This window comes from Cupriavidus sp. P-10 (genome assembly GCF_003402535.2).
Lineage (GTDB): Bacteria > Pseudomonadota > Gammaproteobacteria > Burkholderiales > Burkholderiaceae > Cupriavidus.
This window is the reverse complement of the sequence record NZ_AP025172.1, coordinates 1,092,075-1,149,745: the sequence shown is the minus strand read 5'-3', so window position 1 is coordinate 1,149,745 and position 57,671 is coordinate 1,092,075. Positions and strand designations below refer to the sequence as shown.

Below are 57,671 nucleotides of genomic sequence, written 5' to 3'. Positions count from 1 at the left end.
AGTGCGGACGCCGCTTGCAACGACGCGCTCACGGGCGCACCGCATTCGCTGCAGAACTTGGCGTTGGGACTCAGTTCGTGCCCACATTGCGGGCAGGTGTGCACAAGCCGAGCCCTGCATTGTTCGCAGAACGTGGTTCCTGCCGGATTCTCGAACCCGCAATTTGTGCAGTGCATAAGGCCTCTCGACGGCTTCGGACTCCTTCCAGACAATTAGAGGATCAATCGACTCGCGCATCAAGAACGCTTGGCCGACATTCGTGCAGAAGCGAGTTTTTGACAAGGCGCACAATCGGGGACTTGCTGCGGCCGCCGTCGCGGATAGGAGAAGAATGCGGCTCCTAGAGCCTAGGTTCCTGTGACTTGAACCTCGCCTCGGCCGGGTTCGCCGTTGCTGCGGCATCTACAACTTGCTGCCCCGGGATATCTTGATCCCTATGGCTTGCCTGCTGAGGCCGTATTGGCGCGCGAGGTTAGCAACGTAGTGCCAGACCTCGGCAACCTATAGGCCGCGGCGCGGGACGGACTGCGTCGCTGCCATGGCCACAAGACGATGGGCGCCTTATCCAGCAGGAGCCCGATATGGTGGTTCGACGCCGGTCGGGGCGTACCGAGTCGCCAGCATGTGCTCCAGCAGGGCTTCGGTCTGGTTGCTCCGATAGGTTACGATGGCGGTCCTGGTTGCTTCCCTAGCCACGGCACGGGGCGCCGGCGTTTCCGGTGTTTCACTGGCGCGAGCTCCTCAAAATCCAGATCAAGCGGACGCTAATCGCAATGCTATCGAGGCAACTTCAGAGACGTGTAGATAACCGGCAAGAAGGTGAACTGGCCATCGCCTTCGGTTCGCACATGCCCGATGCCCGGAAAAGGAACGTGCGCGCCGCCGATTAGGTAGCCCTGCTGGGCGGCGTTGGTCAGCATCCGTTGCCGCTCGCCGCGCGCGGTGCTGGCGTCCGCGTCGTATGCGATGGTGACTGACGGGTCCTCGAACTGTACGGCGACGACGTGAATGATGTCACCCCAAAGGAGAAGCTTCTCGCCGTTGCTCTCTATGGAAAAGCCTGTGTGCCCGGGAGTATGACCATACAGACTCTGCGATTTGATGCCGGGAATCAACGGCACGCTTCCTTCAAAGGGCTTCACCTTTTGAGCCGCTACGTACGGCCTGAGGGAAACCATGGCGCCTTCAAAGAATCGCTTCATGCCTTCTGGGGCTGCGCGCATTCTTGCTTCGCTCAGCCAGAAGTCCATCTCGCGCTTGTCCAGGCGCACAATCGCATTCGAAAACGTCTGTTTTCCGCCAGTGACCAGGCCGCCGACGTGGTCGGGGTGCAAATGGGTGAGATAGACTTCATCAACTTGTTCCGGCTGGTATCCGGCCGCGCGAAGGTTGTGCAGCAAGTCGCCTGTTTGGGGGCCGAGAAGCGCCCCGGCGCCAGCGTCGATCAGAACAAGATTCTTGCCGGTGTTGATCAAGTAGGAATTATGCGAAGTCTCCACACGCTCGCCGAGGAAATTATCCTTAAGCAAGGTGGCGACCTTGCCTGGGGCTCCGTTCAACAATCTTGTGGCTTGCATCGGATTGGTGCCGTCCGACAATGCCGTCACTTCGAACTCGCCCACCATGAGGCGGTAGAAGCCCGGCGCCTGACCTCCCACGACGGGCGCTTCCGCGTGCGCGCCCGGCACGAATGCGACAGCGCAACAAAGAAGTAGAGCGCGAAGAGAGCGCAATGGAACCATGGTCAAGTTTCCTCTTGTGAATGCATCGAATGGAACCTCACGCTACGGCCCCGCGTCTATCGACTTGCTTCCGACGCACGCGTTCTCAGCCAGTCCAGGATGAAGTCCGCGACCTGCAAGTTGTTCTTGTCTTGCATGATCATGTGGGAGTTGCCCCGAATGCCAACACTCGGAAGTGTCACGATTTCGGAGCGCCCGCCGGCAACGCGATTGATGCGCTCGACTACGGCTTTACGGGCATTGAAACGTGGACGCCCGGTGAACGAAGCTGAATCAAGGTTGTCGCCGAACAGTTCAAGGTCGGGGATGCCAGCATAGGCGGAAATCTGTGCGTCGCTGGGTACAATCGATTGTGAGCCCTCGATATTTATGACCGCCCGCACCAGTTTTGGCCGTATCCCAACGAGGGCATCTGCGAAAGGGCCCGACAGTGAATGGACGACAACTACGGAGGGCCCAATTTTTTCGAGCAAGGCTGCCAAGCTGTTGGGCACAGTATCAATAGGGACGTTCTTGAGCAATGATTCCGCAAAAGGAACGACCTGCGCCCCAAAAGCCGACATGGCTTCCACTGGAAACTGCGTATCGGGGAAGGGTGTGCCGAACGCTGGCCCAAAGCGGAACAATGTCCATGCCAGTTCTGCCGTCACCATGAGGACGCTCGATGGCAGCGCTCCCGTGCTGCCATCCTTCTTGGCTTGATTGATCGGTGTAGCGTCGAAGCCCGATCGACCTCGGCCTGGCGTGTCGACGACATACACCGGGTGCCCGTGACGCACGAAATAAGTCGCCCACCCCTCGCGCCCGTCCGGCGTGGTCTCAAAGCTCGCCCCTGTGAGCCCGCCCCCGTGAACCAGAACGATGGGTGTGCGGCTTGGCGCCTGCGCGGGAATACGATAGTGGACGTACATCTGGTCGACCACGATGGTGCCCGCTGGGACAGCACCCGCAGGAGAGATTCCTGGCGCGGAGGACTGGATCTGTCGCCCCCCGATGAAGAACACTCCTTCGTCTGCGAATAGCAGTGGGGCCGCGGCTGTTGGGGAGGAGCAAGTCATGCTCAGTAAGAGATTGCCTGCCAGCAGGCAGTGTCTTGTTTGCTTCGCTAGATATGTCATACGATGCATGTCTCCGTTGGGCCTTATATGACGCAAACGGGGACGGTGCTTTTTCTGGCCATTGAAAGGCGCCTAGCGACTTGTCCGGGCTGGGCAGCGTCCCCACTCAATTCGACTTCTGGTGTGGATAGTGACGCATGCGATTCGGAGCAGTCCAATACTGAATTTGCGTGCGTTGATACCGTGCGGGTATGTTGTTCGAAGCGCCGGCGAGCAACCGTAATGCTGGCAGGAAGTGGTGTGCCATACTTCCCCGAATTGTGGGACTGCCCGGCGCCCCTGACTGACCCCCAGCGATTCACGGTTGGAGAAGGGGACGCTTACTGCGTACCTAATTCTCGATGGCGGATCCGGCAGCCCCCACGGAAGCCGCCCTGCGAGCCGAGGCGCGGTGCTGCACTACTGCCTTCAGTCTTCAGGGCTCTATGTTGGCGGCCGCAATGACGTTGTTGGAAAGAACGCCAATTCCTTCGATCTCCACGTCGATCGTGTCACCCACCTTGATGGGCCCGACACCCGCTGGCGTGCCGGTCATGATGAGGTCGCCAGGGAGCAGCGTCATGTACTTGCTTAAGTAGGCGATGATCTGCGCCACGCTGAAGATCAGGTCTGCGGTGCTTCCGTCCTGCCGCACTTCACCGTTCACTCTGGTAATGATGTTCAGGTTCGACGGGTCAAGGTTGGTGGCAATGACGGGTCCAATTGGTGCAAAGGTGTCGTAACCCTTGCCAGCCAGGAGGCAGCCAAACTCGCTTTCACGGCGCTGCAGGACGCGGTCGCTGACATCGTTACCGCAGGTGTAGCCCAGCACGTAGCTTAGCGCGTCCTGCTCCGACACATGGCGCGCCTGCTTGCCGATCACGACGGTGAGTTCACCTTCAAAATGAATATTCTGGCCATCTGACGGGTAGACAATCGAATCGCCAGGGCCAATGACCGTAGTGCTGGGCTTCATGAAAAGCACCGGGATTGCGGGGCTGGTCTTGCCCACCTCCTGCGAGTGCGCCCGATAGTTGTAGCCCAGGCCGAAGACTCGCGGGCGCTCGATCGGCGTGAGCAGCCTGACGGTGCTGAGATTGTCAATGCGACCAGATGGCTGCAGGGTGTCCCAGGGGGCGGCCGCCAGCCGCTCAATTCTTCCCTGAGGTTCGGCAAGGCCGTAGTGAACACGACCGTCGGCCAGATAACGGATGATCTTCATGATGCACGCCATGTCAAAAGTGGTGTGCTAACGTTAGCGCTATCCAAACAGGATGTCAATGTTGGGAGGATGTTCGGTTCGACTTGACATCACAATTTTGCCGACACATACTTATGCCAACGTTAGCATTAAAAAGCGCCGGTTGCGAACCGCTCGCCAGCACACGGGGGGCTTATATCTGCAGGCGAAAACGGAGACAGCGATGCAAAGCGAATCACAAGAGACAGCGGGACTGCCAGTCGAACTTCGGCGTGTTGTCACCGGTAACGGCGCGAAAGGCACTGCGGCTGTGGTCATGGACGCCGCTGCGCCGCGTTCCGAAGCCTTCCAGCATATCCCCGGGATGGTGTCGCGTCTGGTGTGGGCGACACCGTCATCTTCAACGTTGCCCTTCGATGGCACGGATCCGACGGTTGCGGTACGGAGCATTGTTCCCGCCGTTGGTGAGACACGTTTCCTCGTGGTCACTTTTCCGCCGGACAGCGTCTTTTCGTCGCCAGACTTCGATCCGGCGTCGGCCGCAGAAGAGAACGCAAGGATCAGCCCGGGCCTGGCAGAGCTCTTCGAGGCCGACGGCATGCACACGACGCCCAGCATCGACTATGGCATTGTCCTTGACGGTGAAATCTGGCTTGAGCTTGACAACGGCGACGTGACACACCTTCGCAAGCATGACCTGATCGTACAGAACGGCACGCGACACGCCTGGAGGAACAGAGGCCAGGTACCGGCGAGCGTGGCCTTTGTACTGGTCGGTGCCCAACGCGTCACCAGCATCTAGCGCAACTATGTTGCAAAACGTGGTTATGCAATCGCTTTGGGAAATGGCTGGTCCACGTCAAATGCGATGTATTCAAACATTCGGTTCAATAACAGGAGTCTGCATATGACCGATACAACCATCACGCGCGTCCACGGCCGTCGTGTGTGGGATTCCCGCGGCCGTCCGACTGTGGAGGCGGAGATAACGCTCGCATGCGGAGTGACCGGTCGCGCGATTGCGCCGGCTGGCGCGTCAACCGGCAGCGGGGAAGCGATGGACTTGCGAGACGGCGGTGTTGCCTTTGGCGGCTTGGACGTTGCCAACGCCGTTGCCTCCGTCAACGGCGACATTGCGAACCTGCTGACAGGCCGGGACGCTTCAAACCAGGCCGCGGTCGACAAAGGGCTGGTGGAGCTGGACGGTACCCCAAACCGGGGACGGTTGGGCGGCAATGCGCTGGTTGCAACTTCGATGGCCGTGCTGCACGCGGCTGCGGCGGCCGCGGGGCAACCCATCTGGCACTACCTTGCCGGCGACCGGACGGTGCGCATTCCGCTGCCCGAAATCCAGATTTTTGGCGGTGGCGCCCATGCGGCGCGACGCGTTGACGTTCAGGACTTCATGGTGATGTGCCCAGGCGCGAGCAGCTTCAGCGAGGCCTTGGACTGGACCGCCGAAATCTATCGCGCGGCGGGGGCACTGATGAAGAAGGCCGGCAAGTTGCAGGGCGTTGCCGACGAAGGGGGCTACTGGCCCACGTTTGATTGCAACGAAGAGGCACTTGACGCGTTGGTCGCTGCCATCAGCGACACGGGCTTGCACCTTGGCACGCAGGTCGGCATTTCGCTTGATATCGCGGCCTCGGAGTTTGGTCGCAATGGCAGCTACACGCTCGCGCTGGACGGGCGCACCCTCGACACGGAGGGGATGGTCCGAATGCTTGGCGGCTGGCTGGCGAACTATCCGATCCTCTCGATCGAGGACCCATTGGCGGAAGACGATCCGGTTGGTTTCGGCATGTTCGCGAAGGAGTATGGCCACCGGTGCCAGATTATCGGCGATGACTACCTTGTCACCAATGCACAGCGCGTCGCAAGCGCGGCGGTGGCCGGCCATACCAACGCAGTGCTGATCAAACCTAACCAGGCCGGCACCATCACCGAAGCGCATGAGGCGCTGGTCGCGGGCAAGGCGGCCGGATTTGGCACGATTGTGTCCGCGCGCTCCGGCGAAACCGAGGATGTGACCATTGCTCACCTGAGTGTCGGCTGGGACGCTGGCCAGCTCAAGGTAGGTTCGTTTTCACGCTCCGAGCGCACGGCGAAATGGAACGAGGTGCTAAGGATCGAGGAGTCGCTTGGCAAGCAGGCGGTCTTCAGCGGCTGGGGCGCGCTGCCGTTTCAGCTCTGACGCGGGCTGCGTCGCGGGCACAGGCATCCGAAACCGGTCCCCAATGTTTCGCTGTACAAGAGAGAGGTGGTCGTCAATGCCAGATCTTATGCTGTTGGGTATATCAGGAAGCATGCGTCGGGAGTCAAACAATACCGCCGTGCTCAGAACGCTACAGATGTCGATGCCAGCCGGCATCGGATTCTCCGTCGTCACACTGGACGATATTCCGCCCTATAACCAGGACGTGGAGCTTTGCGGCGTGCCGCCAGGCGTTCAGCGATTAAAGTCTGCGATCGAGGCGAGCGATGGAATCATATTGTGCTCGCCGGAATACAACCATGGCATGCCTGGAGTCCTGAAGAACGCGCTTGACTGGGTGTCGCGCCCCGCACTGACTTCGCCAATGAAGGGCAAGCCGGTGCTGATCGTGACCAGCTCACCAGCCTTTACCGGTGGCGTCCGCGCACAGGCCCAACTGAAAGAGACGCTTTCCGGCATGCTCGCGCGCGTCATTGCCTGGCCACAGGTGGTCATCGCCGGCGTTCACGACAAGGTTCGGGAGGGCAGGCTGGTCGACGAGGCAAGCGTGAAATTCCTGTTGGATGCCGTTAGCGGCCTGGCCGCAGAAATCGCAGTGCTTGCGCGCACACCATCCGCGACCGCGCAGCCCTAAACTTCCCACTACAACTCTTATTGATCTTTGCCGGCTTCTGCCCTATTTTTATGCGAACGTTAGCGCGCGCTTTTGAATATTCCCCCCAGACGAGGTTCGTATGCTGCCACCCGTAAATCTTCGCCCGCCATTCAACATCACCCGGACCAGCCATGTCGTCCTGCATGTATCGGACCTGGCGAAGAGTCGCCAGTTTTACGTCGATATCGTGGGTCTCGTTGTCTCCGATGAGGACGATCAGGTCTGCTATCTGCGCGGACTGGCAGAGGCCTGTCATCACAGCCTTGTCCTGGTGCAGACACAAGGCGAGGCGACATGCAAGCGATTGGGCTTTCGCGTGTTCTTCGAAGAGGATCTGGATCTCGCCTATCAATTTTTCAAAGACGAGGGCTTGCCAGCAGAGTGGGCTGACGTTGCGTATCAGGGCCGCACGCTTCATGTCACGGATCCGATCGGCACGAAGATTGAACTTTGCGCAACGATGGAAACGCGCGAGCGTCAATACCTGAACCGCGAAATCTTCAAAGGGGCACACGCCCAGCGGCTCGATCACTTCCAGATATTCGCGCCCGACACCTATGCATTGTGCGCGTTCTACAGCCGGCTCGGTTTCCGCAACTCGGAATACCTTGCGCATGGTGACAAGTTGCTTGGCGCGTTCATGTATCGCAAGGGCACCTGCCTTGACCTGGCAATTGTGCAGAACGAAGGGCCGAAGCTGCATCACTTCGCCTATACCGTCTCCGAGTCGCACAACATTTTCGACGCGTGTGACTTTGCCGGAATCTACGGGTACGGCACAGAGGTCGAACGCGGACCAGGCCGTCACGGCCCGGGGGGAATGCTCTTTGTCTATCTACGCGATCCCGATGGGCATCGTGTAGAGCTGTTCAACAGTCACTACCAGACCATCGACACCGAGCTTGAACCAGTGCGGTGGGATGCGGCCACGCTAAGCACGAACGTGCGCTGGGGTCTTCCGGCACCGGAACGGTGGTACTTCGAGGCCACAAGCTTCGAGGAGGCATCGCTCATTCCGGCGGTGGAAAAACCAAAACCCGAGACGCTCGAAAGCTACGTACAGAAGCAGCTATTGGCAAAAAATCAGGCATAGAAAGAGGTTTTCCAATCATGTCACGAATCAAATACCTTGATCGTTCGAACTGCGCTGGTGCCGACCAGGCTATCTTTGACAGGCTCGAACGCGAACGAAAAGTCCCCACCGCCAACATCTTCAGGGCACTCGCGAATGTGCCTGAAATCCTGGATCAGTTCCTGTCATATGCAAACGCGCTGCGCGCTTCGGAACTGAGCCCCAGACTTCGCGAGCTTGCAATTCTCACGGTCGGGCATTGCACCGGATCGGAGTATGAGATTGCACATCATCAGTCGCACGGCCTAAAGGCGGGGATCAGCGAAGCGCAACTGAAGGCAATCCCGGAGTTCAAAACGTCGCCGCTTTTTGACGCGTGCGAGCGCGCCGTAATGAAGTTCGCCGAAGAGTCTACGCAAAAGGTGAATGTCAGCGCGCAGACCTGGGGCGCGGCAGCCGAGTTCCTTCCGGAACGCCAGTTGGTCGAACTGGTGCTGACCATTGGCTGGTACAACTCAGGCGTGCGCATCATGGGCGCGCTGGACATCGAGCTGGAAGAGGGCTATCGCTGATACGCCCTGCGACAACAGTCTAGTTCGAACTGATTTAACTGCAAAAGGTACTGTATGGAAAAGACAATGGTTGCAGCCAGGCTGCATGCCCTTGGTACGCCGATGACGCTCGACACGATTCCTGTGCCGAAGCCCCGCCCGACCGATGTGCTGGTGCGCGTGAAAGCTTGCGGCATCGTGCCGAACATGGCGAATGTGATCAATAACTGGATGACATGGTTTCCGCACCAGCCGTTGCCGAAGTTTCCGGCCATTTTCGGGCTGGATCCGGCGGGCGTGATCGAAGAAGTCGGTGAAGCCGTGATCAATGCGAAGCCTGGCGACCGGGTCTATGTCAGCCCGTTGCGCTCGTGCGGTTCGTGCTCGGCCTGCAAGGCGGGGCACCGCAGTCTTTGCCGCTATTACACGCTCAACGGCTATTTCAGCACCAGCCGTGATGGCCAGAAGATCTTCGACCTGTACCCATACGGTGGCTTCTCGGAGTACATGACCGCCCCTGAGTACGCGATTGTCAATATTCCCGACAATCTGCCGTTTGAGCGGGCCGGCAGGTTCGGCTACCTGGGCACGTCCTACGGAGCGCTGAAGAACGCGGGCGCGGGGCCGGGCCAGGTCGCGCTGATCGACGGCATTACCGGAACGCTTGGGGTAGCGGCGACGGTTCTTGGCCTCGCGATGGGGCTTTCCCGGATTATTGGAACCGGCCGGGATGAGCGGCTCCTGCAGCGCGTGAAGGCGCTTGCGCCCGACCGGATCGAGGTGATCCGCCTCGGTGAAAAGTCAACCGGAGAGTGGGCGCGCTCGCTGACTGGTGGCGAGGGCGCCGATTTCGTGATCAGTGCGTTGGGTGCAAAGGCGCCTGCATCGACGATGCTCGACTCGATGAAGGGCGTGCGACGTGGCGGCAAGGTGGTCAATGTCGGCGGCGTCGCGGAGAATCTTCCGGTCGATGTCAAGTGGCTGATGGACGAGCAGATCCAGTTGATTGGCTCGAACTGGTTCACGACTGCGCAAGGACAGGAGATGGCGGAGATGGTGCGCACGGGAACCATTGATCTGTCGTATCTGGAGAACCGCTGCTTCCCGCTCGCGGACGTCAATGAGGCGATTTCCGGACTCAAGGACCGCGACGGAGGGTTCAGCAACTACGTCGTGATCCCGTAAGTGCCTGGTCCTCCTGCTGAAGGCCTCCGTTGCGTTCAGCGGGAGTTCAAACCGATCAGACAGAAAGATAAAAAGCTGGCGGGGAGAAGGGCGGGGACAGAATCGATGAAGTTCAGGGATCGAAGGCCGGCATCGCTGGCGCTTCGCACCATCTACGATCAGAGGAGACAAATAATGGAGAAAACCAACTATACGACCATGGCCAAACTACTGCATTGGTCAATGGCGGTGCTGATTCTCGTCGCCTGGGTAATTGGCTACTACTCGAGCCTGCTCACCTTGAAAGAAAAAATCCAGACGGACAGTATCATGATCCATAAGTCTGTCGCGAGCGTGACGCTCTTTCTCATTGCCATTCGGATCATCTGGCGTCTGACACACCCCGCTCCTGCGGCGCCGGACGGGATGTCAAGCCTGGAACGAAACGCAGCGAAGATCGGTCACTTTCTACTCTATGCTTGTATGGTCGCACTTCCCCTTTCGGGATGGCTATGGAGTTCTGCTGCGGGTTACAAGATTCCGGTGGCCGAGATCTTTTTCCTGCCGCCGCTTATCGACAAGAATCCGGCACTGACCGTGACTCTGAGTGTGGTGCACAAGGTGCTAGCCTACATGATACTGGCGCTGATTTGCGGTCATGTGATGATGGCGCTGAAGCATCATTTCATCAATCGAGATGCATTGCTGCTATCGATGCTCCCGAGGAAGAACCGGTTGCCGCATCCTTCGCGGTCGATTACCTAGCCGCGGCCGCAGGTTATCGCAGCAGAGTGCGGCTGCGAGCGTTGGGGTCGCCTGGGCGCCGTGGGTTCCTGCCAGACCGGCGGAACCTGGCGACCAATGCAGGCGGTGTCAACGTCGCGTACTTCGGCATGGCCCGCGAACTGGTATTGGGTACCGGCGGTCCAGCCATCGGGCGCGGTCTACAACGACCTCTGCAAGCTGCGCAAGGACAATAGTGGCTACGTACGCCCTCAAGCAGCTCTTTATCGACGAGGCGCGTCGGCTCACACTATGCCCAGGCATCCGGCTGTTTGTCTCCGGGCATTCTTGGGACTACGACCCGTCGCGCCCATCCGGTGCACCGGACGACCGGGCCGCCCGTAAGGGCGCCTCGCTCACTGACGCATCGCTGGAGCAGGTGATGCAGTTCGGCGGCAGCATCAGCGCTGATCAGGGAAGCGGGTAAATCATGCGTCACGCATTCCAATCAGTACGAGGGCCCGCCGGATCCGCGACTAATGGAAGCGGTCAAGGCCGTCTTCGATCCCGCCGACATCATTTCCCGGCATAGCTCTCAGCCATTGCGAGAACTTCATGAACAACGCTGCGGTTGGGACGCCGCGCCGGCAGGCGAGCCTACGCAATCACTCACCTTCGGAACTACTGAGCTGCATTCGGGCTCTGGCCGGCTCGCTGCGCAATGTTGCTGGCTGCCCCCGCCAGCACGTCATCGCGTTGATCAACGGTGCGATGGCCGCCGGCTCGCCGCGCGAGATCGCCGTAGTGCTTGGCGCGGCGGCCGAACTGGGCATTTATCCGGATTCAGCTTCGCTCGATCGCTGCCATGACCTGGTGCAATGCACTTCTGATGAGGTAGCAGTACGGGCTGTTGTGTGGGTAGTGCGCCATCGGCTGGCGCGCCATCGGTCTCAAGGCCGCGGCTCGCAGCAAGCACGGATCCGCAACACCAGTCAATGAACCTGTCATAGCACGAGGCGGACATTCTTGATGCGGCGCCAATCGCCGCAGGGCGCGCGAATGATCAACAATGGCTCGATCACTGCGCATGTGCATCGTCCATTGTCATCGCCTTACGCAGCCTGCAAGCACGCGCTACAGAGGCTGACCAAGAGCATTGCACTGGATGGCCGCGCCATCTCTGTAGCCCCATCGACATCGGCAATGCACTGAGCGAGCTGTCGGGACGAATGCAGAAGGGCGTGCTGCAAGCCAATGGCACGGTGACACCTGAGCAGATGTCGATGCTCGCCACGTCGCCGATGCGGTCGCCGACATTGTTGACCGACCTCCTTCCGCCAGCGTACCGGACATCACGGAGATGGCAAGCCAGATGCCTTTCGTCGCCTGCGGCTGAGGCGCGCCGCTACCGCATGGGGGGATATCTTATGAACGCGTTTTTTCCTTCGCGCCAGGTTTTCACACGTCACACTAACAGGAGAGGCTGCCTCCTGAGCGAACGCAGGAGGCGAGGGCGGAGCGGTGGATCCTGCTTCTGGGCGCTAGCCCGTCGATTCAGCAGCCGCGTGCTAGCGCAACGCGCCAACCGTCGGCTACTTCCATCAACCTGGATACCGGCTGGCGCAAGAAGCCAAAGGCCACCGAGCGTACCAGTTCCTTATGCTTTTCCTGGCTAAGGTATTCGACGGGTGATTTGCCGTCGACACGCGCCAACAGCAGCGCAGGCAGCAGGCTGGCCGCACGTGCTTCCAGGCCGTCGGCTGGCTCCCAGCTGACTTGTTGAAGATACTCCGTGGCCAAGGATTCGAAGCACTTAATCAATGCGTCACGGCTATCCGGTTGCACGATGCACTTCAGCAGCAGGTGGTTGAGGCAGAAGGCGAGATCGAACGCGGGATCCCCGTACCATGCGCATTCGGCGTCGAGAAACACGGGGCCTTTGGGGCCGACCAGGATGTTCTTCGGACTCACATCGCCATGAACCAGGGCAAGCCGCGTGTCGCGAGTCCGTTGGGCAAGCTGCACCAGTACATCAGCTACGTGAGGGTTTCGTGCCGCCGTGGCAAGGAGGTACGGTTCGAGCCGAAGCGCGTGAAAGTTCTCTGCCGAATCGAACTTGGCCGCGAGATCCGGTTTCGCCGCGCTGGCGGCATGCAGCTTGGCGAGGACACGACCGACTTCATTTGCTACTGACCACTCGATATGGCCTGCCATCAGCTGGGCCTTCCAGACGGGGTACATCCGAGGCGGAAGGAACGACATCGCGAAGAGTCCTGCCTCGGCATCGCGAGCGATCGGCCGCGGAACATTGTCGGGCACGTGCTCCGAGGCAAACTGCAACCATGCCCACTCATAGGCATTGCGTGTCAAGGGGGCCTCCCAGTCTGCAGCTACCTTGAGTTTACCCAGTGCACGTTTGACGGCAAAAGTACGGCCAGGCAGGTCGACTTTCCAGATATCGGATGACACACCTCCGGTCAGGCGGCTGAAGGACGCTTCCTCAGCAGCGGACATGAGGCCGTGAGAAGTCAGGAAGGACACAAGGAGCGTCTGCTCGACGTCAAAGGATGAAAATGTTTCGGAGATCGTCATGTCGCCTTAGCGGTTGAAGTCAATGGCATTGCGGCGGACGACGCTTGCGAGTCATCGCGCGCTTTAGGCCGGCAGGGCATGCAGCAATGCTGAGATGGCCCCGCGTAGCATGTGTGGAACGAACCGGTGTTGTCGAAACGCATTACCGGTGCGCGTGCTGCGGCCGGGGATCGTTGCGTGGCTGCTCGGGCGTCGACCCTTGCAGCACGCGGACCACTTCCTCGGCTGCACGTCGACGCAGTTCCGTCAGCGATGCGTCAGATGAGAACGCAACGTGCGGAGTCAGCATCGCGCCTGTGCAAGACAAGAGCGCCTGCGGCACCGCCGGCTCAGTCTCTAGCACATCCAGGGCGGCGCCAGAGAGCTGCCCTGTCTCGAGCGCTTCGACCACGGCGTCAGTATCTACGATAGCTCCCCGGCTGACGTTGATGAGCAAGCTGTCCTGCTTCATCAGCGCAAGACTCGACCGGTTGATCAGGTGATAGGTCGACTCGGTCAACGGCACATGGACGATCACGATGTCGCTTTCTGCCATCAGATCTTCAAAGCCGACAAACTGGACATGTCCTGCGTCGGCTGGGGGATACAGCGTATGGGCAAGGATCCGGCAACCAAAGGCATTCAGCTTCATCGCGGTTGCGTGGCCGATTCGGCCGTAGCCAATGATCCCGCATGTCATGTTGGCGAGCCGTCTTAGGTTTGCGCTCGCCGGGTTCCAACGCCCGGATCGAACCTCGCGGTCAAAGCTAATGAGCCCGCGGGTCCATGCCAGGGCAAAGGCGACGGCATGGTCCGAGACTTCGGCGACGCAGTAGTCCGGTACGTTCGTGACCCAGACGCCGTGCTCCGTTGCCGCATCAACCGCGATGTTGTCGAGTCCCACCCCGAGCCGCGCTACGACCTTGAGGCTTGAGCTTGCGTGAATCGCCGCGGACGACACCGGCGCCCAGCAGGTCATGATCGCATCCGGTTGATGCTGCTCGACGAGTGCATCGATGGCGGCTTCCGGCGCGGGGGATGCCGGTCCGGTGACCAGCCTGAAGCCGGCAGATTCAATGACGCGACGCTCGACCGAGTCGTCCGGCCAAGCATAGTCCGTCAGCAATACGATAGCAGACATGATTTTCCCTTCGCTCCCTTGGTGGCAAACAGGTGGCCTCAATCGGGCCGTGTACACAAAACGCGTTGAGCGCCCAGACCGTCTACACCTGCCTGGACGACGTCCCCGGCGCGCAGATACCGACCGTGGTGACTGCCGATTCCCGCCGGTGTCCCGGTGCAGATGAGGTCACCTGGTTGCAGCGGAGCCTGCGTCGACAGGTAGGCGATCTGCTCGGCAATGCTGAAAACCATGTCGTTGGCCATGCCGTCCTGCATCAAGTCACCGTTGAGGCGCAGCCACGGGCGCAGTGCCGATGGATCTTCAATCTCCCACACCGGCACCAGCCACGGTCCGGTCGGCAACCAGCCCTTGCGGGACTTGGACTGCAACCAGTCAGCGCCAAGCATTGGCAGGTCTAGGCGAAAGACGCTGTCACGCAGCGTAATATCATTCACCACGCAGTAGCCTGCGACATAGTCGAACGCGCTTGCTGCATCGATATGCTGCGTATGACGACCGATAACGATCCCGATCTCGACTTCCCAGTCAAGGGAGGCCATATCGGCCTCAACAGGCAGCACGTCGTACGGGCCGGATACGCAAGCCGCTCCTTTCAGGCAGATATAGGGTTTACCATCGCTGCGCCGGGTTTCAATAGATTGGAGCACTGCTTCGCGTCGGGCATGTGCTTGCGGCCCTTGCGGCCCATCTGCTGCATCCAGGGCAGATTCCACAAGCTGGCTGCGATAGTTCGCGATCGTGCAATAGACCTGGCGAGGGGAAACTGGCTGATTCAGTCTTAGGCCGGCGATATCCGCGCCATGTTCGATGATGGCTTCCTGCGTCGATCTGGCGCTGGTCAGCGTTTGGAGGATCTCCGAGTTTGTGACCCAGTCGTCGAGAAACGCCATCATTGAACCGGTTCCGCGCAGACCGGCGGACTGCCAGTAGGCCAGCGCCAGTGCCCGGTTCTCGAACAACAAGGCAGGGAAAGGAGTGCAGGCAGCAGTGGAGATATTTACCAGTACGGGAGGCATGACGGTCTTGGCAAGATGTGGTGGTCGACGGACTGCGCATGTTGGGGTAGTTTGGACCACCACCGCCTTCGGGGGTGGTCCAGACTATGTGCATCGGATCCGACTCAGCTGGGCTAGGAAGTTTCAGGGAAGAGAGCGTTCCTGATTGGGTGTGATGCTGACGAGGACGTCTTCGGTTGCATGGCTGGCGGCGACACCTGCTGCGCGGCGGCGTGGGGCGGTCTCGACGAGAAGTACAGCGATCGCCGCGCCAGCGATAAGGCTGTAAAGGGCGAAATCGAGGGTACGGGCGAGACCGAAATGCTGCCCCACGAATCCGGCAATGACTGGCGCGACGCCGCCGCCGAAGATTTCGCCCACGCCTGAAACGAGACCGATGGTGGAAGCGACGAGGCCGGGAGGCGCAGCTTCGGTTGCCACCGGGCCGCTGAGCAGGCTGAGCAAGCCGATCGCGAAGAAGGCCACGCCGAACAGGAGGGCAAACAGCAGTTTGGGATTGGATCCGGTGCACGAGAAGAAGTACAGCAGCACGGCAGCGGCGGCGAAGGCAATCAGGGCCGTGGGCCGACGGCCGATGTAGTCGGAGATACCCGCCAGGCAAAACGAGCCGAAGAAGCCGCCAAAGCCGACGGCCGAGGCGACAAATCCCATGCTCTGCGTATCGAGGTGCAGTACGGTAACCAGATAGGTGGGTACCATCGCCCCGATGACGAAAATGCCGCTCATGGCGCACAGGATCGCGGCGGTTGCGACAATGACATTGCGGCGGACCAGTAGTTCGGTCCAGCGCGGCTTGCCTGCGTGGTCTGCGGCCGCTGCGGCGGGCGCGGCGGCGCTGCGGTCATGAATGCAGCGCCAGATGAGGGCGGCGATGATCAGGCCCGGTACCGCGGAGATGGTGAATACCCAGTGCCAGGAGGGTACGACCTGCAACAGCTGCGTGGCCACGATGGGGGCGAGGCCGAGGCCCATCAGCGGCATCATGCTCAGTTGGAGTCCCAGGTTCAGTCCGCGCCGGGCTGGCAGCGACGCTTCGCTGTTGGCGGCGAGGCTCGCGGGGGTAAAGGTACCCTCCGCCACCCCCATCGCGGCGCGCAGCAGCATCAGGCTCATGAAGCCGGAGGCAAAGCCGGACAGGCAAGAAAGCAATGAGAAGGCAACCATCGTGACCACGAGGATCTTCCGTCTGCCGATCCGGTCCGAGAGCGGGCCCATGGCAATAGACCACAGTCCCCAAGCGACGCCGAGTACTCCGATCATGCTGCCCAGCTGCGAAAAATTCAGGCCCAGTTCGCGCATCATGTGCGGAAAAAGCGGTGCCATCAGCCAACGGTCAAAACCTACCAGCCCGAAGCTGAGGCCCAGCAGTACGAGCGTCCTGCGCTCATAGCCGGCATCGTGGTGGAAAGCAGTCATGAGTGTCTCCTCTCATTGCGGTTATGTAGTCTTAAATGCAGCCGTGCCCCGCCGCGCATGGGTGTGGTACCTTCTGCGTTGTGCGAACGTTAGCATTCACGCTAGTGTAGGTGCTGTGTCTCGGTGCAGTCAACCTCCAATGTGGTTTCGGAAGTTGTGGCACGGTACATTTAATGCTATCGTTGGCGCAAATAAGGTGGCTCTGATGGTGACTCCATGCGCGGGCTTTCCGTGCAAGGCTTGAGATTGTCCGCAGGTGAGGCACCTGACGCGGGCCGTGCGGTGATGCCGAAGCATCCCGATATAGGCATGGGGAGTTGATGGCTAAGAAGGTGGCCAAGTGAAGGTACTCGACCAGGATGTGAAAACTCGGATGTCACCGATTTTCAGCGCCGCAGGGGCTGCTGGCCGATCTGTTCAGTGCGGTGCCCGAACTGGTAGATCAGTTGCGCCGGCGGCATGAAAGCTGCGAGCGCGAGTGGATGGGCGCATGAGCCCTCCAGGGGCGGCGTGCCTTAGCGTTCGATGCTTGCGCTGAGGGTGCCCCTCGCCTGTTTCAACCAGCAACAGCCGTGCGGCGGCGCGGCGACGCGGCCCGTCGGCCTGGCGCCGGGGCGAGTTGCTTCGTGCTGCCACGAACGATGAGCGTTGCGGGAGATATGGAAGTGTAGGGCGCAGACGTGATTGCGTTGTCCTTGATTTGATGCACGAACCAGAGACCGCACGCCGTTGCCAGGTCATAGACGGGAAGTCCGACGGTAGTCAATCCGGGTCCCCACCAGCGGAATCCGATCTCGTCGCCGAATCCGACGACGGAAAGATCGTCGGGTACCCGGATTCCTTGCGCCGTCAGCTCATCGAGTACACCTTGCGTTGTTTGCACCGATCCCGCAACAATCGCTGTTGGCGGGGTCGGTAGCGACAGCAGACGACGCGTGGCCTCCCGGCCGATGTCGATCGACCCGGGCGCAACAAGTTGCACCAAGGCAGGATTGACGTTTTCGCCACGAGGCAGCGCCTGATGGAAGCCTTTCAGGCGCGCTGAGCCTGTCGGCAGTTCATCCGTGGGCCCGATGTATCCGATGCGATGGTGACCGAGCTGGACGAGATGGCTGGTTGCTTCGTAAATCGCCTGTGTGTCGTCAATTCCGAACCACTGTTCGCCCAGAGACGCATGCCGGCGCAGCAACTGGATGTGCGGCAACATCTTCAGCAACTTGACGGAATCGGGATGGGGCTTCGCTGTCGGCACAATAATGATGCCTGCAACGTTTGCACTGGTGAGTTCGCGGATGTGATGCAACTCGACCAGGCGGTCGTCATCGGTTTCCGAGAGCGTAAGCTGAAAGCCGCCGCGTTGCAGGCACTTTGACAGCGCGTGGGCAACCGTTGAGTAGAAACCATTGCGAATGTCCGGCAGGACAAAGCCGACGAGGTTGCTGGATACCCCTCGCATCATCCGCGCGGCAAGGTTTGCCACGTAGCCCATTTCATTGGCGACCTCAGTCACTTTCTGCTTGGTAGCTTCACTGATTCGCGAATCGTCAGCGAGTGCGCGTCCTACTGTCGAGGGCGATACCTTGAGGCGAGCGGCGATGTCTTTGATTGTGACCATGGGCCTTGTGGTGCGGCAGTTTTGTATAACGATAGCACGCTCGTGGCACTGAGCAAAGCGCATTGACGTGCACAGCAGGCATCGGAGAGGCGGTGACCTCGACCAATGCTTGGGCGTCCTCCATGGGGCGACACACAGAAGTCTGTGGCCCGCGACGAGACCGTCGGCGTGCAATTGCGAGGCGTTCGTGCTAACGCTAGCACGACCACAACCGCTAAGGGTGCCAGATTTCGTGGGGAAATCGTGATCCCGTCTTTGACTTTCCAGATTCAGTGAGCTAACGTTAGCACAAACTGCAGTCTCGGCCATCTGAACGCGGAACGCTGCATGCAGTTGAAGGCTGTCCCGTGGCGAAGGGCCTTGCGGGGCCGGGGTGGGGATGAGGCATTGATTTTTATTGCAATTGAAGGGGTAAGGTGGCGGGATAAATTCAAAGTGTGGATTGCATGAAATTGCAAAGGAAAAATAAATTCGAGAAGGAGTGAGACAAATTGAAGAACTGGAAATCTGTATTCCTGGCGGCGGCAATCTTCCCTGCATCTGCCTTCGCCCAGTCTGTCACCTTGTATGGTGTGATTGACAGTGGTGTCGAATATGTAAGCAATGTCGGTGCCAGCAAAGATAGTCTGTTCCGCGTTCCGTCAAATACCGGCACAACCCCGTCGCGATGGGGTATGCGAGGAACCGAAGATCTGGGGGGCGGTCTCAAGAGCGTTTTTGTCCTCGAATCCGGCTTCGCGCCGGATGCCGGAAATTCCGGCCAGGGTGGACGTCTGTTCGGTCGACAAGCGCTGGTTGGTCTTTCCGGGCCTTGGGGGCAAGTCGCGTTCGGACGGCAGTACTCGATGATCTTTTGGGGTACCCTGGATACGGATACCCTGGGTGCAAACATTTACGGATCGGGCGCTCTCGACCCATACTTGTCGAACCCCAGGGTTGACAACGCCATTTCCTACAAAGGGAAATTTGGCGGATTGACAGTTGGCGGGACTTACAGCTTCGGACGTGATAGCGCGGTGGTTCCCGGTGCAGCCAGCGCCAACTGCGCTGGAGAGAACCCTTCCGACTCGAGGGCATGCCAGCAATGGTCCGCTCTTCTTCTCTACGAACAAGCATCCTGGGGAATTTCGGCGGCGTACGATGTCATGCGGGGCGGCACCGGTGCGCCAAATGGACTGACCCGCAGCAGTATTGCAGATAAGCGACTGGCATTGGGTGCCTACGCTTTGTTGGGTAATGCCAAGCTCGGCACCGGGGTTATACTCCGAAATAATGATGGCAGTTCAACGCCGAGAAGCAATCTCTGGTATACCGGGGCAGCTTACGATATTACCCCAGCCATCACGCTGTCAGGGGAAGTGTATTATCTCGACTATCGCAACAGCGATAATCACGCCTTCCTCTATACGGTGCGAGGTGCGTACAATTTTTCCAAAAGAACGTCCGTCTATGCCACGATCGGGCATATCAATAACAGTGGCCAGCTTGCCCAATCGGTAAGTGTGGGAGCCCCCGGCTCAAATCCTGCGCCCGGTGGTTCGCAGTTTGGCACGATGATCGGAATCCGACATACCTTTTGATCACAAGGAAAGGCTCCGGCTTTCGGGGCCACCAGCTATCCGATTGAGCGAAGAGGCATGAACACTCTGGCGAAACTTTGAGTTCGTCCCAGAGGCTCGTCGCTTCGGCCTGGTTCGATAAGTGTAGATAGCGAATGCCCGGTAGAAAGCCGCGGCGCCTTTCCTTTGGCTCGCTTGCGGAATGCCAGACGCGGAAGGTTTGCCTCTAGTAGCAAAGAACAGCTGCCAGTCGTTACATTTCGCCTAGAAAAAGCAGATTCTCAATGACGCAACATTCCGACTCCCCCGACAAGATTTCACTTTGGAGCTCGAAGGCGCTCCGGCGCTTGCGTGCGCTGCTGGTTTTGGCGGCAATACCAACCGGCAATGCCACCGCAGCCGATGCCACGCTCGCGCCAACAGGGATCCTGAGAGCCGCCTACATCGTCGCGAACGTAGCCCAGGCGCGACACGATCCTGTCACTGGTACCTTCACCGGCGTGGTCGCGGACATAACACGCGAATTGGGACGCAGGGCTAACGTGTCCATCACGATTATGCTGCTTCCTACCGCTGCGTCAGTGTTGGATGCAGTTAAGAATGGCAGCGCCGATATTGGATTTGTGGCGCCGAATCCTGATCGTTCCGGCGTTCTCTTTTCGCAAACGTATGTGCTGGTACAGCAGAGCGCATTGGTCCGGGCAGACTCGCCGCTTGCCTCAGTCAATGACCTCGACCAAGCCGGCCAGACGATTGGGGTGAGCACTGACGATACGGTTGGCGTGTGGTTGCAGCAGCATTTGAAGTTCGCGAGGGTGCGCGCCACATCGGACTATACGATGCAGGAGCCTTTCCGCTGGCTCCGTGAAGGAACCGTTGACGCCTTCGCCGGCGGTCGCCAACGTCTCGCATCTAGTGCGGGCAATGAGCCGCAACTGCGCATGTTGCCCGATAACTTGTTTGGTGTCGCGCAAAGTATTGCGGTCCCCTCGAATCGGCCGGAGCGGTTGGCGTTGATCAACACGGCCTTAGATGCAATGCGAGAGGACGGATTTCTTGCCGATTCAGTGAGGCGAAGCGGCATCGATGGCCTTGCGGTAGCACCCGCGGAGATGCCGAGGCTTTGAAAGTTGGCTCCAGCTTGGCCGGCACACCATCCTGTGCCTGTCCCGGGAGCCAATGCTTCACATGACTGCGCTAACCGCTCGTTGCCTCAGCCGCTGTTGCGCAGACCAGCTGCCACCCCGTTGATGGTCAGGTGGATGCCGCGCCGGACGCGGATATCATCGCCATCCTTGCCCGCCCGGTAGCGCTTGAGCAGCTCCACCTGCAAGTGGTTCAGCGGATCCAGGTAGGCAAACCGGTTCTTGATCGAGCGCGCCAGCAGTGGGTTGTCCGCCAGCCGGTCCTGGTGCCCGGTGATCAGCGCGAGCATCTCGCTGGTCAGGTGCCATTCCTTGCTGATGCGGTTGAACACGGTGCGGCGCAGCGCCGCGTCATCGCACAGTTGTGCATAACGCGAAGCCACCGCCAGGTCGGTCTTGGCCAGCACCATGTCCATGTTGGACAGCAGCGTGGAGAAGAACGGCCAGGCCTTGACCATGCGGCGCAGCGTGGTGACGGCGGACTTGCGTGCCTTGTCGTCCGGCGCGCTGTCCAGCAACGCCTTCACTGCGCTGCCGAAGCCGTACCAGCCCGGCAGCAGCAGGCGGCACTGGCCCCACGAGAAGCCCCAGGGGATTGCCCGCAGGTCTTCGATGCGGCGGTGCTTCTTGTCCATCAGCTTGCGCGAGGCCGGACGCGAACCCAGGTTCAGGTCGGCGATCTCGGTGATCGGCGTGGTGGCGAAGAAGTAATCCTTGAAGCCCGGGGTCTCGTAGACCAGGTCGCGGTAGGCCGAGAAGGCGCGGTCGGACAGCTGCTGCATCACCGCCTCGAACATGTCGAGGTCCCTGGGCGCGTTCTGCTGCGGCAGCAGCGACGCTTCCAGCGTGGCCGCGACCACCGTCTCCAGGTTGCGCCGGCCGATCTCGGCGTTGGCGAACTTGCTGTTGATGATCTCGCCTTGCTCGGTCAGGCGGATCTGGCCGTTCACGGTGCCCGGCGGCTGCGACAGGATCGCGTCGTAGGTCGGGCCGCCGCCACGGCCGACGGTGCCGCCGCGGCCATGGAACAGGCGCAGCTTGACCTTGCGCTCCTCGAACAGCTGCACCAGCTCCAGTTCGGCCTTGTACAGCTCCCAGGTGGAGGTCAGGAAGCCGCCGTCCTTGTTGGAGTCCGAATAGCCGAGCATCACTTCCTGCTCGACGCCATGGTGCGCGATCACCGAATCGAAGCCCGGCAGGTCCAGCAGCGACTGCATGATGCCGGCGGCGTTGCGCAAGTCCTCGATGGTCTCGAACAGCGGGATCACCATCAGCTCCATGCGCGCCGGGTCGGTCTTGCTGCCCAGCGTGCCTTGCAGCATGCCCGACTCCTTCTGCAGCAGCATGACCTCGACCAGGTCCGACAGGGTCTCGGTGTGCGAGATGATGTAGTTGCGCGCGATGCGCTTGCCGTAGCGCTTGCGCAGCTCGCGCGCGGCGGCAAAGATCGCCAGCTCCTTGCGGGTCTGCTCGGAATACTCGTGCCACGGCAGCGTCAGCAGGCGCGGTTGGCGCAGCTCGGCCAGCAGCAGCTCCAGCTTGCGCTGCTCGGACAGCGCGGCATAGTCCGGGGCGATGCCGGCGGCGGCGAACAGCTCGGCGATGACCGCCTCATGCACGTCCGACACCTGGCGCATGTCGACCGACGCCAGGTGGAAGCCGAACACGCCGATGGCACGCGCCAGCGCGTCGATGCGGGCGCCTGCCAGCGCCTGGCCGTGGTTTTCGCGCAGCGAGTCGATCACCACCTGCACGTCGGCGGCGAAGGCCTCGGCGCTGTCGTAGGGCTCGGCCGGCGCCACCGGGCGGCGCGGCGCGGCGTGGCCGGTCAGCGTCTTGCAGGTGGCGGCCAGGCGCGCGTAGATGCCGATCAGCGCGCGGCGGTACGGCTCGTCGGCACGGTGTTCGGAATGGTCGGGCGAGCGCTCGGCCAGCGCCAGCAGCTCAGGGCTGGCGTCGACCATCAGCGTCGACATCGACAGTTCGGCGCCCAGCGCATGGACTTCATCCAGGTACCAGTCGAGGATCATCTGGGCCTGCTGGCTGGAGGCATGCTCCAGGGTCTCGGCAGTAACGTTGGGGTTGCCGTCGCGGTCGCCACCGATCCACGAGCCCATCTGCAGGAACGGCGCCAGCGGTGCCGGCTGCGTGCCCGGGGTGCCCTTGCGCTTGCGCGTGGTCGGGAACACCGCGGCGATATCTTCTTCCAGCTCCGTCATCAGCTGCGGGATGCCGCGCAGGAAGCAGGTGCGGTAGTAGGACAGCGCGTTGTCAATCTCGTCGGCCACCGTCAGGCGCGCGTCGCGCAGCATGCGGGTCTGCCACAGCGTGGTGACCTTGGCGCGCAGCTGAGCGGTATTGTGCTCGCGCTCACGCGCGGTCATGGGCAGGTCGCGCTCGGCCAGCAGGCGGGCGATCTCGCGCTCGGCGTCCAGGATGCTCTTGCGCTGGACTTCGGTCGGGTGCGCGGTCAGCACCGGCACGATCAGCGCTTCGTCCAGGAACTTGCGCAGCTGCTTGCCGGTCACGCCGGCGGCGTCGATCTTCTCCAGTGCGTGCGGCAGGCTGCCGGCCTGCGGCGGCGAGCCGGCCAGCGCATGCACGCGGCGGCGGCGGTTGTGGTGCTGGTCCTCGGCGATATTGGCCAGGTGCGAGAAATAGCTGAATGCGCGCACCACCTGGTTGGTCTGGTCGCGCGACAGGCGCTTGAGCAGCCGGTCCAGCTCGGCGCCGGCGGCACGGTCGTTCTCGCGGCGGAAGCGCACCGCGGTCTGGCGGATGGTCTCGACCACCTCGAAGGCGGCATCGCCTTCCTGCTCGCGCAGGCAGTCGCCCAGCAGGCGGCCTAGGAAGCGGATGTCCTCGCGCAGCGGCAGGTCCTTCTCGGCGCCGCCAGGGGGCTGAGCTTTAGGCACGTCAGTTGCTGACTTGACATTCATCTCTGGCACAGCATGGCGTGTGTCATCTGCGACGCCTGTCGGTGCGCCCTTGGCAGGGACGGCTTCGCTCGCAGGTGAGTTGACGACAGGAATCGCAACGGAGATTGCCTTCAGGGAGTCAGTTGCTCGATTGGCGGAGGATTTTCGCTGGCTTGCGGGGCGTGCTGCTTGCTGCGTCATGGGATTCTAAATTCTTTTCAATCAAATTGATGTGACATTGCCGAGTGCGAGTCGCAGACCCGATTACCTCTTCAGACAATCCACCAGCCCAATGGTGGTGCTATCAGCTGCGCGATCGGCTTCGTCTTTCAGCAGGCGGACGTCATCGACCTGCGTTTGATCTCCGGCGGAAAGACGCTCCAACTGCCGTCGTCATGTCGAAAGAAAAAGACAGCCACCGGGTTGTCGGTTCGAGGCAGTTCCACATGCACACAATGATTTCTGCCCAGTGTGGAATGCAACACACGGGTTATCCGTAGCGATGAAAACGAGGAGTTGCCGAACCACTTCTCAACCAGAAACCTTAACGATCCTTGATTAATTTGCACTTTCGTCTCGCTGGAATTGGCGCGATCAAATGTCACAGATAAAGTGATGAACGCGTCAGTGCCTTCACCTAACAGATATGGGTGACAAGGGCTCACTGCCCTTCGGGATGTCAACTGCAGCTTTCCGGCTCGCTGGAGGTGCTTACTGAATTGATCAACAGCCTGCCTTCGAGGCTCGGCCCGGCTGCATTGCAGTGTTAAGCGTCTAACGCCCCCATGCTTTTGCTAACGTTAGCACTATAGTCGTGATTGGCCGCCACTGTCAAAGGAATGCTCTCACAATCGCGGGCCCCGACGCTGACGCCCCTGGGGGATTAACGTAACGCGAGGGCTCGCCGAAGCAGGGGCACGATTCACGGCGAGAGGACTATGAACCACCCAATGCGCTAACCGGATGCTCTGCACAAAGCCTGCTCAAATGTGCTTGGGCGTGAATGAGAAACTGTTGAGGCCGGGGCGCAGGCGCTCGCGGCACGCGCTGGACAGCATTTGAGGCTTGGCGCAGGACGCGCCTCCAAGCCTCTGACGCACTTATGCCTCGGCGGTGGCGCGGACGCACGCGAGCATCGGATCGCGCTTTCGGCCCGGACCGGGTTCTCTCCAACGGGGCGTGAATGGCCCGGCGCTGAACGCCCGGGCCGCGACGACAGGTCCGCCTATGGCTTGAAGAACGATACCGGCGTCATCAGCCGGTTCTCCTGGCTGGTGAGGTAGCCGGCCTCGGCGCTCATTTTTAGGTAGTCGCTCCAGGCCGGGTCCTTCTGCAGCGCCTGGCGCTTGCCCTCGCGATCGGCTGCGCTGTCATAGACCCAAATGTGCATGTAGCTGTTGACATCGCCGGTCTCGGTTTGCATGTAGGCCAACGGTTTGCCAAGGTGGCGACTCTGGATCGCGTAGCCGTGCTCGGCATACAGCGCCAGGTGTCTTTTGATCGTGCCGGGGCGGCAGGTGTAGGTCCGAACGTCGAACAGCATGGGGTTTCCTCGAGCGGTGGCGGATGAGTGGAGTCAATCGGCGGTGGCGCCAGACTGTTTGACAAGCACGGCCCAGCGCGCCACCTCCTGGTTCACGTACTTCTGAAATGCGGCCTGATCGTCGCCGACCGGGTCGGCGCCGAGCCCTTTCAGCCGTTCCTTCACGGAGGGGTCGGCTACGCTCTGGACGATGGCCTGCGAGAGCTTCTCGATGGCGGCCGCTGGCGTGCCGGCCGGCGCAAACAGGCCGAACCACGAGCGCGCGGTCATGCTCGGGAACGGCGTTTCCGCGAAAGCGGGCACATCGGGCAGGGCGACGTGGCGCTTGGTACCAGTGACTGCCAGCGCCTTGAGCTTGCCGCTCTGCACCTGGGCGAGGACTTCGGGCAGGTTGGCGAACATGATCTGCACTTGGGCGCCCATCACGTCATTGAGCGCCTGCGCCCCGCCCTTGTAGGCGACGTGCGTCATCTTCGTTCCGGCTAGCGCGCTGAACTGCTCGCCGGCCAAGTGGGACGCGGTGCCGGTGCCGCCCGATGCGTAGTTGACGCGGCCGGCATTGGCCTTGGCGTATGCGGCGAGCTCGCTAGCCGAATTGGCTGGCACCGAGGGATTCACCACCAGCAGCAGCGGCACCGACGCTAGGTTCGACAGGCCCACGAAATCGCGCGTGAGACTGTAGTTGAGCTTCTGGTAAAGCGAGGCGTTGATTGCGTGGCTCGACGTGGCCATCAACAGCGTGTAGCCGTCGGGGTCTGAGCGCGCGGCCGAGACGGCGCCAATATTGCCGTTTGCGCCGGCCTTGTTTTCCACCAATATCGACTGGCCGAGCCGGGTCGACATGGCTTGCGCCACGGTGCGCGCGATCACGTCGGTGGCGCCGCCGGCGGCGAACGGCACGATGATGCGCAAGGGATGATCCGGGTAGTCCGCCATCGCGTTGAGGGTAGTGACGGCCAATGCGGTGGCCACGGCAAGGCCCCGCAACCGGATGATTGCTTTGTACATGTCTGTCTCCTGTGCCCCTGGGCTTCTTATGGGCCCGCTGACGGCGGCCTGCGCGTCTGCCGGGTGTCGGGCCAATGGCGTCATGCCGTGCCCGCACGCGCCGCTCGTGCCCGCATACACATAAGAACGTGCCCGGGTGACGGTGACGCCGGGTTCGGCTGCGCCATGAGGAACACTTTATCCAGCCACGTGGCAGCTGCGTTAGGACGGATCAGACGATGTGTTGGATTTTTTCGCGCGTCATTCCAGCGGACGACAATGCTTCCTGCGGAAGTCGCCCGGCGTGAGGCCGGTTTGCTTCTTGAAGAAGCGTGCGAAGTAGGCCGGGTCCTCGATATTGAGACGGAACGCGATCTCGGCGATGGCTGTTTCAGTGTTGCTCAGCCAGCGCTTGGCTTCGAGCACCACGCGTTCCTGTACCACCTGGCTGGCCGTGCGCGCCACGGTTCGCTTGACCGCGTCGTTGAGCTGACGCTCGCTCACGCAGAGCGCCTCGGCGTATTGGCCGATCGTGTCGAAGCGCAAGTAGTGCGTTTCCACCAGCATCGTGAAACGGCGCGTGAGCGCCTGCTGCGGTCCAACGCCGCTGTCGTGCTCGTTGCCCGGGCACAAGCGGCACAGGCGCGTGAGCAGGATCAGCAGGCAAGCCCGGAGCACGTCGGTAAAGCCAGGCTGGCGGTCGCGCGCCTCGCGCTCCATCTCGCGAAGCAGCGGCAGCATGTCGTCATGCTGGGCCTGCGTAAGATAGAGCGCATTGTTGCCGCGCGTGGGGTTGTAGAACGGGAATTTTGCGACATCTTCGGCCCGCGGAAACATCCGCGCGAAGAAGTCGGTGCTGAAATTCAGTACATAGCCGTGCGGCTTGACCGATGACGTCCAGGCATGGACCTGCCCTGGTGAGAGGAAAAACACCGAGTGGTCGCGCACATCGAAATGCGCAAAGTCGAGCATGTGCGTGCCGCTCGCCCGGGTCATCCAGAGCAGGTGGTAGTAGTTGTGCCGGTGCAGGAAGCCCCGCGGGATGTCGTCGCGGTCCTGCAGCCGCACGAGGTCGAAATAGAATGACCCCTTGCCCGCGAAATCCGATGTCTCGAGGGTGGGAAACTCGCCAGAGGGGCTGGAGGGGAGGGCTTTGGGCAACGGCAGTTCCTTGCGGTGTCAGGGCCTGGTTACCAGCGCCATCCTATCCCAAAATGCGCCGGCGGCCACTGAGTCACGCCCGATCTACCATGATGTCAACCCTGCGGCTGGTCAAGAATCTGGGCGCAGATCGAATGCCAACTGACGGCGTCCATTGGCATTACACGATCCCAGAGAATTTTCCCTGTCAGCGCTGGATGTGGCGCTGTTGGGAAGCACTGGTCTTCTCTCCCTCACTATCAGGATGCGCAGATCGGGCCGATGATCAACGAACAAGCGATCGACAAGGTTGCGGGGCACGTTGACGACGCGCTGACCAACGGCACAATGGTCATCACGGGCGGAAGGCGCATGACAGCGCTTGGCCCAGAACTACATTGGCACGGATGCCGAGACCGCCGTCGATCAGGTCAAGGCTGCGATGATCGATGTACGACCGCATCGCAGTTTCACGATGATGAAATAACCAGTGGACCAGCTATTTCTTAGTGCCCCAGCCAATCCGGTGCCGCTCCTGTGTGGCTTCATGGCGCGCAGCCTCTTCGCTGTGCAGGTAACCGCTCGTCGTCGACTGCGAACTATGCCCAAAGTTGTCGCGCACAAGACTCAGGTCGACCTGTCGGTCGGTCATGTGCGAGCCAGCGGTGTGGCGCAGCCAGTGCGCCGAGGCACTGGCCAGCACCGCGGCTTGCGATTCCCATTCCGGCCCGCGCGCCCGCAGGCGTGCCGCGGCCATGCCGAATACTTCTTTGAGGATCAAGTGCAAAGCGCCGCGTGACAGCGCTTTCTCGCCGCTCCCAATCACCGGCAGTACCAGTGGACGCGCCTCCCCGAACTGCGGGGTAGGCGGCAACTCGTGGGCGCGGCGGTAGCGCCAGTTCGGCGATCAATTCGTCTGTCGCCGGTACCAGCCGGGTCTTGTTGCCCTTGCCGGTCACCTCCAGCCACCAGCGCTCAATGCTCTGGGCATCGCGGCGGCAGAAGAGCGCGCCCATCGCGGTCGCGGTCAACTCCGACGCCCGCAAGCCGCCCAGATAGTGCACCGTCAGCACCCAGCGGCAGCGTGCCGCATGCAGCCGTTCCCGCGCGGTCTCGGTCGGCATCCCAGCGACCGTCTCCTGACCGTCTCCCACAGTTCGTGGCTCAGATAACGGATGATGCGCGCCTGGGTAGGGGCGCACCGGCGGCGGGCGAGGGCGAGCGGGTTGCCGGCTAGGTGGCCCGCTTCGTCAACCAGCCGAACAGCGCGTTGAGGACCACCATCGCCTGGCGCACGCTGCCGGGGGATAGTTGCCTGGCAAACGGGCGCCAGTTCAGATGGGCGCGCGCGAGCTTTTTGTTCCTCGGGCCGGTTGCGGAGCGGCGCGGAAGCGCTCGTAGGCGAGCGAGTCTTCTTCGTGCAGTGAGGACAGCGGCTTCCCCAATTCCGGCGCGGTCTACAGGATCAGCCGATCAACCTCGCGGCGATAGGTGGCCAGCGTCGCGGTGCTGTCGGCATAGCGGGCCAGCTAGGGTCACGACGGCGAGGTCATCGCCCGCGGCGATTCGGGCGTCGGTGGTGGGGTGCGCGGTTGGTGCCGTTGGCGCGGACAGTGCTTGCGGCAGGCGCAAAGGCTCGAGCGGCGTGGGAGCGGGCGTCCCATACATGCACGGAAAGCACAAACACCCCTAATGGGGGCCGCCCACTCGGTCGGTGGCCACGCACTCGGCGCTCACGTAGCAGCTCGGGGTATCTCGACTCAATCCGCCGGCAGTTCGCGACGGGCGCGGCGCGAATAGTAGGCAAACGTCGCTTCGAACCGCTTTTGCGTGCTCACCCAGCGTTGTGCCTCCCGACCCAGTTCCGGCGGAATCGGCTGAATCTCACCTGCGGCCATCGCCAGGAGCTGCAGGCGCGCGGCGCGTTCGAACATCACGCCCAGCACGCAAGCTTCCTCCACCGATGCACCAGCAACCAGAAGGCCGTGGTGCGACAACAGGATCGCCTTTTTGTCGCCGAGCGACGTGGAGATGATTTCGCCCTCTTCATTGCCGACTGGGATACCGGGCCATTTTTCGAGGAATGCCGTCTGGTCGTAGAGGACGCAGGTGTCCATATGGGAGATTGTCAGCGGAACCTCGAGCATGGCAAGCGCGGAGGCATGCGGCGCGTGGGAATGAACGATGCAGTTCAGGTCCGGACGCGCGCGATAGAGCCAAGAATGGAAGCGGTTGGCAGGGTTTGGCATTCCGTTTCCGGAAAGTACTTCGAGATCTTGGTTGACGAGCAGCAGATTATCCGCAGTGATTTCGTCGAAACCAAGACCAAGGCGCTGCGTGTAGTACGTGCCCGGCTCCTCGGCCCGCGCCGTGATCTGCCCCGCGAGTCCGGAATCATGTCCGAACGCGAACAGGATTCGGCAGGTTTCCGCGACGGCCGCGCGCAGGGGCATCTTGTCAGCCCGGAGTTTCGTCTGCATCTTCTGGAGCGAAGCGTCGACGATCTCGCTCTTGCTTAGTTGCATTGTGTCAGCCATGGTGTGTCCTTCTGGGATGCGCTGGAGAGTTTGGTGAATGAGGGGCGGATTTTATTTGGCCTTGTCGCTCGCGCCGAGCAGCGCGGACCATCTCTGATTCTCTTCTGCGATCAGTTTTCGAAATTGTTCGGGTGTCGAGGCGATTGGCTCGGTGCCTTGAGCGACCAGCGTCGCCTTGAATTTGGGGTTTGCCGTTACGGCGCCTACCGCGGCGTTAAGCTTCTTCACGATAGCAGGGTCGAGTCCCGCTGGTCCGATCAATCCAGCCACTGATCCAGACACCAGGGTCGGGAACCCCAGCTCGGCAGTGGAAGGAACCTGTGGTGCAGTGGATAGGCGGCGCGGATTCGCTACGGCGAGAGCGCGAAGCTTGCCTGAGGTCACGAACGGCATGACTTGAGGTGTAGCCTCAAAGGTCATGCTCACCTGTCCCGATACGACATTGGTGACGGACTCGGCGCCGCTCTTGAATGGCACATGGAGAAACTCGAGTTTCGCCACGTCCTGAAGCACGCGCATCCCTTGATAAGGCGAACTGCCGACGCCGGCGGTTCCAACGCTCACGGATTCCGATTTGCGCTGGGCAAGCTTGATGAGATCGGGGAGGGTCTTTGCCGGGACATCCGCACCTACCACGACCAGATGCGGTGTTGAGCCCACCAGGGAGATGTAGGTGAAGTCCTTCGCGCTGTCGAAGTTGACCTTGACATCGGTATGGGGATTGACGGCCAGGATGCCGACTGTGGTGAACATTAGTGTGTAACCGTCCGGCCTTGCGCGCCGGACAAAGTCCGCTGCAATGTTCCCGCCCGCGCCGGGACGGTTCTCCACAACGATGGATTGACCGAGTTGTTCGGAAAGGGCTTTACTCGTGGCTCGGGCCACGAGGTCTGTAATACCTCCTGCGCCAAACGGTACTACCAGGGTAATGGCCTTGTCGGGAAACTCTGCCGCGTTAACGGAAAGGGGGATGGTCAAAAACACTGCAGCAGAAAGAGTGACCACGGAAGTCAGGTCACGACAGCGGGGGCGGCTGGGACTCACTTGCAATCTCCTTGGTATTGGAAACAAGTGTGTCTAGCATGACACCAAAGTGTCATAAGTGCAACTACGTTGTCGTGAAAACGTTCGCCCCGTACAATCACGGACTATGGAAGCGCCTGTGCAGGCGCTTTGGAACTTTCGGTCCTAGGATGACGATTAAGCAAGAAGTGAGCGCGGAACCTGCGGCGCCGGGCATTGCCGAGCGCCTGGCAGAACTACGCAAGTTGAATGGTTTGACGCTTGAAGAGTTGGCGCAGCGCGCGTCGCTGACGAAAAGCTATCTGTCCAAGCTTGAGCGGGGATTGTCGTCGCCAACCATCGGAACCGTGCTCAAGCTGGCTGAAGCGTTGTCGGTGACCGTCGATCAGCTCATCTCCAGGTCGTCGCGTGCCAACGAGATCCTTCACGTGAAGGCCGGCGACCGAATTCCGTTCAGTCCGTCTACCGAGCGACATGGGTATACCTATGAAGCCATTGCGACGGAGCGGCCGGACAAGGCCATGCAGCCATTTATCATGCTACCGCCGTTCACATTGGCCGAAGACCAGCCGATGGCCAGTCACGCCGGAGAGGAGCTGATCTTCGTCGTATCAGGGCAAATGGAGGTGCTGTTTGAAGGTCGCACTGTGCGTATGAGTCCTGGCGACTCGCTCTACTTCAATGCCTCTATTCCTCACAGATCGCGCTCGGTGGGCAAAGTCCAGGCTCAAGCGCTCGTAGTGGTTAGCGATCGAAAGAAGATTTGATATTGAGCATGGGCATGATCTCCGATGATGCCTGTGGCGGCCGGCATGCCGGTCAGCTTGACTTGCATTGGAGCGCAGCTACATTGCTTGGGGCATTGTGTTATCGAACATCTGCAATAGGGCTGCTGCCAGTGTGCGACCGCTGTGCCTGAATTCGTATCTAGGGTAATGCCTGGGGAAAACAGCCGTGTATGAGGTCATGCCGGGATCAGGCCGGGGACGACACATACGCCCAAAAGTAGTAAAGAACGAAACTTTCATGCGATCAGCGCGGATGCCACGCTTGTAGAGCGGTCACCCGATATGTGTCGTCTCCGGCTTTATTTCTGCACGCCCCTTGTCCTGTGCGGATGTGTGCCACCGCTACGTTACGCAATCACTAATCGCCTGAAGGGGGCACAAAACCTGGAAAGGATAGCTCGCAACAATTGGGCCACCAAAAAATTCAGGAAGAAGAAATAATCTGCCGGGATCGCTAGTTCCCGCTGCCCCTTGCTCCAAAGCGCAAACTCGGGCTGCGTCAACGGGGACTGGCCCGAGTGGGCCGCACCGTGAAAGCTCGCGGCAGCGGACGTCATCAGGTGGGATGGGAATTTACCGTTCAACCGGCCTTCCCGGTCGTGCTGCACGTGGGGGCTGCAGCTTACCCGCTTTCTGATGGCAAGGTGGTCGCACGAGTCGATGAAGCGGGCCATCGGAGATGGCAGACGAGCGCTGGTGGAATGGGTGTTATCTGAGCTTTTTCTTGACGCCGAGCGGCACGACCGAGGCCAGGAACGCTTGCGCTAGCGCGGCATGCGACCCGCGCGGCGACCACAGAAACCCGACCTGTCTTATCGGCGTGCGGCCCGGCAGCGGAAGGCGCGCCACGCGCAGTCCTTCAGGCCATGGCGGGGTCCAGTCGGGTATCAGCGAGACACCGATGCCACGGTCCACCATCGTCGCGATGGCGTTCAGCGCATCGATCTCCAGCCGTTCCTGCGGCACGATGTTGTGCTCATGGAGGTAGCGATCGGCCACCATGCCGCCCCACATGCCGCGGTCATAGCGGATGAATGGCTCGCTGGCCAGCAGGTCGTGGGGGTCGCGATTCGCCATGGCTGCAGGCGCGAGCACGATAAAGCGCTCCTCGGCCAGCACTTGCCACGCGAATGCCTTAGGGATGGCGAACTGCGGCGCCACGATTATGCCGGCGTCCAGGTCGCCGGACACGATGCGCCGGTACAGGTGTGAGGATGTGCCCGGTTCTACGAAGATCTTCAGGTGCGGATGCGCAGCGTAGAGCCGCTCCAGAATCGGTGGCAGCAAGCCAGTCAGGGCGGAACTCGACACCCCGAGCCGAAGCTCTCCCAGCAGGCTGTCGTCATGTGCCACGGCGCTGAGATCGCGCACATCGCGCACCACGGCGTTGGCCTTGTTCAGAATGCGTAAGCCGCTCTGCGTAGGTAGCACGGTGCGGCCTGAGCGCTTTACCAGTGGCGTATCGATGAACTCTTCCAGCGCCTTGACACGGGCTGCAATCGCCGCCGGCGTCAGCCCGAGGCGCCTGGCTGCCTCGGCGAACGAGCCGTGCTCCACTACGGCGACAAAACTCTGCAGGTATCGTGTGTCCACGAGGCTCCTCCGATTGGATACAAGCGCAGCAAACGATAAAAAATTTGTTGTTTGAAGCTGCCGTTTTCTGCTGTTTCTAAATTCTGCCAGTTTCTAGAATCCGTCTCAACGCTTCGACGGGGCTCGTCGAGGCCCGCGACATCCACAGGAGACCGCCATGACAGATTCTTCTCGCCCCACCGGGGTGTTTTCGCCGGTCGTGACGCCATTTGGCGCCGACTACTCGCCAGACACCGAGCGCTTTGTCCGTCATTGCCGCTGGCTGGTGGCGCAAGGCGTGGGCCTGGCCGTGTTCGGCACCAATTCGGAAGCCAATTCCATGTCGGTGGACGAGAAGAAGCAGATGCTCGACGCGTTGCTGGACGGGGGAATTTCCGCCAGCCGGTTGATGCCGGGCACGGGTGCATGTGCGCTGCCCGACGCCATCGCGCTGACCCGCCATGTGGTGGCGGCAGGATGCGCCGGCGTGCTGATGCTGCCTCCGTTCTACTACAAGGGTGTTTCCGATGACGGCCTGTTCCGCGCGTTTGCGCAGGTTATCGAGGGCGTCGGCGATGCGCGGCTGCGCATCTACCTCTACCACATCCCGGCTGTGAGCCAGGTGCCGCTGAGCTTTGCCTTGATCGACCGTCTGCTCGCTGCTTATCCGGGCGTGGTTGCCGGCATCAAAGATAGCTCCGGCGATCTCGATAATGTGCGTGCGCTGATCGATCGTTTTGGGGCGCGGGGTTTCGACGTTTTCGCAGGCACGGAAGCCATCCTGTTGGAAACGATGCGCGCTGGCGGCGCCGGCTGTATCACCGCCACGGGCAACGTCAACCCTGCGCCCATCGTGGCACTGTACCAGCATTGGCAGGGCACCGACGCCGATGCACGGCAGGCCGCGCTGAACCGCACGCGTGCGGCGTTCCAGCAGTTCCCGATGATTGCTGCGATGAAGGAAGCGATCGCAATGCAAAGCGCGGACCATGCATGGCGTACTGTGCGCCCGCCGTTGACAGAACTGGACCAGCCGCAACGCCTGGCGCTGACGCAGGCGCTGGACTGCCTTGGCTTCGTCATGCCAGACGCTCACCTGCTGGCGGCTTAGCGTGACGCGGTGCGACGCCGTCCGTGTCGTCAGCAAGACCAGCAGCACAAAAATAGAACATACACCGGAGACTCCCCATGAATCTCAGATCTGTAACGGCATCCCGCCGACACCTAGTCGGCTCCGCACTGCTGGCTCTCGCGGCCATGCTGTCCACAACCATGAGCCAGGCAAACGATGTTTACCCGAGCAAGACCATCCGCATCGTGGTGGGTTTTGCGCCGGGCGGGGGCGCCGATATTGTTGCCAGGCAGATCGGCGCTCAGCTCTCGAAGCAGCTGGGCCAGTCGGTCATCGTCGAGAACCGGCCCGGTGCCACAGGTACCATCGCGGCCACCAACGTATCGCAGTCCAGCGCTGACGGCTACTCGCTGATGCTGGCATCGCAGTCGACCATGGTGATTGCACCCAGCATGTATTCGAGACTGCCGTTCGACCCGATCAAGGATTTCAAGCCGGTGACGCAGCTTGTATCGATGCCGCTGGTGATGGTCGTGCATCCGTCCGTGCCGGCCGGTTCGGTCAAGGATGTCATCGCTCTGGCCCGCGTCGGCAAGCTGGCTAGCTATGCGTCATCTGGACCCGGCGGTCCGCAGCACATTGCCGGCGAACTGTTTAACACGATGAGCGGCATCAAGCTGACGCACGTGCCGTACAAAGGCGAGTCGGCCGCACTGACTGACGTGATCGCGGGCACCGTGCCGGTGATGTTTGCCAACGTGCCTGTAGTCGCGCCGTTTATCAAATCTGGCAAGCTCAAGGCGATTGCGGTGTCGAGCCAGAATCGCGCCCCGGGCTTGCCGAATGTGCCTACGGTAGCGGAGTCCGGTTTGAAGAATTTTGAGGTATCGACCTGGTACGGTCTGTTCGCGCCGGCTAACACACCCGTGGCAGTTGTTCAGAAGCTCAGTGACGAAGTCACCATCGCACTGAAGCAGCCGGAACTCCGCGCAAAGTTTGCGGAGCAGGGACTAGCGATCCTCGGCACCAGCCCCGCGCAGTTCGGCAAGTTCATGACCGCCGAAGTGCCAAAGTGGGCCGGTGTGGTCAAGTCCGCCAACATCCAGGCTGAGTAAGGCCACCACCCGCACCCGAGAAAACACCGCTTAGGAATCACAGGATGGAAACCACTGGCAAGAGCATTATCGGACCCTGCATTCGTCTGCATCCTGCGGACAATGTGCTGGTTGCACGCACCAACGTCAGCCTGGGTGCTACGGTTCCCGGCGAAACCTGGAGCATTCGGGGCCAGGTCCCCGCCGGCCACAAGATTGCTGCGCGCTTCATCCGGGCGGGCGAGCCGATCATGAAATACAACGTCTGCATCGGCTTCGCCGCCACCGACATCGTTCCTGGCAGCTACGTCCATTCGCACAACATCAGCTTCCTGGAGTTCGAGCGCGACTATGGCCATGGGCGCGACTACGTGCCGGTCGTGCCGGTCGACCGCAGCCAGCAGGCCATGTTCCATGGCATCGTGCGCGTCGACGGACGCGTGGCAACACGCAACTACGTGGGCATCCTGTCCACGGTCAACTGTTCGGCCACCGTGGTGCGCAAGATTGCCGACTGGTTCACGCCTGAGCGGCTGGCGGCCTACCCGAACGTAGATGGTGTGGTGGCGTTCAGCCACTCGCTTGGCTGCGGCATGGAAATGTCGGGCGAGCCGATGGACCTGCTGCGCCGGACCATGGCCGGCTATGCGCGCCATGCTAACCTGGGCGCCGCGCTGATCGTGGGACTGGGCTGCGAGCGCAACCAACTCAAGGGACTGATGGAGACGCAGTCGCTAGAAGACGGTCCGTTGCTGCGCAGCTTTGTCATGCAGGACTCTGGAGGCACACGCAAGACCATTGACGCCGGCATTGCCGCGATCGAGGAACTGCTACCGTTGGTCAACCAGGTCGAGCGACGCGCGGTGCCCGCCAGCCACCTGACAGTGGGACTGCAATGCGGCGGCTCCGACGGGTTTTCCTCGATTACAGCGAATCCCGCGCTGGGCGCGGCGGTGGACCTGCTGGTGCGCCACGGCGGCACCGCGATCCTGTCGGAGACGCCCGAGATCTATGGTGTGGAACACACGCTGACACGGCGTGCCGCCAGCCGGGCCGTCGGCGAAAAGCTGGTCGAGCGTATCCGCTGGTGGAAAGAGGAGTATTCGGTCGGGCGCGACGTGCAGATCAACGGGCAAGTCAGCCCAGGCAACCAGATGGGCGGACTGGCCAATATCTTTGAGAAATCGCTCGGCTCATCGATGAAAGGCGGAACCGGCCCCCTGATGGAGGTGTACCGCTACGCGGAGCCGGTGACCCAGCACGGCCTGGTCTTCATGGATACGCCCGGCTATGACCCGGTGTCGGCCACTGGCCAGATTGCCGGGGGCGCGAACCTGATCGCGTTCACCACCGGCCGCGGGTCGATGTTTGGCGCCAAGCCCGTGCCTAGCCTGAAGCTCGCCACCAACACCGCCATGTATAAGCGGCTGGAGGACGACATGGACCTCAACTGCGGGGCCATCCTCGACGGCGAGAAGACCATCGGCCAAGTCGGCGAGGAAATTTTCCAGCTGATGTTACGGACGGCATCGGGACAGGCCTCGAAGAGTGAGCAGCTCGGCTTGGGCGACAACGAGTTCGTGCCGTGGCATATCGGCATCATGAGCTGAGCGAAGGCTTCCATCCCTCTTTACTAAACAGGCACAACGAAACATGACTGATTTCGTGATTTCCCCTCCGCTGCAGGCCAGCGTTGCCGTCGCAGGCAGCCAGGCCCGATTCCCCATCCGCCGCGTATTTTGCGTCGGCCGTAACTACGCCGCGCATGCACGTGAGATGGGCAAGGATCCGGACCGCGAGCCACCGTTTTTTTTCACCAAGCCCGCTGACGCCGTCGTCCCGGCCGAAGGCAGCGTACCCTTTCCGCCGTTGACGGAGAACTTGCACCATGAAATCGAACTCGTGGTCGCGATCGGCAAGGCCGGCGCAAACGTGAGCCCGGCGCAGGCGCTGGATCTAGTGTGGGGCTATGGCATTGGTGTGGACTTGACGCGCCGGGACCTGCAGGACGAGGCCAAGAAAATGAGCCGGCCGTGGGACTGGGCGAAGTCGTTCGACGCTTCGGGGCCATGTGGGCCGCTGCAACCGGTCTCGGCGATCGGCCATCCTTCGACGGGCGAGATCTGGCTCAAGGTCAATGGTGAAACGCGCCAGCATGGCGATCTGACAGAGCTGATCTGGCCGGTGGCCGATGTCATCGCGTATATCTCCGACGCTGTAACGCTGCAACCAGGAGACATGATCTTCACCGGCACGCCAGCCGGTGTGGGTGCTTTGAATCCTGGCGACGCAGTCACGGCCGGCATCCAAGGTGTTGGAGAGATCGTGTTCGAGATCGGCATCTGATCAAGAATTCAATACTGATCGTGGCAAGATGCACCCAGGCCGTGGTGCAGGTGTAAATGCTTTGCGCCGGAACGATCAACATGCCAATCAGTCATCCGGCTGCGATCGCCGCGCAGGCAGCTATGCTCGATCCCATTCTGGGCGGAAGGGCCCGCGCGTCCGCAGGCGCGCCGCGGCCAGGCCAAATTCCTCTTTCAGGATCAGGTGCAGCGCGCCGCGTGACAGGGGTTTCTCGCTGCCCGCTTTTCCAATTACCGGCAGTACCAGTGGACGCCACTCTCCGAACTGTGGGGTAGGCGGCAGCTCGTGGGCGCGACGGTAGCGCGCCAGTTCGGCAATCAGTTCGTCAGTCGCGGGCACCAGCCGGGTCTTGTTGCGTTTGCCGGTCACCTCCAGCCACCAGCGCTCGACTCCCTGAGCATCGCGGCGGCAGAAAAACGCCCCCATGGTAGTCGCGGTCAGCCCCGATGCCCGCAGCCCGCCCAGATACAGCACGCTCAGCACCCAGCGGCCGCGGGTCGCGTGCAGACGTTCCCGCGCCGTCTCGGCCGGCATGGCTGCGACCGTGTCTTTGACCACCTCCCACAGGTCGTGGCTCAGATAGCGGGTGATGCGCACCTGGGCGGGGGCGCGCCGCCGGCGGGCGAGGGCGAGCGGGTTGCCGGCCAAGTAGCCCGCCTCGGTCAGCCAGGCGAACAGCGCGTTCAGGATCACCATCGCCTGGCGCACGCTGCCGGGCGACAGCTGTCCGGCAAACGGGCGCCAGTCCGGATGGCCGCGCGCCAGTTTCTTGTTGCCGGCCAGCACCCAGCACCCAGCGCGCGGCCGGTTGCGGATCGGCGAGGAAGCGCTCGTACGCAAGCAGGTCTTCGTGCGTCAGCGATGACAAGGGTTTGCCCAACTGGAGCACGGCCCACAGGATCAGGCGCTCGACTTCGCGGCCGGTTGAGGCCGCGCAGAAGATTGCTGATCAGGAGCCGAATCGAGACTGGTGCATCGTGCCTGGAGCCGGGCACTGGGTTCAGTATGAACGGCCCCACGATGTCAACCAACTGCTGTTGCGCTGGTTCTCTTAGCAGCCAGCTGCATCGGTTCTTCTATTCAGTGCAGCGATCCGCTTATTCGTTGCCAGCCGCATCGTCAGACCTCCGCACACGTCGCGCATCTAACTCCAGCCGCGTCTTAGCGAGTTCCTGCGCCAACAGTTTTTCATCGGGCAGGACGGTCTGATACTCGGCGGCCAGCACCTTGTTGGATAAGCCCTCCAGCGCGTAATGGGCTTCGGCCGCCCCTTTTTCGGCGCACAGGATCAGGCCCACTGGCGGATTTTCACCAGGTTTCATCCAGTGCTCGCGGGCATAGTTTAGATACAGGTGCATCTGGCCGGCATCGGCGTAGCTAAACCTGCCAACCTTGAGGTCGATGATCAGCAGGCGACGGTGGAAAAAGAGCAGATCGACACGGAACCAACTGTCGTCGATGCGTAGCCGTCTCTGACGACCGACGAAGGCAAAGTCGTCGCCCAGTTCTAACAAGAAATCGGCCAAATGCTGGATCAGCGCGTCCTCGAGATCGGATTCAGAATATTCGTCCTTGAGGTTGAGGAACTCCAGGACAAAGGGATCCTTGATGGCTTGCTCAGGCGTGACATGGTCGCCGGGCTCGGCGGTCGCGCCTTTCTGCAGAATCGCTGACTTGTTGCGCGACAGGGCAGTCCGCTCGTAGAACTGGCTTCCGATCTGCCGGTCAAGTTGCCGGACCGACCAGCCGCCGCGCAGGGCCTCGGTTTCATAGAAGGCGCGGGCTTGTGGATTCTTGACGGACAGCAGGCGAACGTAAGCTGACCAAGGTAAGGGGAAGGCTTGGGCCAGCACTGGTAGATCTGTAGTAAGTGTTGACTGTGATTGCCGAATGAGCTCGGCAGCGGATTCTCCAGACGGTGTCTGGAGCATTCCGGGTTTTGCCGATTCTCCAGACAGTGTCTGGAGAATGTGAGCGGCGGGCCAGGCCAGATGGAAGGCGCGCATTTGCCACAGATTCTGCCGGCTAAAACCTCGGCCAAACCGATCGGTCAAGTCAGCCGACAAGCGCTCGATCAGTGCCTCGCCATAAGCCGCCCGATCCTGTCCGCCCTGCTCAAACTCGACAATGCGACGACCGATTTCCCAATAGCTAGCGGTCATCAGTGCGTTGACGCTACGGGCCGCATGACCCACGCCTGGCGCACGCGCCTGCTACCGGTCAGGACCCGCGCTTGGCCGGATGGCAGGTTGGGCATGCCACCTATGCGGTGGGCCGGAAAGCGCTTCTAGCGAAGCAGGTTCTTGTGGCCAGCACGGCCGCCCGCCGCCGCCGCTCGTCCTTCCTTCGCGCCGGGGTAGGTTGGTATGCGTTGCCGCCAGGTCCCATAGCGCGCGACGCGAGTGTGATCGGGGCGTAGTCCCACGCGGGGCGGCCGACGGCAGCGTGAGCAGGCGGGTAGGGCCTCTATTGTAGACATAAGCGCAGTTATGTCTAAAGTATCCCGTCAGAAATTGGCTTTATTACGTATTACGGTGTAATATTTATCATCACTTTTCCGATTTTCTCCCCCATGGCCGCTGCCGACCTGGATCTGACCGACACTGCGCTGCAGGCCGACCTGGCCGAGCTGCGCGGGCGCTTTCCCGAGACCCGCGCGCTGTACCGCGAGGTCTGCGGCCTGCTGTTCTTCCGCTACGGCGTCACGCCCACCGCCAACAAGCTCTACAGCCTGGTGCGCAAGGGCAGCATGGGCACGCCCGCCGAGGTGTTGCAGCAGTTCTGGCAGGAGCTGCGCGGGCGTACGCGCGTCACCATCGACCATCCCGACCTGCCGGAGGCGTTGAAGGACATCGCGGCCGGGGCGGTGCAGACCATCTGGCAGGCGGCCAACGAGGCCGCCACCGGCGAACTGGCCACGCTGCGCGCCGAGGCCCGCCATGCGGCCAGCGTCGCCGAGGCCGAGCGCGACGCCGCGCGGACCGAGACTGCGGGCGCGCGGGAGGAGGCGGCCGCCCTCTCGGCGCATCTGGCCGAGGCGCGCGCGACGCACGACGCCGTGCAGGCGGAGCTGGTGGCGGAACGCCAGGCCCACGCGGCGACCCAGGCCCGGCTCGAGGCGGGGCGGACGGAACTCGAAGCGGGACGGCGCCAGCTGGACGCCTTGCGAACCCAATTCTCGACGGAGCTGGAGCGGGCGCGCGAGGCCGTGACGCTCGCGCAGGAACGGGCGGAAGCCAGCGAGCGGCGCAGCCTGCGCGAACTGGACCAGGAGCGCACCGCGCGCCAGAAGAGCGAGCGCACGGCCGAAGACCTGCGCGCCGAACTGGCGGCGGCACGCAGCGAGGCGCGCGATGCGGCGGTGGCGCAGGCGGAGGGCCGCGCCAGGCTCGAAGCGCAGACCGCGGCGCTGGCCGATCGGCTCGCGGCCACCGAGCAGGCGCAGCGCAAGGCGGCGGGCGACCTGGACACCGTGCAGGCGGAACTCGCCGCGGCGCAGCGCCGGGCCGAGCGGGCCGAAGCGGAAGCGGCGCTCGCGCGCCAGTTGCTGGCCACCCTGCGCGTCGCGCCGCGCGAACGCGACGGCGGTGGTGGAAGGCGGCGCAAGGGCGGCAGTGCGGCGGCGACCGCGCCGGAAGAGCAGGGCGACGGTCAGGGGGAAGCTCAGCAGGATGAGCTGGGCGAAGAACAGGGCGACGAGCCGGGGGCGGCGCTACCCAACAATCAGGACGAAGGCAACGACAGCAGTGACGGCAGCGATGACAGCAAAGACTGAGCGGGCGAACGCGATCCGCCGGATCCAGGCGCAGAGGGACGACGACGGGCCATCCCCCAACCTTGCATCACATAAACGCCGATGGGTAAGTTCGAACGACACGCAAGAGACAAGGTCTCACCGTCCATGGGATTTGGAAGCGTCTGCCCGTGCAGTGACTTCAATGAAGGAGAACGAATTGGCCCCGAAGCAAGTGGTTGAACCCGTTGTCGCGAGCAATGCGACGGACGGACTTGGTCAGATGGAGCTTCCCATCGCTGAGGCGATGCGCGACGCGGATCTCGTCATTGGTGAAGCCAGTGGTGCAGGCGTCGGTAGTGGCAGCAATGACACTCAGGCCCGACGCATGGACTTCTGGTCCACAAGCCGGGATAGCGGCCCGACGGCGACGGTGTCATATCGGCGCCGGCGGCCTTACACAGCCCCGGACGCTTCAACGGAAGACGTGGCACCGGAAGCATCGATAGAAGCCACCGCTGCAGCGGAAGCGTTGACTGAATCTGACGCGCCGGAAGCGCCCATTGAAGCCATGCCCTCGGAAGCGACCACTGAAGCCGTGGCCGAAGCTGCGGTTGAAGTCCTGGCCACGGACGAACCGATGGAAGCTGCCGCCCAGGGCGAACTGACCGAAACGGCCGCCCCGGTAGTACCGCGTTACGCCCCAGCTGCGGAAGCTACGCCAGGAGAGACGCGGGCCCCGAAGCGCGGTCGGAAGCCGAAAATCCTAGCTGAAGTTGCCGCTCCGGAAGTCACGGAGACCCCAACCCGGAAGCGCGGGCCGAAGCAGAGAGCACTGCCTGGAGTGGAGGCTGCCCCGGAAGCGCCGACTCAGAAGACGCGAACCCGGAAGCCGCGACAGGAGCAAAAGGCGCCTACCGCAACCCAACGCCCGTCCCAATCCTCACTGCTCGCTCAACTGGCATCTGTCAATGCGCAACTTGAGCAGTTGCGAGCCGCGGAAGTGCCAAAGGTCGTGGAGGAGATTCGGCAGTGGATGCAGGAGTACGACCTCAGCATTGAGGACATTGCGGGCCAGCCCAGTGTTGAGCCCGCTGCCCGCGCTGTCCCGACCAAGACGAAGGCCGCGCCGCTCCCGAGGTACCGCAACCCCAAGACGGGCCAGACCTGGTCAGGGCGCGGTCGGGCTCCCGCGTGGATTGGCAAGAAGCCCGAGCGCTTCCTCATCGATCTCTTGTACTGAACGACAGGTTGGCGGGCGCGGCCGGTCCGCCCCCCTTCTGACTAGCAAACTCGGCAGGCCGGAAGTTCGGCGACCACTGCGCAGGAAGACCAAGGGGAAGAGCTGTGCAACGAGCCGGGGGCGGCGGCGCTGCCTGGCAACCAGGACGAAGGCAACGACAGCAGTGACGGCAGCGATGACAGCAAAAACTGAGCGGGCGGACGCGATCCGCTGGATCCAGGCGCAGATGGACGACTACGGGCTCACCTTGGAAGAGCTCGACGCGGCGGGGTGCTTCGCGCCTCCGCCCCCACCCGAGCCACCCCCACCGCCGCCTCCGCCTCCGGTGGTCTGCTACCGCAACGCGGAAGGGCTGACCTGGGACGGGCAGGGCGAGATGCCGTCGTGGCTCAAGCGGGCCGTCAATGCGGGGCAGAGCGTCGAGTTTTTCCGGGCGGGATAGGCCCGCCGATGCATTTGGCCCTCAGACCAACGGCGATCTGACGAGCGCTCACCGACACAACCAACGACGCCCATCCATGAAAGTACGCGTTTTTACCCTGGTGTGGCTCGCCGCCATGGCGAGCGGCGGTATGCTGCCACCCACGCAGGCACACGCCGGCGTATTCGACGATGAGCAGGCGCGCAAAACGGTCATCAACCTGCGCGAACAGTTCAACAGCTTCCAGGCGACGGCTACCCAGCGCATTGAGCAGAACAGCCGCACCACACTCGACCTGCAGAACCAGCTCGAAGGCCTACGCCAGGAAGTCGCGCGACTACGCGGCCAGAACGAAGTGCTGCAGAACACGGTGGCGACGCTGCAGAAGCAGCAGAAGGACTATTACGCCGACCTGGATGCGCGCCTGAAGAAGTTCGAGCCGCAGCACGCTTCGGGCGAAGACCGCCAGGGCACGTCGCCGCCGGGCGAGAAGCCCGAATACGACGCCGCGCTCAAGCATTTCCAGGCGGGCGACTTCAAGAGCGCCGGGAATTCGCTCTCGTCGTTTATCAAGAAATATCCGCAGAGCCCGTACCTGCCGCTGGCGCAGTACTGGCTCGGCAACTCGCTCTACGCGCAGCGCGACTACAAGGGGTCCACCTGGGTGCTGCAGAAAATGATCCATGCCAACCCGACGCATCCCAAGGTGCCGGACGCCATGATCGCGGTGGCCAATAATCAGCTCGAGTCCGGCCAGAAGGCGGCCGCGCGCAAAACGCTGGAACAGGTGGGGGCCAAGTATCCCGGTACCGAAGGCGCGCATACGGCGAACAACCGGTTGAAGACGCTGAAGTAAGTGCGGGCGGCTGCGAGCCGGCCGCACCAAGCGCCAAAGGCCCGCTGTTGGGTGATCGTACTTCTAGTGCAAAATCTGGCGGCTTTGCTCCAAAAATCCATACGGATTAATGGCTCGTAAAAACGCCTGCCGTACAAACTGCGGGCTGCCACGAAGCCGCAAGCGGCTCTTCTAGGTACCTTGGTTCTCGTTTCAGGGCGACTACCGCCAGATTTCGCACGCAAAGTACGATGACCCCATCAGTAGCCTCCCCTAAAATAATAGAATCGTGCGGCGCCGAAGATGGCACGCCGCACGATCACGCTCTAGAGTGGTTCAGCCATGCGACGAGAGCCGATACGGTAAATCCTTTCGCCGCATAAAGGGGCTCGCAGCATTGACTGGCTTACGCTGGATCGAAGCAATAAGTGCAAATCTTGTTGCCATCGGGGTCCCTCACATATGCCGCATAAGCGGTAGGGGTAAAATTCCGGGGGCCGGGTGCGCCTTCATCCCGCGCACCCTTACCGATTGCGGCCTCATGGAAGGCATGGACCGCGGAGCGATTGGGCGCGGCAAAGCTGACAGTACCTCCATTGGCATACGTGGATGGCAGGCCGTTCCCTGGCTTGGTGACCATGAACTCCGGACCGTCTACGCCCCATAGCGAGGCCGTGTCCAGATTCATGACGCGCGTGATGCCAAGCGTACCAAGCACGTCGTCATAGAATGCGCGGGCACGCTCCAGGTCATTGGTGCCGATAACAATGTGGGTAAAGATTGCCATAATTAAACCTCCTTTGAGGCAAGTGAGGGGCGGGATGTGGCAGGGCGATGCGATGGCAAGCATTCGGTTACAGCGCAGCAGCTTGGATCGCACTAAGCTGGAATCAAGGGATTTTCTTCTGATGGAGCATCCCAGGTCGCAGAGATGGTCAACAACGGTCGGCGTGAACCATCTAGGACGCTTCCATGGAAGCGAATGTGATCCGCTATGAAGGAAGCGATAAAGTAGTAGCCGTGATCGTAGCCTTCATGCCGTCGGAGAATGAGGCGTTGACCAACGTGGGCGCAGGCCTCTGCAAACGCGTCAGGTAGAAGTTGCTCGTGCAGATACTGATCTGATAGTCCTTGGTCTATCAGGATTCCGTCCGAAAAGGGTGGATGGATCTGTTTCCGCATCAGCGCAGTAGCATCATGATCTGCCCAGGCACTCTTGTTGTCGCCGAGGTAGCCGGCAAACGCCTTTGCTCCCCACGGGCAGCGCGACGGCGCGGCGATCGGCGCGAAGGCCGACACCGAACGGAAGCGCTCGGGATGGCGCTGCGCCAGCACCAGAGCGCCATGGCCGCCCATCGAGTGGCCGAAAATCCCCACGCGGTCAGCATCGCCGGGCAGCGCGGTGGTGACGAGGTCGAACAGTTCGTCGGTAACGTAGCTCTCCATGCGCCAGTGCCTGCTCCACGGCGCACGGGTGGCGTCGAGGTAGAAGCCCGCTCCCACGCCGAAGTCCCACGTATCGGCCTCGCCCGGCTCGCCCGCGCCGCGCGGGCTGGTGTCGGGCGCCACCAGCATCAGGCCGTGCTCGGCGGCAAAGCGCTGCGCCCCGGCTTTGATCATGAAGGTCTCTTCGGTGCAGGTCAGGCCGGCCAGGTAGAACAGCACCGGTACCTTCGCGCCGCCCTGCGCATGCGGCGGCAGGAACACCGAGAACCGCATCGGTAGCCCGATCGCCGCCGAGTCATGGCGGTAGAAGCGCTGCACGCCGCCATGGCAACCATGTTGCGAGATCAGTTCCATCATGGCGCGCCTCAGTACAACACGACCGAGCGGATCGACTCACCGCGCTTCATCAGGTCGAAGCCTTCGTTGATGCGCTCCAGCGGCAGCGTGTGCGTGATCAGGTCGTCGATGTTGAGCTTGCCTTCCATGTACCAGTCGACGATCTTCGGCACGTCGGTGCGGCCACGCGCGCCACCGAAGGCCGAGCCTTTCCACTCGCGGCCGGTCACCAGTTGGAACGGACGCGTCGAGATCTCGGCGCCGGCGTCGGCCACGCCGATGATGATGGACTTGCCCCAGCCCTTGTGGCAGCACTCCAGCGCCTGGCGCATGACTTGCGTGTTGCCGATGCATTCGAATGAGTAGTCCGCGCCGCCGTCTGTAAGCTGGAGGATATGGTCGACGACGTTTTCCACTTCCTTCGGGTTGACGAAATGCGTCATGCCGAACTTGCGCGCCATCGCTTGGCGCTCGGGGTTCAGGTCCACGCCGATGATCTTGTCGGCGCCCACCATCTTCGCGCCCTGGATCACGTTCAGGCCAATGCCGCCGAGGCCGAACACCACCACATTGGCGCCGGCTTCCACCTTGGCGGTGAACAGCACTGCGCCCACGCCAGTGGTCACGCCGCAGCCGATGTAGCAGACCTTGTCGAACGGCGCATCGGGGCGGATCTTCGCCAGCGCGATCTCCGGCACCACGATATGGTTGGCAAAGGTCGACGTGCCCATGTAGTGGAAGATCGGCTTGCCGTCGATCGAAAAGCGCGAGGTGCCGTCCGGCATCAGGCCCTTGCCCTGGGTCGAACGGATCGCCTGGCACAGGTTGGTCTTGCGCGACAGGCAGAACTTGCACTGGCGGCATTCCGGCGTGTACAGCGGGATCACGTGGTCGCCGGGCTTGAGCGAGGTCACGCCGGGGCCGACATCGGTGACGATGCCCGCGCCTTCATGGCCCAGGATCGCCGGGAAGATCCCTTCCGGGTCGGCGCCGGACAGCGTGTAGTAGTCGGTGTGGCAGATGCCGGTGGCCTTCATTTCCACCAGCACTTCCCCGGCGCGCGGGCCGTCCAGGTCCACGTCTTCGATGGTCAGCCGGGCGCCGGCTTCCCAGGCGATTGCAGCTTTCGTCTTCATAAGTGTCGCGTGTCTACAGTTTCAAAATGGAGCGGGTCTATCGACCAAGGTACTGCTCGATGCGGCGCCGCAATCCTGGCTCCGCGGCCGATCTGACCAATGCCGCCATGTCGATATCCGCTGTCGATTGATGCACCGCTGTGTATAGGCTTTGCTGCGCGCGGTAGGAAAGCATGGCCACCTCCTTGAGGTCACGTGCGAAGATGGCAGTCCAGTCATCCTGCTCGGTGATGCGAGAAACCAGACCAATCTGGCTGGCTTCATCGGCGGAAATCTCGCGCACGGTTTGGAGAATTTCACGGGCCCGTTCGGCGCCGACGAGTGCGGCGAAACGCCGTGTTCCAAGCACCAGATCAAACAGCAGACCGGGCATGCGGAATTTTGCGTCCGACGTGGCATAACGTCTTTTGCAGACGGCGAAAAGATCGACGCCGGCGCCAAAGTTCTTGCCATGCGCGTACGCTACGGTCATGCAGCGGGAGTACGCAATCAGTTGCAGCAGCGTTTCGATCCTGACCAGCCGTAGGAGAAGGCTCGCGTCCGTTGCCTGGCCGAGGTTGCCCAGGTCGAAGCCCGCGCAGAAGTTGCGTCCCATACCACGAAAGGCGATAAGTCTGACATGCCCATCGGCGTGAGCCAGTTGGATCGCCTCGATCAATGCTTCCACGAGTTCTGGACACAAGGCATTCAACTTGTCGGGTCGATTCAGCGTGAGCGTGACAGAATCGCCGTCCCGATTAACGATCAGGGTGTCATGCATTGCGTGATCTCCTCACTGGATACTTCGGCTACACCTAGAATCGTCGCGTTGTGTTCTCCCAGCGCCGGTGGGGCACTGCGGATCGGCAGGTTGAGTCCGGACATGCGAATCGGTGAGGCAAAGGTGCGGGTTTCCACCCCATTGGGCAGCGTGAGGGGTTGGACCCACTGCATGTACTCGACCTGTTCGTCGGTCAGCACGTCGGAGTAGCTGTTGATCGGCGCGCACGGCACGCCGGCCGCCCGGAAGCGCTCCAGCCACGTCGCAGCGTCTTCCCGAATGAACTCGGCCTCCAGCAGCGTGCGAAGTTCCACCTGATGTTTGGCCCGCAGCATGGGACTGGTGAAGCGGCCATCAGCCAGCCACTCGTCGCGCGACATGGCGCTACATACCGAGCCCCACAGCGCGTTGTTACCAGCCGCCATGCCAAAGTAGCCATCGCGGCAGGCAAACACCTGATAGGGGGCATTGCGGGGGTGGGCGCTGCCCAGTTTGACCGGATCGCGGTCACTGCCGAAGAACTCAGACGTCTGCAATGCAGCAATGCCAAGCGTGGCACCGAGCATGGAGATATCAACGTGCGTTCCCTTACAGGTTGCGCTTGCCTGTTGGAGCGCGCAGACGATTGCAAATGCGGCATAGAGACCGGCCGAAAAATCCGCGATCGGTACCCCGCACTTCACGGGCGGGCCGCCTGGCTCGCCTGTCACGCTCATGATGCCGCTCATGGCCTGCAAGGTCAGGTCAAAGCCGCCTTCGCTGGCGCGCGGGCCAGTCTGGCCGTAGGCGGAGATCGAGCAGTAGACCAGTTGCGGATTGCGTTCGCGCAAAGCTTCGTACCCCAGCCCCAGTCGATCCATGACACCGGGCCGGTTGTTCTCGACGAGGATATCCGCCGTGTCGATCAGATCCAGTGCCCGCGCAAGGTCGTCCGGAGCCTTAAGATCGAGTGTCACCGACCGCTTGTTCCGATTCAGGGAAGCGAAGTTCTCGCTGTAGCCGGCCGAAATGGGTGGCCAGCTACGCAATGTATCGCCGCCTTCTGGATGTTCGATCTTGATGACCTCGGCGCCCATGTCGGCGAGCAGCATGGCGCAATAGGGGCCCGCAGCCACATTGCAGATCTCGATCACCCGGACGCCTTCCAGTGGAAGGGTGGGTTGTCTTGGTTTAGTCATCGTTGAATCCTGGAGTGGATTGAAGAGTGAAGCCGGCGGAATTAGCTGCCGTTCCGCCGGAGAGCATCGGTCAGGCGCTGATATGCGGCACGACCAGCAGGTACAGCAATCCGAAGAAGGTCCCTGCGGTGATGAAGCTGACCAACGTGAAACCCAGCACCCGCTGCACACCAACGCCAGCGATGGCGACGACGGGAATGGCCCAGAAGGGCTGCAGCAGACTGCCGGCCAATTCACCCGCGGCGACGGCCATCGAGGTGCCCGCCAGGGTTGAGCCAAGTTGTTGTGCGGCCGGGATCGTGAAGGGGCCTTGCACGGCCCAGTGACCACCACCGCTGGGAATGAAGATGGTGATGATGATGGAGCCAAGATAGCTCCAGAACGGCAGCGTATCCGTCGAGGCGAAGCGGATGAACGATGCAGAAGCGACCTCCGCCAAGCCAGTTGCATGCATGATTCCCATGATGCCCCCGTAGAAGGGATATTGCAGCAGCATGGGACCGGTCACCTTCGCCGCTTCCGTCACTGCGTGAACATAGGCGCCAGCGCTTCCGTGCAGGCACAGCCCGGCGAGCAAGAAGATGAAGATGACAGTGTTGATATCCAGGTGAATGCCACTCGCGCTCCAGTGCTGCACGAGATAAGCTGCCCCTGCCACCACAAACACTAGCGAGCACAGCCGCGACCTTTCCAGCAAGCCGGCGAGGCAGTCCCGCCGCTTGGGAGCAGAGACGGCGGCTTCGCTGGCCTCGATTGCCTTTGGATCGGCGGCGATTGTGTCGCTGTCCGACGGGCGCATCATCATGAACACCAGTGGCAACAGCAGCGTGGCGATGAGTCCCGCAGCCAGATTCCAGCCGGAGAACACTGTATGTGCCAGCGGTACGACGGCACGGGTGTGTTGCTCGACGATATTGAGCGGGTTCCCCGGTGTGGCAATGGACAGCGCAATCGAACTGGACATGCCGGTAAAGGCCCACAGAACCCAGGCGGTGTAGCCTGCAGCGACGAGCCAGGCGAAGTCGACGCGCACCCGCTTGGCAACTTCCTTGGCCAGCATCGCGCCGACTACAAGCCCGAACCCCCAGTTGAGGAACGTGGCGAAGGCACCCACGATCGAGACCAGCGCGACCGCTGAGAGGGGCCCGGTGGCGAGCATGGAGAGACGTTGCAAGCCGCTCCGGATGATTGGCGCACTGGCCAGGGCGTAGCCCGTGACCAGCACCAGTACCATCTGGAAAGCAAAGGTGAAAATCCCGAAAATTCCCTTGTACCAGCCGGACAGGATGTTGCTGACCGAGCCGCCGGGGGCAAAGACGGCTGCACAGGCCGCCGTCATCGCCGTCAGCAAGATCACGATCACAAACGGGTCAGGCATCAGACGCTCAAACAGATAGACGCACGACCCGATTGCGCGCTGCATCCATGTCTTCTGTGACAGGGGCCCGGACAGGGCGATTTCCTGTGCTTCCATGATTTGTCTCCTCACCAGAGGGTTGCGGGCCCGTATCGGGCCTCTGTAGTCAGTGGCGCTATGCTCTAGGCAGCGGCTTCGGCGGGCTGGGGATGGATGGGGATGATGGCCTTTTCTTCCTGGCGATCCTGCCGCTGCATGCCCATGAGGATCTGCCGGGCACGGCGCAGTGCCTTGTCCGTTTTCAGGAAGAGTTCGGAGTAGTCGTCGTCCGGATAGTCGAACATCTTCTGCTGCCGCTCCAGCGCCCATTGGTCCTGCGCGACCACTTCAGGGAACATCTCGGCCACTTTGTGGGCGGTGAGAATGCTGGTGTCGCTCAACGTCGTATGTCCCTTCGTGCAGGAGACATTCCAGCGCCACACCAGGTTGGCCTCATCCACGGGATAGTGCAAATGCAGGAGCGTGTAGCCGCGTTCCATCGCGGTGCCGAGCTGGCCTTCCGGTGCAACGCGCATTTCGACGCGGGTCAGGCCGGGACTCACCATGCAGTGCGTGTGCAGGCGCTCGACTTCATCGTAGTGGAACCACTCGCGCAGATAGGGAGGCTGTTGATAGCCGTGGACGTGGCGGATGGTCTTGACATAGTCGTAGCCCGCGACATTGCCTTCTTCGAGTTGCACGGGAATCAGGCTGTTCGCCTTGTCGCCGATATTGCCGTCATGGAGGGGATAGAAATGCGTGATATCGAGCAGGTTCTCGATCAGCAGTAGGTAGTTGGCCGGCACTTCCAGCGGCTGCGGCGAGCCGACCGCATCCTTGTCCGCGGAAGTCACTTCGGGCGTGCGAGGTGGCTCGATGTCGGCGGCAGCCTTCTGCTCGCCAGGCCATACCCACACTACGCCATCAGTTTCCCGTACTGGAATGACATGCAGACGGGCCTGCGGCGGAATCTTGCCCGGCTGCGACGGAATTTCCACGCACTGCCCGGTCGCGTCATAACAAAGGCCGTGGTACGCACATTCGAGACGACCGTCGTCAAGCAGCTTGCTCTGGGAGAGCGGGAAGCGCTTGTGACAGCAGCGATCGTCAAACGCGACCACCTCGCCATCGCTGGTACGCCACATGACGATGGGCTTGCCGGCAATCTTGAAGCCCTTAAGCTCCTGCGCGGGAAATTCCCGCGAGAAGCCGATCGGGTACCAACAATTCTTCACGAATTCGAACTTGCTCATTTCTATGGTCTCCTCGTCTTTTGGGGGATGCAGAACGCAGCGATCGCTCGCCTACAGGTCAAGGGTCAGGATTTCGCTTCGGGCGCGGCAGCAGCAGATCATGACGAACTCCTGCTGGTCGTCCTCGTCGAGGACGCTGTCACGATGGATGGGGTCACCGTGCAGATATCGCGTCATGCAGGTACCGCAGTAGCCTTCCTCGCAGGAGACGTCGACGTCGATTGCGTTTTCCCGCAGGATCTGGACGATCGTCTTCCCCGGCGGCACCGTGAAGGTCTTGCCGCAGCGGGCGAGGCAGATGTCGAACGGTGCATCCGCAGCGTCCGGCATTGCGCTGGCGGCCGCTTTGGGGGGCGAGAAGCGCTCGCAGTGCCGGGTGCCGGGCACCCAGTGCGCGGAGCTGGCATCGACGGCATCCATGAAGCGGGAGGGGCCGCAATAGTAGAGATGCGCACCCGCCGGCTGTTCGCGCAGGACTGCGCTCAGGTCCAGCCCGTTCGCGGGATTGCCGTCGTCATGGTGGACCACTGCAACGCAGGCTTTCATGAGCGGAAGTAGTTCCTCAAGAAAAGCCGTACGCTCCGGGGAGCGCGTGCAGTAATACAGTTGGAACGTGTTGCCCCGCGCTAGCGCGGCGGTCATCATGGAACGAATGGGGGTGATGCCGATACCACCGGCTACGAAGACGTGGTGCGTAGCCGCGCTCGCTAACGGAAAGTGATTGCGTGGCGCCGAGATCAGCAGGTGGTCTCCGGCGGTGAGCTGATGCATTCCCACCGAGCCGCCACGCCCCGCAGGATCCTTTAGCACCGCGACGACGTAGCGGCTGACATCGGTTGGATCGCTGCAAATCGAGTACTGGCGAATCAGGCCGGACGGGAGGAGTACGTCGATATGTGCGCCGGCGGAGAAAGCCGGCAATGGCGCGCCAGTCGGGTCTACCAACTCGAATGCGCGGATGTCGGCAGCGAGCTGGCTAATTGAACGGATCGAAACGGGGAACTTCCCAGTTGCTTTTGTCCCTGCAGGGATTGCGGCAGGCGGTCTTTCGACGATGAGGTCCATCGCGGTCTCCTGGAGGCTTACCCGACCGGCCGAGCGTGGCGGTGGGTCGTCTGTGATTTGTTACAAGCCTAGGAGTGGCGATAGTTTGATTCAAACGATATATTTTTGCTGTATCACATCGATTAATTTGATGTTTAAGATGGGGCCTTCACACCTCTTCTAGGGCAGACCAATTGTGCTGCATGCGGCGCAACTGGCTACTGCTTCCGGAATTCACTGACGTTCTGGGCGATTTCGGCGATGGCGCTGGGAAGGGAGTAGGTGTGTTCTGGGGATACGGCTGCGACAAACTCCACTGGATCAAATGGATTGGCAACCTCAATGATTTCCAGTAAGCCTTCCTCGAGTTGACGCTGGAAATTAGGCAGGGGCAGATAAGTCACCCCCATTCCTGCCATCGCCAGAGAGGCCGCGACTCCCATGCTCTTGCATCGTGCCAAGTAATGGCAATGCGCGTGATCGCGCAGGAACCATGCATCAATTGCCGCGCTATGGAACGACTGGGGCTTAAGCCCGATGATCGGATACTGGGCTAGTTGGGTCGGCGTATGGACGTCTCGTGCTGACACCAATCCCGGACTTGCCATCCAGGCAAACTCGACTGTCCCGAGCGAAATCGCGGAGACATCATGCATGCGCGTATGGCCGGGGGCGAGTACCAGGTCGAGTTCGCCCTGGGCGAGTGAATCCATCAGGTCGCTGGTGAGAGCCTCGTCGATCTCCAATCGTACCTGTGGATACTCCCTTGCGATCGTCTGGATTAGCGCGGGAAGCCAAGAGATGGAGACGACCTCCGCGACACCCATTCGGATGGTGCCACTCACGGAATCCGGAGCCGCAACACGATGAGAGAGCTCCGAGGACAGGTTCAGAATGCGCGTCGCATAGTCCAATACCTCACGCCCACGCGGGGTCAGCCGAGCCTTGCGCTGAGTTCTGTCAAAGAGTTCAACGCCCAGGCTCCGCTCCAACTCACGCAACCTCATTGAGACGGTGGATTGCGTTGCGCAAAGCCGTTCCGCGGCGGGCGCGAACCCATCGAGCTGAACAATCCAATAGAATGTTTCTAGTTGCTGTAAAGTCACGGAGGGCTGCTGGGAGTAAATCGGTTCTCATAGCATACAACCATTTGCTGCAGGGGTTTCGGAGATATGAGCAGGGGGCGTTTGCTACCGATTGCCCTTCCTGGCCGCAGTCAGGTCGAGTGGCCTTGTCAGCGGTCGTTACGACCCGCCACCACGCGCTTTTGGTCTTTGCAGGGAAACGGAATATTATCTGCCGCTAAATAATAAAATTATTTTTCCTTCAACTATTTTTTGTGAAACGGCAGATGAGCCAATGGCGAAAGGATTGGCTCGAAGGAGAGCGCTACGAGCGTCGAGGAAAAAAAGTCGCCCGTCACCAGCGCAACCGACGGTTCCTGGCTAAAATGCCGGCCGATGCTTTCATCACGCGGCCGTAGCTGGGTCAGTTGAACGAGCTCGAAACTTTGCATAACGAGGCGATTTCGGCAAAGAGTTTTGACGACGAGCGCTCTAAGTAGATCACCGTGAATGGCATATCTAGGCCCGGCGGATCGGTCGAAAGTTTTGCAAGCTCGCCCGAGGCTAGCGAGTCTGCAAAAATTCCATCGGGCAATAGGCTTATACCTACACCGGCGACTGTGAGCGACTTGACGGCGGCTAAACTGTTGCAAGACGTTCCGCGCTGCCGCTTCATGGTTGGCAGACCAAGCCATCGATTGGTTACTTGCGTGGTGAAAGAATCGGTGCCTTGGTAGATAATGGGAAGCTTGCGCAAGTCGCGGGCATTGAGGGTTCCTTCAGGCAACTCGAAAGTAGATCCGCACATCCAATAGAAATGCACATTTCCCAAATGTGAAGCACATAGCTCGGTGTCGGAAGTGGGCCCTGCGATAACGGCAATATCCAATTCTCCGCTTCGAATTCCCTCCAGAAGAAATGGATTGAGGCCGACGGCGAATTCTAAAAGTATGCCTGGATATTCTTTGCGAACCAGCTTTGCAAAGTGAGAGAGCCACGTCAATGCAACGAGTTCCGTAACGCCGACTCTTACTACCCCTGTCATTGAATTCGTAGATGCAATTTGTTCTTTGATCTCAGCGAACAAATCTGAAACCTGTTGCGCATACGCGATCAGGTCTCTACCTTTTGGCGTGAGGTGGACTTGCCGTTGCGAGCGGTCAAACAGTGCAACGCCAAGCGTTTCCTCCAGTTCCTGAATTCTGGCCGAGATAGTCGACTGCGTAACATGAAGGCGCTCCGCGGCGGCGGCAAAGCTTCCTAATTTTGCAATCGTCAGAAAACTTTCTAACTGCTTCGTGTTCACTTTAGCGTAATTCCGATGGGCTCATCAGCGAGCTTGGTTATTCGGCACACCTTGCAAAGTATCCGTCCTCAACACCTTGTCGCATCACCATTGCGTGCGATGCTAGATCAGGAACTCAGCATAGGCTTCCGTGATGGCGCGAGGGGAAGTACTTGGATGCGTCGCTGAACACACTGGACTTCGGAGTTCGGCTGCCGGACCTGAGCGAGACATCGACCTATACCCGAAGATCGTCGAGTATATAGAAAGGAATCTGAAGTGTACCGATCTATCGCTTGCGCTTCTAGCTCGGACGCATCTGTTTCGCCAAGGACAGTCCTGAGAGCTTTTGCACGCAAGCGGGAGACTGCGACGGGTGTCGTCTGGCAGCGGAGGCTACTTTTGGGTCGCCAGTCGATTCTTTGAGACGGGACTGCTTCGCCATGCAGGGCATGAATTGAACTGCGGGTACGTCGGTCGCTGGTGGCGCTTCATCGGACACATCGGCCATGAGCAATGGCCGAGCAACGACTACCGACGTCATGCCATTCTCAAAAATGGGACGACGGCGTCGGCGACTGTCGCCAAGCGCTGGTTCTTATTGGCCAAGGCATAGATGTTCCGCGCCTCCATCGGGACCTGGACGCTCGCCTATTGTCGACCGAAGAGATTGCCTTGGGGCCCGATGCCTGGACTGGACTGACCGGTGCGGCCGAGTTCGATGCCCGGCTGTGCCGTACCGGCTTACCCGGGACGAATGCACAAAAGATAACATTTCGGCTGTCGAAGGGGCGTATAAAAACCACGAGGCTTCGAAAAAATCGATCAATAAACGATGTTTTTTTTCGTTTGAATCGATTGGTGGGGTGTACCAGAATGACATCACACAGACAAGGAGACATTCATGGACACGCCCCCCAACACCAACACTGTCGATCTTCGCCGTTTCGCCGGTCGCTTTCCTACGGGAGTCGCGGTTATCACAACGCGAGACAGCGAGGGCAAGTCCCACGGCATTACGATGAGTGCCGTCACGTCCTTGTCCTTGACTCCGCCACTCTTCCTCATCTGCCTCAACAACTCGTCCAACACTCTCGGCGCCATCACACTCAGCGGCCACTTTTGCATCAACTTTCTGGCTTCTGAGCAAACCGACATCTGCAAGATCTTTGCCTCGAAGAGCGAGGAGAAATTTCAGAATGTCCACCATACGATCGGCGCCGTCGGCAGCCCGCTGATTGACGGGGCACTCGCTCAAGGTGAGTGCATTGTCGAAAATACCATCTCCGAAGGCGACCACACCATTGTCGTCGGTCGGCTCGAACGCACGCACGTCCACGACAAGGAACCGCTGGTGTACTACGGCGGACAGCTCACCGCTCTCGCTGAGCTCGAAGCAGCCTAATTCCGTTACGCGAAGGTCTTCCCCAATCACGCCCCAGAAATTTCGGGGCGGGGGAGACGCACATCCAAAAATATCACTCCATAGGGGATCATCAAATGAAAAAAGAGATTCGAATTAACGCATTCGATATGAATACGGGTGTGCACCAGTCCCAGGGTCTTTGGCGTCATCCTCGTGATCGCTCCTCCGAATACACCACCCTCAGATATTGGCAAGATCTGGCCAAAGTCCTCGAACGAGGAAAGTTTGATGGGATTTTTCTCGCAGATGTCACCGGCGTCTATGACGTCTACGGAAGCAACTGTGACGCGGCGCTGCGCAACGGAGTTCAGGTACCAAACTGTGATCCGTTCTTGCTCGTTCCGGCAATGGCCGCGGTTACGGAGCATCTTGGCTTCGGTGTAACCGGCGCGCTGTCGTACGAGCCGCCATATACCTTTGCGCGGAAGATGACGACGTTGGATCATCTCACGAACGGACGAGTGGGCTGGAACATTGTAACGGGCTACCTGAACAGTGCGGCAAAGGCTAGCGGCGTAACAAAGCAGACCGATCACGACACACGCTACGACATCGCCGAAGAGTACATGGAACTCATGTACAAGCTTTGGGAGGGTAGCTGGGAAGATGGCGCCGTGTGCCGGGATCGTGCACGCGGCATCTACGCCGATCCGTCGAAGGTGCATGCGGTCAACCACGACGGCGAGTACTTCCGCTTGAACGGTATCCATCTGTCTGAGCCGTCGCCCCAGCGAACCCCCGTTCTGTATCAAGCGGGGTCATCGCCCAAAGGTCAGGCGTTTGCCGGACGGCACGCCGAGTGTGTCTTCGTTAGCAGCCCCACAAAGCATGTGCTCACCAATACCGTCAAAACGATGCGGGCGGCAGCTGTTCAACAAGGACGTTGTCCCGAAGATCTCGTTGTTTTTGCCATGATGAACGTTATCGTGGGGCGCACCGATGAAGAAGCCCAGGAAAAGCTGCGCGAATACAAACAGTATGCCAGCTACGAAGGCGCGCTCACATTGATGTCCGGTTGGACCGGCATCGATTTCTCGTCGTGTGATCCCCAGGATGAGGTGAAGCATATTCGTAACGACAGCATGCATACCGCGATTGACCGCTTCACGATCGCTGACCCAAATCGCGTCTGGACTGTCGGTGAGGTTGCTGAGCACCTCGCTGTAGGAGGCTCTGGTCCCGTCATTG

The 57,671-nt window shown here is 61.1% G+C and carries 49 protein-coding genes and 3 pseudogenes (2 of these 52 cut by a window edge); 23 read left to right on the top strand and 29 right to left on the bottom strand.

The features are described from left to right. The 4 genes from CTP10_RS35240 to CTP10_RS35225 form a co-directional block, all read right to left on the bottom strand. Positions 1-176, bottom strand: partial view of an AAA family ATPase gene (locus tag CTP10_RS35240; protein WP_116323221.1) — the 5' end (the start) only. 3,247 nt of this gene lie to the left of the window's left edge; 176 of the gene's 3,423 nt are visible here — the first part of the coding sequence; it begins with the start codon at positions 174-176; the stop codon falls past the left edge of the window. Between the two features lie 600 nt (positions 177-776). Continuing rightward, positions 777-1,742, bottom strand: a complete 966-nt coding sequence (locus CTP10_RS35235; RefSeq protein WP_116323220.1) for an MBL fold metallo-hydrolase — start codon at positions 1,740-1,742, stop codon at positions 777-779. Positions 1,743-1,798: 56 nt separating this feature from the next. Continuing rightward, positions 1,799-2,746, bottom strand: a complete 948-nt coding sequence (locus CTP10_RS35230) for a lysophospholipase (protein WP_233528417.1) — start codon at positions 2,744-2,746, stop codon at positions 1,799-1,801. 529 nt (positions 2,747-3,275) lie between these two features. Beyond that, positions 3,276-4,061 (bottom strand): fumarylacetoacetate hydrolase family protein, encoded by a 786-nt coding sequence (locus CTP10_RS35225; protein ID WP_116323246.1) that lies wholly within the window; start codon positions 4,059-4,061, stop codon positions 3,276-3,278. Between the two features lie 202 nt (positions 4,062-4,263). Here CTP10_RS35225 and CTP10_RS35220 point away from each other — a divergent pair, with 202 nt between their 5' ends. The 10 genes and pseudogenes from CTP10_RS35220 to CTP10_RS35175 form a co-directional block, all read left to right on the top strand. Then, complete coding sequence (locus CTP10_RS35220) at positions 4,264-4,842, top strand: cupin domain-containing protein (protein ID WP_116323218.1); 579 nt, start codon at positions 4,264-4,266, stop codon at positions 4,840-4,842. Positions 4,843-4,947: 105 nt separating this feature from the next. Continuing rightward, positions 4,948-6,234 (top strand): phosphopyruvate hydratase, encoded by a 1,287-nt coding sequence (eno, locus tag CTP10_RS35215; protein WP_116323217.1) that lies wholly within the window; start codon positions 4,948-4,950, stop codon positions 6,232-6,234. Between the two features lie 76 nt (positions 6,235-6,310). Further along, positions 6,311-6,889 (top strand): NADPH-dependent FMN reductase, encoded by a 579-nt coding sequence (locus CTP10_RS35210; RefSeq protein WP_116323216.1) that lies wholly within the window; start codon positions 6,311-6,313, stop codon positions 6,887-6,889. Between the two features lie 100 nt (positions 6,890-6,989). Next, positions 6,990-8,003, top strand: a complete 1,014-nt coding sequence (locus CTP10_RS35205) for a VOC family protein (RefSeq protein ID WP_116323215.1) — start codon at positions 6,990-6,992, stop codon at positions 8,001-8,003. Between the two features lie 17 nt (positions 8,004-8,020). After that, positions 8,021-8,554 (top strand): carboxymuconolactone decarboxylase family protein, encoded by a 534-nt coding sequence (locus tag CTP10_RS35200; RefSeq protein ID WP_116323214.1) that lies wholly within the window; start codon positions 8,021-8,023, stop codon positions 8,552-8,554. A 54-nt stretch (positions 8,555-8,608) separates the two neighbouring features. After that, positions 8,609-9,718: an alcohol dehydrogenase catalytic domain-containing protein gene (locus tag CTP10_RS35195; protein WP_116323213.1), complete on the top strand. Its 1,110-nt coding sequence runs from the start codon at positions 8,609-8,611 to the stop codon at positions 9,716-9,718. Between the two features lie 174 nt (positions 9,719-9,892). Continuing rightward, a complete protein-coding gene (locus CTP10_RS35190) occupies positions 9,893-10,462 on the top strand; it encodes a cytochrome b (RefSeq protein ID WP_116323212.1) in 570 nt (189 codons plus the stop codon). 214 nt (positions 10,463-10,676) lie between these two features. Continuing rightward, positions 10,677-10,907: a hypothetical protein gene (locus CTP10_RS35185; RefSeq protein WP_116323211.1), complete on the top strand. Its 231-nt coding sequence runs from the start codon at positions 10,677-10,679 to the stop codon at positions 10,905-10,907. 128 nt (positions 10,908-11,035) lie between these two features. Then, positions 11,036-11,419: a hypothetical protein gene (locus CTP10_RS35180; RefSeq protein ID WP_147316314.1), complete on the top strand. Its 384-nt coding sequence runs from the start codon at positions 11,036-11,038 to the stop codon at positions 11,417-11,419. A 27-nt stretch (positions 11,420-11,446) separates the two neighbouring features. Continuing rightward, positions 11,447-11,816, top strand: a pseudogene (locus CTP10_RS35175) (SDR family oxidoreductase); the annotation flags it as partial. Positions 11,817-11,974: 158 nt separating this feature from the next. On the opposite strand, the gene CTP10_RS35170 reads toward CTP10_RS35175, so the two are convergent. The 5 genes from CTP10_RS35170 to CTP10_RS35150 all read right to left on the bottom strand — a co-directional run bounded on the left by CTP10_RS35170 (position 11,975) and on the right by CTP10_RS35150 (position 18,182). Beyond that, the gene (locus CTP10_RS35170; protein WP_116323210.1) at positions 11,975-13,012 is read right to left on the bottom strand and encodes a phosphotransferase family protein; all 1,038 of its coding nucleotides are present in this window, start codon (positions 13,010-13,012) and stop codon (positions 11,975-11,977) included. 142 nt (positions 13,013-13,154) lie between these two features. Then, a complete protein-coding gene (locus CTP10_RS35165; RefSeq protein WP_116323209.1) occupies positions 13,155-14,132 on the bottom strand; it encodes a C-terminal binding protein in 978 nt (325 codons plus the stop codon). Positions 14,133-14,170: 38 nt separating this feature from the next. After that, entirely contained in the window at positions 14,171-15,151 is a 981-nt protein-coding gene (locus tag CTP10_RS35160) for a fumarylacetoacetate hydrolase family protein (protein ID WP_116323208.1), read from the bottom strand. Positions 15,152-15,274: 123 nt separating this feature from the next. Then, on the bottom strand, positions 15,275-16,567 hold the full coding sequence (locus CTP10_RS35155) for an MFS transporter (protein WP_116323207.1): 1,293 nt from the start codon (positions 16,565-16,567) through the stop codon (positions 15,275-15,277). Between the two features lie 556 nt (positions 16,568-17,123). After that, positions 17,124-18,182: a LacI family DNA-binding transcriptional regulator gene (locus CTP10_RS35150; RefSeq protein ID WP_116323206.1), complete on the bottom strand. Its 1,059-nt coding sequence runs from the start codon at positions 18,180-18,182 to the stop codon at positions 17,124-17,126. A gap of 491 nt (positions 18,183-18,673) precedes the next feature. Between CTP10_RS35150 and CTP10_RS35145 the strand changes: the two genes are divergently transcribed. Then, complete coding sequence (locus tag CTP10_RS35145; RefSeq protein WP_116323205.1) at positions 18,674-19,762, top strand: porin; 1,089 nt, start codon at positions 18,674-18,676, stop codon at positions 19,760-19,762. 263 nt (positions 19,763-20,025) lie between these two features. Next, positions 20,026-20,868, top strand: coding sequence for a transporter substrate-binding domain-containing protein (locus tag CTP10_RS35140; protein ID WP_116323204.1), 843 nt, complete (start codon positions 20,026-20,028; stop codon positions 20,866-20,868). An 86-nt stretch (positions 20,869-20,954) separates the two neighbouring features. Here CTP10_RS35140 and ppc read toward each other — a convergent pair whose 3' ends face one another. From ppc to CTP10_RS35105, 7 genes and pseudogenes are all read right to left on the bottom strand, one after another. Continuing rightward, positions 20,955-23,801, bottom strand: coding sequence for a phosphoenolpyruvate carboxylase (gene ppc, locus CTP10_RS35135; protein WP_442875250.1), 2,847 nt, complete (start codon positions 23,799-23,801; stop codon positions 20,955-20,957). Positions 23,802-25,029: 1,228 nt separating this feature from the next. After that, complete coding sequence (locus CTP10_RS35130; RefSeq protein ID WP_116323955.1) at positions 25,030-25,347, bottom strand: NIPSNAP family protein; 318 nt, start codon at positions 25,345-25,347, stop codon at positions 25,030-25,032. A gap of 33 nt (positions 25,348-25,380) precedes the next feature. Further along, the gene (locus tag CTP10_RS35125) at positions 25,381-26,355 is read right to left on the bottom strand and encodes a Bug family tripartite tricarboxylate transporter substrate binding protein (RefSeq protein WP_116323954.1); all 975 of its coding nucleotides are present in this window, start codon (positions 26,353-26,355) and stop codon (positions 25,381-25,383) included. 240 nt (positions 26,356-26,595) lie between these two features. After that, on the bottom strand, positions 26,596-27,495 hold the full coding sequence (locus CTP10_RS35120) for a helix-turn-helix domain-containing protein (protein ID WP_116323953.1): 900 nt from the start codon (positions 27,493-27,495) through the stop codon (positions 26,596-26,598). 478 nt (positions 27,496-27,973) lie between these two features. Next, positions 27,974-29,142, bottom strand: a pseudogene (locus CTP10_RS35115) (tyrosine-type recombinase/integrase). Between the two features lie 92 nt (positions 29,143-29,234). Continuing rightward, complete coding sequence (locus CTP10_RS35110; protein WP_442875266.1) at positions 29,235-29,954, bottom strand: aldolase; 720 nt, start codon at positions 29,952-29,954, stop codon at positions 29,235-29,237. A 108-nt stretch (positions 29,955-30,062) separates the two neighbouring features. Further along, a complete protein-coding gene (locus tag CTP10_RS35105; RefSeq protein ID WP_271815968.1) occupies positions 30,063-31,055 on the bottom strand; it encodes a Bug family tripartite tricarboxylate transporter substrate binding protein in 993 nt (330 codons plus the stop codon). A 149-nt stretch (positions 31,056-31,204) separates the two neighbouring features. On the opposite strand from CTP10_RS35105, the gene CTP10_RS35100 reads away from it, so the two are divergent. Further along, positions 31,205-31,801 carry a helix-turn-helix domain-containing protein gene (locus CTP10_RS35100; protein WP_116323950.1) on the top strand — a complete coding sequence of 199 codons (597 nt, stop codon included), beginning with the start codon at positions 31,205-31,207 and terminating at the stop codon, positions 31,799-31,801. A gap of 729 nt (positions 31,802-32,530) precedes the next feature. Here CTP10_RS35100 and CTP10_RS35095 read toward each other — a convergent pair. After that, on the bottom strand, positions 32,531-33,415 hold the full coding sequence (locus CTP10_RS35095; protein ID WP_116323948.1) for a LysR family transcriptional regulator: 885 nt from the start codon (positions 33,413-33,415) through the stop codon (positions 32,531-32,533). Between the two features lie 157 nt (positions 33,416-33,572). Between CTP10_RS35095 and CTP10_RS35090 the strand changes: the two genes are divergently transcribed. The 4 genes from CTP10_RS35090 (at position 33,573) to CTP10_RS35075 (ending at position 37,906) form a co-directional block, all read left to right on the top strand. Beyond that, a complete protein-coding gene (locus CTP10_RS35090; protein WP_116323947.1) occupies positions 33,573-34,505 on the top strand; it encodes a dihydrodipicolinate synthase family protein in 933 nt (310 codons plus the stop codon). Positions 34,506-34,582: 77 nt separating this feature from the next. Next, a complete protein-coding gene (locus CTP10_RS35085) occupies positions 34,583-35,581 on the top strand; it encodes a Bug family tripartite tricarboxylate transporter substrate binding protein (RefSeq protein WP_116323946.1) in 999 nt (332 codons plus the stop codon). Positions 35,582-35,625: 44 nt separating this feature from the next. Continuing rightward, on the top strand, positions 35,626-37,170 hold the full coding sequence (locus tag CTP10_RS35080; protein ID WP_116323945.1) for a UxaA family hydrolase: 1,545 nt from the start codon (positions 35,626-35,628) through the stop codon (positions 37,168-37,170). Positions 37,171-37,213: 43 nt separating this feature from the next. After that, complete coding sequence (locus CTP10_RS35075) at positions 37,214-37,906, top strand: fumarylacetoacetate hydrolase family protein (RefSeq protein ID WP_116323944.1); 693 nt, start codon at positions 37,214-37,216, stop codon at positions 37,904-37,906. 129 nt (positions 37,907-38,035) lie between these two features. Here CTP10_RS35075 and CTP10_RS35070 read toward each other — a convergent pair. Then, positions 38,036-38,846, bottom strand: a pseudogene (locus tag CTP10_RS35070) (tyrosine-type recombinase/integrase); the annotation flags it as partial. Between the two features lie 178 nt (positions 38,847-39,024). Further along, positions 39,025-40,089: a PDDEXK nuclease domain-containing protein gene (locus CTP10_RS35065; protein ID WP_116323943.1), complete on the bottom strand. Its 1,065-nt coding sequence runs from the start codon at positions 40,087-40,089 to the stop codon at positions 39,025-39,027. Positions 40,090-40,499: 410 nt separating this feature from the next. Between CTP10_RS35065 and CTP10_RS35060 the strand changes: the two genes are divergently transcribed. The 4 genes from CTP10_RS35060 (at position 40,500) to ybgF (ending at position 44,180) form a co-directional block, all read left to right on the top strand. Then, entirely contained in the window at positions 40,500-41,702 is a 1,203-nt protein-coding gene (locus tag CTP10_RS35060) for a DNA-binding protein (RefSeq protein ID WP_271815963.1), read from the top strand. A gap of 163 nt (positions 41,703-41,865) precedes the next feature. Next, positions 41,866-42,903 (top strand): H-NS histone family protein, encoded by a 1,038-nt coding sequence (locus CTP10_RS35055; protein ID WP_271815961.1) that lies wholly within the window; start codon positions 41,866-41,868, stop codon positions 42,901-42,903. 175 nt (positions 42,904-43,078) lie between these two features. Continuing rightward, positions 43,079-43,345, top strand: a complete 267-nt coding sequence (locus tag CTP10_RS35050) for an H-NS histone family protein (RefSeq protein ID WP_116324074.1) — start codon at positions 43,079-43,081, stop codon at positions 43,343-43,345. Positions 43,346-43,421: 76 nt separating this feature from the next. Next, positions 43,422-44,180: a tol-pal system protein YbgF gene (gene ybgF / locus CTP10_RS35045; RefSeq protein WP_271815959.1), complete on the top strand. Its 759-nt coding sequence runs from the start codon at positions 43,422-43,424 to the stop codon at positions 44,178-44,180. A gap of 385 nt (positions 44,181-44,565) precedes the next feature. On the opposite strand, the gene CTP10_RS35040 is transcribed toward ybgF, so the two are convergent. The 10 genes from CTP10_RS35040 to CTP10_RS34995 all read right to left on the bottom strand — a co-directional run bounded on the left by CTP10_RS35040 (position 44,566) and on the right by CTP10_RS34995 (position 55,078). Beyond that, positions 44,566-44,946 carry a VOC family protein gene (locus CTP10_RS35040; RefSeq protein WP_116322748.1) on the bottom strand — a complete coding sequence of 127 codons (381 nt, stop codon included), beginning with the start codon at positions 44,944-44,946 and terminating at the stop codon, positions 44,566-44,568. A gap of 92 nt (positions 44,947-45,038) precedes the next feature. After that, on the bottom strand, positions 45,039-45,959 hold the full coding sequence (gene fghA, locus CTP10_RS35035) for an S-formylglutathione hydrolase (protein ID WP_116322749.1): 921 nt from the start codon (positions 45,957-45,959) through the stop codon (positions 45,039-45,041). An 11-nt stretch (positions 45,960-45,970) separates the two neighbouring features. Further along, positions 45,971-47,077, bottom strand: a complete 1,107-nt coding sequence (locus CTP10_RS35030; RefSeq protein ID WP_116322750.1) for an S-(hydroxymethyl)glutathione dehydrogenase/class III alcohol dehydrogenase — start codon at positions 47,075-47,077, stop codon at positions 45,971-45,973. A 37-nt stretch (positions 47,078-47,114) separates the two neighbouring features. Continuing rightward, a complete protein-coding gene (locus CTP10_RS35025; protein WP_116322751.1) occupies positions 47,115-47,837 on the bottom strand; it encodes an enoyl-CoA hydratase/isomerase family protein in 723 nt (240 codons plus the stop codon). Then, positions 47,822-49,015 (bottom strand): CaiB/BaiF CoA transferase family protein, encoded by a 1,194-nt coding sequence (locus CTP10_RS35020; RefSeq protein WP_116322752.1) that lies wholly within the window; start codon positions 49,013-49,015, stop codon positions 47,822-47,824. The genes CTP10_RS35025 and CTP10_RS35020 overlap by 16 nt, the downstream gene beginning before the upstream one ends. A gap of 70 nt (positions 49,016-49,085) precedes the next feature. Then, on the bottom strand, positions 49,086-50,489 hold the full coding sequence (locus tag CTP10_RS35015; protein WP_233528360.1) for a short-chain fatty acid transporter: 1,404 nt from the start codon (positions 50,487-50,489) through the stop codon (positions 49,086-49,088). Positions 50,490-50,554: 65 nt separating this feature from the next. After that, positions 50,555-51,664, bottom strand: a complete 1,110-nt coding sequence (locus tag CTP10_RS35010; RefSeq protein ID WP_116322753.1) for a Rieske 2Fe-2S domain-containing protein — start codon at positions 51,662-51,664, stop codon at positions 50,555-50,557. Between the two features lie 51 nt (positions 51,665-51,715). After that, complete coding sequence (locus CTP10_RS35005) at positions 51,716-52,729, bottom strand: PDR/VanB family oxidoreductase (RefSeq protein ID WP_116322754.1); 1,014 nt, start codon at positions 52,727-52,729, stop codon at positions 51,716-51,718. 197 nt (positions 52,730-52,926) lie between these two features. Continuing rightward, on the bottom strand, positions 52,927-53,814 hold the full coding sequence (locus tag CTP10_RS35000; RefSeq protein WP_116322755.1) for a LysR family transcriptional regulator: 888 nt from the start codon (positions 53,812-53,814) through the stop codon (positions 52,927-52,929). A 382-nt stretch (positions 53,815-54,196) separates the two neighbouring features. Beyond that, positions 54,197-55,078: a LysR family transcriptional regulator gene (locus CTP10_RS34995; protein ID WP_116322756.1), complete on the bottom strand. Its 882-nt coding sequence runs from the start codon at positions 55,076-55,078 to the stop codon at positions 54,197-54,199. An 883-nt stretch (positions 55,079-55,961) separates the two neighbouring features. Here CTP10_RS34995 and CTP10_RS34990 point away from each other — a divergent pair. Both CTP10_RS34990 and CTP10_RS34985 read left to right on the top strand, forming a co-directional pair. Then, positions 55,962-56,462: a flavin reductase family protein gene (locus CTP10_RS34990; RefSeq protein ID WP_116322757.1), complete on the top strand. Its 501-nt coding sequence runs from the start codon at positions 55,962-55,964 to the stop codon at positions 56,460-56,462. Between the two features lie 95 nt (positions 56,463-56,557). Then, positions 56,558-57,671 carry the 5' portion of an LLM class flavin-dependent oxidoreductase gene (locus CTP10_RS34985; RefSeq protein WP_116322758.1) on the top strand. It continues 248 nt past the right edge of the window, so only the first 1,114 of its 1,362 coding nucleotides appear in the window; its start codon is at positions 56,558-56,560; its stop codon lies beyond the right edge, outside the window.

Excerpts from the sequence above, each read along its gene's own strand:
- CTP10_RS35055 (WP_271815961.1), top strand. The coding sequence starts at position 41,866 with ATGAAGGAGAACGAATTGGCCCCGAAGCAAGTGGTTGAACCCGTTGTC.
- CTP10_RS35080 (WP_116323945.1), top strand. The coding sequence starts at position 35,626 with ATGGAAACCACTGGCAAGAGCATTATCGGACCCTGCATTCGTCTGCAT.
- CTP10_RS35110 (WP_442875266.1), bottom strand. The coding sequence starts at position 29,954 with ATGCAGACGAAACTCCGGGCTGACAAGATGCCCCTGCGCGCGGCCGTC.
- CTP10_RS35235 (WP_116323220.1), bottom strand. The coding sequence starts at position 1,742 with ATGGTTCCATTGCGCTCTCTTCGCGCTCTACTTCTTTGTTGCGCTGTC.
- fghA (WP_116322749.1), bottom strand. The coding sequence starts at position 45,959 with ATGGAACTGATCTCGCAACATGGTTGCCATGGCGGCGTGCAGCGCTTC.
- CTP10_RS35200 (WP_116323214.1), top strand. The coding sequence starts at position 8,021 with ATGTCACGAATCAAATACCTTGATCGTTCGAACTGCGCTGGTGCCGAC.
- CTP10_RS35220 (WP_116323218.1), top strand. The coding sequence starts at position 4,264 with ATGCAAAGCGAATCACAAGAGACAGCGGGACTGCCAGTCGAACTTCGG.
- CTP10_RS35155 (WP_116323207.1), bottom strand. The coding sequence starts at position 16,567 with ATGACTGCTTTCCACCACGATGCCGGCTATGAGCGCAGGACGCTCGTA.
- CTP10_RS35150 (WP_116323206.1), bottom strand. The coding sequence starts at position 18,182 with ATGGTCACAATCAAAGACATCGCCGCTCGCCTCAAGGTATCGCCCTCG.
- CTP10_RS35195 (WP_116323213.1), top strand. The coding sequence starts at position 8,609 with ATGGAAAAGACAATGGTTGCAGCCAGGCTGCATGCCCTTGGTACGCCG.
- CTP10_RS35190 (WP_116323212.1), top strand. The coding sequence starts at position 9,893 with ATGGAGAAAACCAACTATACGACCATGGCCAAACTACTGCATTGGTCA.
- CTP10_RS35075 (WP_116323944.1), top strand. The coding sequence starts at position 37,214 with ATGACTGATTTCGTGATTTCCCCTCCGCTGCAGGCCAGCGTTGCCGTC.
- ybgF (WP_271815959.1), top strand. The coding sequence starts at position 43,422 with ATGAAAGTACGCGTTTTTACCCTGGTGTGGCTCGCCGCCATGGCGAGC.
- CTP10_RS35170 (WP_116323210.1), bottom strand. The coding sequence starts at position 13,012 with ATGACGATCTCCGAAACATTTTCATCCTTTGACGTCGAGCAGACGCTC.
- CTP10_RS35030 (WP_116322750.1), bottom strand. The coding sequence starts at position 47,077 with ATGAAGACGAAAGCTGCAATCGCCTGGGAAGCCGGCGCCCGGCTGACC.
- CTP10_RS35165 (WP_116323209.1), bottom strand. The coding sequence starts at position 14,132 with ATGTCTGCTATCGTATTGCTGACGGACTATGCTTGGCCGGACGACTCG.
- CTP10_RS35100 (WP_116323950.1), top strand. The coding sequence starts at position 31,205 with ATGACGATTAAGCAAGAAGTGAGCGCGGAACCTGCGGCGCCGGGCATT.
- CTP10_RS35210 (WP_116323216.1), top strand. The coding sequence starts at position 6,311 with ATGCCAGATCTTATGCTGTTGGGTATATCAGGAAGCATGCGTCGGGAG.
- CTP10_RS35010 (WP_116322753.1), bottom strand. The coding sequence starts at position 51,664 with ATGAGCAAGTTCGAATTCGTGAAGAATTGTTGGTACCCGATCGGCTTC.
- CTP10_RS35180 (WP_147316314.1), top strand. The coding sequence starts at position 11,036 with ATGAACAACGCTGCGGTTGGGACGCCGCGCCGGCAGGCGAGCCTACGC.
- CTP10_RS35140 (WP_116323204.1), top strand. The coding sequence starts at position 20,026 with ATGACGCAACATTCCGACTCCCCCGACAAGATTTCACTTTGGAGCTCG.
- CTP10_RS35060 (WP_271815963.1), top strand. The coding sequence starts at position 40,500 with ATGGCCGCTGCCGACCTGGATCTGACCGACACTGCGCTGCAGGCCGAC.
- CTP10_RS35005 (WP_116322754.1), bottom strand. The coding sequence starts at position 52,729 with ATGGACCTCATCGTCGAAAGACCGCCTGCCGCAATCCCTGCAGGGACA.
- CTP10_RS35020 (WP_116322752.1), bottom strand. The coding sequence starts at position 49,015 with ATGACTAAACCAAGACAACCCACCCTTCCACTGGAAGGCGTCCGGGTG.
- CTP10_RS35125 (WP_116323954.1), bottom strand. The coding sequence starts at position 26,355 with ATGTACAAAGCAATCATCCGGTTGCGGGGCCTTGCCGTGGCCACCGCA.
- CTP10_RS34990 (WP_116322757.1), top strand. The coding sequence starts at position 55,962 with ATGGACACGCCCCCCAACACCAACACTGTCGATCTTCGCCGTTTCGCC.
- CTP10_RS35050 (WP_116324074.1), top strand. The coding sequence starts at position 43,079 with ATGACAGCAAAAACTGAGCGGGCGGACGCGATCCGCTGGATCCAGGCG.
- CTP10_RS35015 (WP_233528360.1), bottom strand. The coding sequence starts at position 50,489 with ATGGAAGCACAGGAAATCGCCCTGTCCGGGCCCCTGTCACAGAAGACA.
- CTP10_RS35085 (WP_116323946.1), top strand. The coding sequence starts at position 34,583 with ATGAATCTCAGATCTGTAACGGCATCCCGCCGACACCTAGTCGGCTCC.
- CTP10_RS35205 (WP_116323215.1), top strand. The coding sequence starts at position 6,990 with ATGCTGCCACCCGTAAATCTTCGCCCGCCATTCAACATCACCCGGACC.
- CTP10_RS35160 (WP_116323208.1), bottom strand. The coding sequence starts at position 15,151 with ATGCCTCCCGTACTGGTAAATATCTCCACTGCTGCCTGCACTCCTTTC.
- CTP10_RS35065 (WP_116323943.1), bottom strand. The coding sequence starts at position 40,089 with ATGACCGCTAGCTATTGGGAAATCGGTCGTCGCATTGTCGAGTTTGAG.
- CTP10_RS35225 (WP_116323246.1), bottom strand. The coding sequence starts at position 4,061 with ATGAAGATCATCCGTTATCTGGCCGACGGTCGTGTTCACTACGGCCTT.
- CTP10_RS35130 (WP_116323955.1), bottom strand. The coding sequence starts at position 25,347 with ATGCTGTTCGACGTTCGGACCTACACCTGCCGCCCCGGCACGATCAAA.
- CTP10_RS35090 (WP_116323947.1), top strand. The coding sequence starts at position 33,573 with ATGACAGATTCTTCTCGCCCCACCGGGGTGTTTTCGCCGGTCGTGACG.
- CTP10_RS35040 (WP_116322748.1), bottom strand. The coding sequence starts at position 44,946 with ATGGCAATCTTTACCCACATTGTTATCGGCACCAATGACCTGGAGCGT.
- CTP10_RS35025 (WP_116322751.1), bottom strand. The coding sequence starts at position 47,837 with ATGCATGACACCCTGATCGTTAATCGGGACGGCGATTCTGTCACGCTC.
- eno (WP_116323217.1), top strand. The coding sequence starts at position 4,948 with ATGACCGATACAACCATCACGCGCGTCCACGGCCGTCGTGTGTGGGAT.